Origin of the sequence: Bacillus cereus group sp. MYBK227-1 (assembly GCF_051916325.1) — a bacterium.
GTDB classification, from domain to species: domain Bacteria; phylum Bacillota; class Bacilli; order Bacillales; family Bacillaceae_G; genus Bacillus_A; species Bacillus_A cereus.
Genome location: NZ_JBQAGK010000002.1, coordinates 519045 through 576715, shown reverse-complemented (window position 1 = coordinate 576715; position 57671 = coordinate 519045). Strand labels below are relative to the sequence as shown.

Sequence of the window (57671 nt, the reverse complement as noted above, 5' to 3'; positions counted from 1 at the left end):
TAGCGACTTCATTGTTGTTAGTAGTTATAGTTATGCCATATTCATTACTAGCATTTTTTAAATTAATGACGTTTAAATCTGAACAAATTATTTGATCTGGAGAAACTATATATTTTTTTATCATCCCACCTATCATAGCGATACCCATGTTTCCACATCCGATGAATCCTATTTGTTTATTCATAATAATTTGCTCTTGCTCCTTCTACTCTAAATTTTATTGATTTTGAAATTATTATTCTAAATAAGGGCTATTACAATTACTTGGTTTATCAATAGAATTTCAAAATTCTCCTTCCTATATAGAGCTTACATATACCTCTAATAACTTCTTTGCTTTCGCTGAATTTTGAGGTGGGGGTCTTACTGCCCGGCAAATAGCCGGATAAAATCATTTCTTTAATCTATAATAAGAAGGACATAAAAAAACAAAAAGTTACAAAAATTTTCAAATTAAAACTTTTATAACTTTTTGTTTTGATGCAAATATAATATTAATTAAGGTATCTCACCGTTTTAAACTTGACGCTCCATAATCTTGTATAGTTACATTTATATGATATTTAATCGGTACCTTACTAAATGTTTGATCCCAATTTTTTTTGACTTTCTCCCATGTTCTCGGGTGTTTAATTCTTAATTGGTTGCCAAAACCCGCAATATCGACTTGGTATTCTTTTTGTATTTTTTTTGTAACATGATGTACTAAGTGCTTTACTTCTTTTTCAATAGCTTTTTCTTCCCTTTTTAAAAATTCATTTTCAAAATCTTTTCCTGATTGCATCCAATTTTCAGACAAACGCCCTTCTGATTCAATGTTTACATCAAAGGAAATATTATTTCCGTTAACATGTGGTATGATTTTGCTTTTTATTGACTTTATTTCGTATATAATGAGTTTCTTTGATTCTTTATCAAAAGTTTTTACCACACCACCATTCCTTTTTCCGTTTATCCATACTACTCCTTCCAATTCCTGCTCATTTAAAAAGCCCATCAACTTTTTTGTCTTCCCTTTAATTACAGCAGCTCCTGCAAATTTTGTTTCCCCATTTATCGAGATTACATTTTGCAAAAGAAAACTGGCCCCTGACCGCATCTTTCCTTCCAATTTAGCGAGCGATACAGGAGGTAAAATCCTTGTTGTTCTATTTCTATTATCTGCAATTCCAGACAAACGAAATGCTGGGATTTCTCCTTTTTTGTTTGATTCCAGTACCTCCTTCGCTAGACCCTTGCTAATTAAGAGCATACAGCTAAGCCGAACTTCATTGTCACGGAGATACTGTTCAAGTAATTGTTCTAAACTGTATGTACGTACAAGACTATCGCTAATAACAATATTTTTTAAATGTGGGCTGAACATTGTGCTCTCTCTTTTCAATGAAAACTCACGAACAATTTGATGAATGGAATCACCGGTCTCAGAAACATTTATATAACGTTTTTGTTGTCCATTTCCTTTACTTTGTGCTTGCGAACTAACAATTTGATAAGTAGCTGTTATAAGGTTTCTTTTAGGATAACCTCCTTCCTCATCCTCTTTCTCAATTGTTGAATCCTTCCCTTTATCTAGTGCTATACCTGCAGTTAAACTCAATTCTTCTACTTCTTTACTGCTCCAACACCCTGTTAAAAATAGAAGCAAAAGCGTCCATAACAAAGCCAAATAGAACCGCATATAATTAAATTTATGTTTCACACTACTCCTCCTTTTAATCGCGTAATAATAAGAAGAAGCAGTGGCAGTAAACCAAATAAAAATAAAGCAGCATTACCGAGCATATCCCCCAATTTAAGCAAGTCATTTATATTTTTCGAAGTCATAGCAATGATGTAAATGATTGGAATCAAAGCAAAAATAAATGGATGAATACTCTTTTTAAAGAGTTGCGCTAATCCTAATGCAGCTGCATAATAACTAATCGTATAGGTAGCAAATATTTGCATAATCCATATTACAAGCAGTAAAGATTCAAAACGTTCAAATATCAAACCAGAAATTTCAAAACTGCGCATAAGGTCAATTGTCGGCCATGTTCTTGTTACAACCCCATCAATTGATAATGCACCAATGACCATTACAACAGTTATTACATAAAAGATTAACGGAATAGAAATTCCAACTAAAATAGCTTTTACTGCTTTCTTTCGTTGTTCCATAAATACCAAAAGAATTAACATAATTTCAGGACCTGTATATGCGAGAGACGTTGTTTTTATCCCATCTAACACTGGTTTAATTCCCAAACCTAATACGGGACGGAGATTATCTATCTCGAATATTCCGATACTCATAAAGGAAATGATTAAAAAAATAAAAACAGTAATAGGAAATATTATTTCAAACATCCGTGCAATTGAATTAATACCACCCATAATCAAATAGAGACCTATCCACATAAAAGGCATAACAATAGCCCATGTGGGGGTTCCTTCTAGTAAAAAAAAGCTTATTACTTCTGCCATTGAACGAATTTGAAATGCTGAAGTTGTAAGAAAATACCCTATAATAAGAAAACTAAGCAATCTCCCTATCCATTTCCCTACAATATCTTGACTGTATTGGTAAAATGTTTTTTCTGGAAACTGCTGACTTAATTTGACCATAATTACTCCTGAAACCATTGCCAGTATCCCACCTAATATCACACTTAACCATACATCTGGTGTTTTCACTTTTTCCACAGATGCTCTGGGCAAAGTAAGAATTCCTGTCCCAAGTATGTAATTTACAATAATAACAACTGCTTGTGAAGTTGTTATTCGGTCTTTAGGTATAGTAATCACTGAAGGCCACTTCCTTTCGTCATCAGCTACCTTTTGCGGATAGTTTTTTTGGTATGCATTATTTTCGGTCGACGTCTCATTATTTTTAATGGCATGCGAACCATAAAATCTTTCCAATCACTGAATCGATATGGAACAGCAGGGCTGGTATAAGGAACGCCAAAACTTTTCAGTTTCACTAAATGACTGCAAAGTAAAAGAAAGAAGAGAATAACTCCATACAATCCAAATATCGCAGCACAAAACATAGCTACAAAACGAAGAATGCGTAACGTAATTCCCACACTATATTGCGGAATAGTAAAAGAAGAAATAGCTGTTACCGCAACAACGATAACCATTATTGGACTAACAATTCCTGCTTCTACGGCAGCCTGACCAATTATTAAACCGCCCACAATTCCCATTGCCGGTCCAATCGGTTTAGGCAGACGTAAACCTGCTTCTCGTAAAACTTCGATAGCTACTTCCATAATTAACGCTTCTATTAAAGCGGGAAAAGGAACTCCTTCTCGCGATCCGATAATAGAAATAGCGAGCTTAGTGGGAATTAATCCTGGATGAAATGAAATAAAAGAAATATACAGTGCTGGAGCAAATAATGAAACAAAAGCTGTCATGAAGCGTAATAAGCGGAGAAGCGTACCAGGAAGCCACCTTTCATAATAATCTTCTGGTGATTGCAGCAGCATACTAAATGTAACTGGAGCAATTAAAACAAATGGTGTTCCATCTAACAAAATAGCTACTCGACCTTCCATCAAAGCACTAATAACACGATCAGGTCGTTCTGTATTTTGAATCTGCGGAAAAGGACTGAGATAATTATCTTCAATAAGTTGCTCTATATAACCAGATTCGAGTACACTGTCTATGTCAATTTTCTGAATTCTGTTTTTTATTTCATCCACCAATTCTGTACTAGCAAGATCTTTAATAAATGCGACGACTAACTCTTTCTTTGCACGTTCTCCTACTGGTAGCTTTACTAATGATAAGCTCTCATCCGCACAGTGTCGTCGCAAAAGTGAGGTATTATCACTTAATACTTCAGTAAAACCGACCCGTGGCCCTCTGACTAATGCCTCCGATACTGGTTCTTCAATGTTTCGTTTATTTGCTTTTGTTGTACCAAGAATAAACACATCTGCTAAACCATCAATTAAAAGAGCTGTTGAACCTATCAATACTTTGGGTATTAAATCTTTTATGTAATGGACTTCTGCTACTTCACTAATTGTAAGAACTTTATTTTTAATATATTCTTTTGAAACAGTCCCCTCCACATAAGAAGATTCATTTTTATATTCATCAGAAAAATCATCCATTAGTAATTTCATAATATGTTTGTCAATTATCTCTTTATCTGATAGACCATCAACAAAAACGATCCCAGCCTGAATATCTGTGCGTCCAATATTAAACTTCCGAAATCGAACATCAGAATTATGTCCGATTTGTTGCTTTATAAGTTCTAAGTTAGAGGCAAAATCATTTGTGAAATGAACGTTTGTATTTTGAGATGGTTTATGCTCTTGTTTCGTTTTACTTTGAATATTATTTTTTTTCACTTGTTTGTCTCTTGACTTCCACCAACTCATTCTTCCCACTCTTTCTCTGACATACGAACCCAATGAAAAAATCTTGAGATAGTATACGGAATTAAAAACAAGATAAAAGCTTGTACAAAGACTTTCCAATCTGGAAGATAAGAAGTAATTATGTTCCACATTTTTATCACCCAATTTATATACTCTGCTAGGATTGAGATTTCTAAAAAACGATATGTACTTAATAAAAAATAACGATAAGATTAAAGAGCAGAAAAGCGAGACATTATGCTTATTTAGTACCAATAACCTAATTAGTATAAAAACATTTCTGACCTAAAATACCATTTCCAATTATAATTTGTTAAATATTATCTCCTTTTCCCTTATTTATATGCCCGCATTTGAATTTCAAATAATATAAGGATCAATGATATTTCCTCTTAAAGAAAAAAAGATGCCAGAAGATAGCATCTTTTTTTCAATTCAACTTACTATGTATTTATATTTTATTGTGAAAATACTCGTTTTTTTTAATGAATATTAATGTGTAAAAAATACATATTCTTTTGTTTTAAGTTCATACACTTCTACCGAATCGATACGGAATTTTCTGATTTTAAAGCCAATATGAAATAAAGGAAAATCCTCTCTTAGAAAAACTATATAAAACCAATAACATAAAAACAATTATCAATCTATCAATTGAAAATAATACTTAGCAAGAGTTTATCATCTTAACTCCAAGTGTATTCGTTTTGCTTCAAAATAAAGAACTTGAATAAATTTTTTCGTATCAATACGAGCAGGTAATGTTGGTTCATTATTCAATTCTGTCATCTTTCTCCTTACGGTAGTAAAATCAAAAAATCTAGAAGCATAATTTTCGAACTTCGGGTTTAAAAAATCAGTAAGTCCAAGGGATGCTAAATGGTTTAATGATTGATAAATTGCTCTCCGAATCCGTTGTTTGGAAGCTTCTATGAACCTTTTTAATTCGGCATCTTCAGCTGAATCCCCAAGTTTTTTTTGAGCTAAATTCATAAAAATCTCTTTTAGTGAGGGAAAGCCTTGTTCCAACGTGTTATCTTGTTCATATTTATATAAATAATCTAGCATATCCATTAAATCTTTACTTCCACTTTCACTGGCTATTCCTAATTCAGACAAAAGAAAATGAATGGAATTTTGAAAATGATTGAAAGTATTTAAATGTTTTTCATTACGGTATTTTTCTTGCACAATTGAATTACTATCCAATTTTAGTACCATATTAAGCGATTCTTGAATGTTTTTTATTGATTTTTCCAAACGAATTCGTTCAATGACTTTCCGAACAACTGTTAATACTTCAATCCGGTTAATTGGCTTAATAATATAGTATTCAACACCAAGCGAATAAGCTTCAGCAATTAATTCTTTTGATTCTACTTGAGAGACCATGATGATTTTCCCTTTAAACGAAGGCTTTATTTGACGAATTGTTTTTATTCCATCTTGATTCGGCATTAACAAATCGATAAATAAAATGTCTATATTTTTAAGGATTACCATTTGTTGCTCTAAAGATAAACCATCCTCAGCTTCTCCTATAACCTCCCCAAGATCTTCATCCTCGATAATTTGAGCCAACATTGAGCGAACCGCTTTTTCATCATCTACTATATAAAAATACATAGAATCACCCTTTCGAAATTATATGATCAATCCCTAATCTAATTATAAAAATTGATCCTTTTCCTTCGGTTCTGTCCTCAAACGTAACATCACCTTCAAGTTGTGCGACCATTTCTTTAACATACGATAATCCGATACCTGTCGATGGGTTGCCTAAATCATCATATTTAGAAGTAAACCCAGGCTCAAAAATTGAATCTTTATATTTTGAAGAAATACCAGGACCATTATCGCCTATTTGAAATTCAACAAAATGGTGGTCTTTATTAATGTCAATTGTGATGGTTCCCATACCTTGGATAGCTTCTACAGCGTTTGTAACGATATTATTTATAATAGATAAGATTGTGTAAATATGATAATGAGGATGCACACCATCAATTTTATACACAAATTGGATGTCTTTCTCTAGCAACCGTGCATATTTCGTATTTGCCCGTATAATGATATTTACTAGTTCATGCACAGACATATAATCTGTAAAACTTTCATCAGAAATTAATTTTGAAAGTCCCGCAAAAATACGTTGGTTATCCTTTTTAACATCATGGACCTCACCAGCAATTTGTAATGCCTGTTGCCTTAAATCCTCAAACTGAAAATCCATCTGTTTGTGCTCAAAAGAGTCTAAGGTTTTATATAAATCATAGGATTTTTTTGTTATATTCTCAGCATCTTGTAATGTTTTCTTTAAATGAACAGCATCTTCATATAAATTAGAGATGAGCATGAGCATGTGTTCATTTTGCTTCTTTATATGTCTCTCCCTTGATTGTGCTTCATACAATTTCATCATATTGAAAAAGCTTAGAACTATAAAACTATGGGAACATGCGATAACAATGATCTCATTTATTGCCTCGGATGTGATCGATGTTTTTAATACGAAATATTGAATCATTAATTCCACACAGTCTGACAGTATTTCAATCATGCAACCAATAAAACCAATCATTAGTGGTTGATGATAAAAACGTTTAATTTTTGCTAAATGAAAGAGATACGAATAAGTAAAATAAAAGAAAAAACTAGGATAGTGAGTATGAAAAGCGGCTAGCCAATCCATATTTCCCTTTATAATGACATCCATTGAGATACGAAATACTACCACGACTATCGCTGTTAAAAAACCCGGTAAAAATGCTGGAATTCGTCGAAACAATAACAAAAAAAAGAAAAATGTTGGTGCGCCAAAGCTCATTCTAAATGTTTCATTTAAAGGAAATGACTTTATTTCACCTACTAAGGGTACTGTAAGTATCATTAAAACGAGAATATAGATGTCTTTTTTTACTAAATTACTAAGATTCAAAATAATCACTTCTCACTTTCGCCTAACAGTCAGTATACAAACCTATTTGCATTAATACAATACTTACTCTATTTTTTTCAAAAGCTGATAAATAAGATATAAACGAAAGCATTATAGATTGTGAGTATTCATTACACCCTTCTACTTTAGAAAGATACTTTATAACTCAAAAATGTTCAGACACAATATAAGGTCTGAACACTTTTGGACTCGCTCTAACACCAAAATATCTGTGCTCCTTTTTAAAATATACTTAAATCCCATTCTTTTGCAATATGTTCTAACAACATAATTCCTGGTAAACTATTCCCATATTCATCAATGGCTGGTCCGTAAATACCAATACCACATCCATCTTGGAACGATAAATCCTTCCTAGATTTTGAGGGAACAAGTGTCATAATTCCGCCGGATACCCCACTCTTAGCTGGTAATCCAATGAAAGCAGCAAATTTTCCAGAAGCATTGTACATTCCACAAGTTAGCATTAAAGCTTTTGTTAACCTAGCTACTTCTTTAGGGAGCACTTGTTCTTTGCGAATAGGATGATATCCATCATGTGCTAGTATAAGCCCTATTAAGGCAATATCTTCTGTATTTATTTCAATCGAACATTGTTTTAGGTAAACCTCTAGTGTCTCCTCCACATCTGATTCTAGAAAACCATTCTCCTTTAAATAGTATGCTAATGCTCTATTACGATGAGCCGTTTCCCATTCTGATTGAAATACTATTTCATTAATAGCGGGACGCTTCTCTATCATTTTTTCAATTAATACGTATAGAGATTCTAATTTTTCTTGCACCGATGTCCCTGGCAAAAGTGAAGCTATCGTAATTGCTCCAGCATTGATCATAGGGTTAAAAGGTTTTCCTGGTTTATGTATCTCTAAACGAATAATTGAATTAAAGGCATCTCCAGTTGGCTCTACGTCAACTCGTTCTAATACATAAGAAATACCGCGACTTAAACAAGCGGCTATAAAACCGATTACTTTTGATATACTTTGTAATGTGAAAGGTATCTCCCAATCTCCTGATCTTATCATTGTTCCATCTGGCTTTACTATACAAATACCTAACTGCGATACATTTATTTCCCTCAGAGCAGGAATATAACTGGCGCTTCGTCCCTTAGCTGCATACGTTCGATAATGAGCTACCCATTGATCTAAGCAAACTTTTTCTTGACCCTCAACTTGAACGCTAGAATCCTTTATCATTTAATCATATTCCCCCGTACTATTAACTTTATATAGAATGATTTTTTCTTTACTATAATCAATAATATTTGCACTAGAACCAAGAAAAATATTCAGACATATTGCAGTCTGAATATCCTTCTTATTACACACTTTTCTTTTTTGAAGTTTTCTCATAACTATCCCAACATTCAATATTTTCAAGTCCTTTAATGTTTTCTTTATAAAAAATAGGATCTTTACCAGCTTTTTTCTGGTTTATATAATCTTGTAACGCCGCAAATGCTACTTTTGAAAGTAAGGTAATAGCAATTAAATTAATAATAACCATAAAGCCCATAAATAAGTCCGCTAAATCCCATACAATTTGAATCTTGGCAACAGAACCAAATATAATCATAGCCAACACACTTATTCTGTATATCATTAGCCACACTTTACTTGTATGTAAGAAGCGAATATTTGTTTCACCATAATAATAGTTGCCAATTAACGCACCGAATCCAAATAAAAAAACAAAGATAGCAAGACAACCCGATGCCCAAGGACCTATGTGTTCACTTAATGCTGCTTGTGTAAGTGCAATACCATTTAATCCCGGTTGTTTATATGCATCAGACAGCAAAATAATAAAAGCTGTGCTAGTACAAATGATTAGTGTATCCGTTAATACACCAAATGCTTGAATCAGTCCTTGTTTCACCGGATGACTTGTTGTTGCTGTTGCGGCAACGTTTGGTGCACTTCCCATACCAGCTTCATTTGAAAATAAACCACGTTTAACTCCATTCATAAGTGCTGCACCAATTGAACCGCCTGCTATTTGTTTAAAACCAAATGCGTTTTGAACAATAAGAGAAAGAACTTCCGGCATTTTTGATATGTTGGTAACTACAACAAATAATGCAACTCCAATGTATAATACCGCTAAAAATACCACCTTGTATTCAGCCATTTTTGCAATACGTTGTACACCACCAAAAATAATCGCAGCGAAAGCAATGGCCATGATTATCCCAACTGTTAGACGATCTGTACCAAATGAGTTTTGAAAAGCAATTGTAACTGTATTTGATTGTACTGAATTGAATACAAGTCCAAAAGTAATTGTGATTAAAATAGAGAATAATACTCCCATCCAACGTTTATTCAACCCTTTTTCCATATAATAGGATGGACCACCGCGGAAACCAGTTTTATCTTTTACTTTATATATCTGTGCTAATGTGCTTTCGACAAAACTAGATGCCGAGCTGATAATAGAAATAATCCACATCCAAAATACAGCTCCAGGACCACCTAATGCAATTGCAATCGCAATTCCTGTAATATTCCCTGTTCCAACGCGGGCTGCCATACCAATACAAAACGCTTGAAAAGGAGAGACTTGATCTTTAGCACCGCTTTTTCCCTCCATTAATACACGGACCATCTCTTTTAACATTCGAAACTGTACAAAATTCAATTTAAATGTAAAATAAATTCCGCAAATAACAAGCATAATAATTAACAATTTAGACCATAAAAAATCATTTGTTGATCCGACTAAATCTACAAAAAACCTTTCCATATCATCACTCCATACCAAAATTTATCTATCATAATCTATATAAAATCACCTATATTTCCTGGTATAAATACCTCTTTCATATTCAAATACAACAAGGATAAAAATTTTCTATATGAATCGGATTGGCCTGCTTAAGCAAACATCACAACATGTAACCGTAAAACTGAAATTTTGAAGTACTTAACGATTATACAAACGGATGCTCTACCCCTTTCTGCAAAACTAATATTTTTATCCACTAACATTGTTGTACTACTATGTTTGTTTCGTTTACCGGTGATTTAAATCATAATAATCAATAGTGATTAAGTGGTTTTTTGTTAATCTTCTCAAGAACATGGAAATATCTCCTTTCTCACTACTAATCTCAAAAATAGGCTAGGTAAAAACTTCGCGAAAAACTCTATAAAGCGCTTTCACTATTCAACTAAGAAAATCTTGTCTTTAATTTATAATTAAAAGTACAGAATGTTACGAAAAAGTACAGATTTTTATAAAAACAAAAAATATTTTAAGTTTTTTCCATCTAAAAAACACTGAGATTTTGTAAATTTTATACAGTATCCAAACGTCGCAGATTCTGTTCTACCTAACCTTTGACAAGCCTCTATTTTCTTCATAAAAAACATGCATACTTTTTCTCTTTTAGAACTTCTAATAAAGTATTTGAAATCAAGAATCAATAGAATATTATAAGAATATTAAAAAAATAAAGCATTTAATTTATTTATGGTATCATACAAAAAACATTTGTTTTCTCAATTAATCCCCCTAGCTGGATTCGTCTATATTGCACATATTTACAACATGAAAGACACTAAGCAAAAAAGGATTTTATTGAAGGGATGAAACATTACAAAACTCTTATTTAGGAACTTATGACATCCTCTTTTCTAGCAATATCGAGTTATCCCAAAAAACGTATATTTACTAACATAGATTACAGGTGGTGTATTGTGAAAGAAATAGTATTCGTTCAAAATAAAAAAAGACTCCTTATGAAATTCGGATTTTTAAAAAAAGATTTAGTACTTACCATTTCACTAATACTAGCAATTGTAAGCTGCTTAATACATTCGCCAAAGATCGAATATATTAACTTTGAAGTGTTAATTAGCTTATTTAATCTAATGGTGGCCATTAAGGCCTTGGAACAGCTAAAGATATTAGACAAACTTGCCGTTGCCATTTTAAATAAATGCAATAACAGCAGGTCAATATCTATTATTCTAATTTTGTTATGCTTTATTTGCTCCATGTTTGTAACAAATGATGTCGCTCTCCTCACTTTTGTACCAATAACACTTGTCATTAGTAAAAAAACACAAATGAACATGATGGATACAATCATCTTGCAAACAATTGCGGCAAACATCGGTAGTAGCTTGATGCCTATGGGAAACCCACAAAATTTATACCTATATTCTTACTATGGAATTAAGCTCATCCCATTTTTAGGTTCAATCCTGCTTTTAGCTGTACTTGGAATTAGTTTGTTATTTATATGTACTCAAAAACTTCAAAAAACAGATTTGAAAATAGAACTACCTGTTATTACCGTGAAAAATCGAAAAAAAGCTAACGTCTGGATTTTAATACTTCTCACTATCATTGCATCTATTTTTGGTGTCATTAATTATTACATTGCACTAATAGTCACATTGATAGCAGCATTTACGTTAGATAGAAACTTACTATTTAAGATCGATTACTTTCTTCTAATAACCTTTGTCTGTTTTTTTATTTTCATCGGAAACATTTCACATTCGGATGCACTGGAGACATTTGCTCGCGCTAATTTAAGAGGAGATACTTCAGTCTTCTTTAGTTCCATATTTTTGAGTCAATTGATTAGCAATTTTCCTACTTCAATTCTTCTATCAAACTTTACTTCTGATTGGAAAGCTTTATTACTAGGAGTAAATATTGGAGGGCTCGGAACAATCATCGCATCTTTAGCCAGTGTAATCTCCTATAAACTATTCATTCAGGCCAATGTTAAAGAGAGCAAGGCGTATTTAATTAAATTTAGCATTTACAACTTTTCATTTTTAATCATACTTACATGTATACAATACTTTATGTTTAAATTTCTAAAAATTTTTTAAAAAATTGATTCCTTTAGAAAAACCCAAATTTCTCAATTTAATGCTGAGATATTTGGGTTTTAATATAGGTATGTTTAAAGAGCTACAACAAAGTTACCATCAATTTAATATTTTGAGATGTTCTCACAGCGAAAATCTTTTAGCTTTTACGTTGTTTATTAGATTTCAGTTCATTTTTGAAGTCTTCTTCACAAAATCCTTAATGCCCCTCAATTTTTTCCTGCTAATATTATCTTTAATGGTTGAATCTATTTCAATTTCTAATTTTGCAAATGCTGCTCCTACACAATTATAGATACTTAATCCAAAAGCAAGATGTCTTGCAGTACCACTAAATGCCTTTTTAATATCAATGTCAGGACGATAAACGTTGAATTTATCAGGCCTTTCAAATACGTTAGAGTCACAATTTGTTGCACCAATCATACAGTAGTATCCACATAACTAGTTACATTCTCCTTTTTTCTATTGTTAATAGCTTCGTAATAAAAGCTGTTAAACATCAAAAGTGCGAAGTCTTAAATTAAACTTCGCACCTTATACAAATTTACAATCCGTGACGATACCAATACAAATGCAATACTAGATACATACTAATCACTCATTATATCTGTTGCTCTTTTAATTGGCCAATGTATAAACAAATCCTTTTACTTAGCCATTCTTCATGATTGGCTTGATTGTTTCTAGATACTTAATCCCTCTATACTCTTTCAAGCGGTAATCCATTCCGATGGAAATTACAAATGACAAAATTTATCCGTTTTTCCTACTTTCTAAATTCAGCAAGTAAAATGTTCTTAAAAACTTCCGGGTTATTAAGGTTTAAACTGTTCGAATTGATAGCGAGTGTATGTTTACCTCCAAGTGTTCCACCAGCAAAAGTGGAAAACCCTGGAACCGCACCCCTGTGTCCCCATACCGAGACACCGTTCGGAAGCTTAATTTCAAGTATTCCAAGACCATATCCGGTTCCCTCTCTATTTGTAGGAACTGTAGTAAGCATTTGTTTTAACTGCTGTTCCTTCAGTAATTTGCCACCTAGTAAGCAAGAGAAGAATTTGTTTAAGTCGTCAGCAGTAGAAATCATATCTCCATCCGAGCTACCTGGGTTAATATAAGTAACATCTTTTAGCTCACTCGCTCCGTCTAGTTGCAAATAGCCACGGGCATGCTTGGTGCCTGGAATCACGCTTGAATTACCAGGTAGAAATGTATTTGACAAATCAAGCGGTTCAATAATCCGATTTTCAACCTCTTCCGCATAGCTGTTTCCTGTTACTTTTTCAATAAGGATTCCTAGTATTACATATCCTGTATTTGAATAAGACCAACCCTTTCCTGGGGCAAAGTCTGGGGGAAGTGAAATCCCCATCTTTACAAATTCTTCAGCCGTATACGATTTTTTTATATCCGTAATATCAAAGTCTTTTGAATTTATATAGTCAGCAATACCACTTGTATGATTCAATATTTGCCGGATCGTAATCTGGTTACCATCATATCCGTTTCCTTGAATAACACCAGGTAACCATTTTTCAATGGAGTCGTCTAGATTCAAACGGTTCTCTCCAGATAATTGAAGTAGAACTGTTGCAATGAACGTTTTCGTCACACTGCCAATGCGAAAGCGAAAATCTGCTTTCATTGGTTTCTTAGTTTTCAGATCCGCTACCCCAGCTGTATAACTCCAAGTTTTCCCCCCCTTAGAAATTTTAGCGAGTATTCCCGGGTATCCAAGTTGCAGTTCATCTCGCATTGCTTTCTTAACGGAAGTACGATCGCTTTGCGTACTTGTTTGTAACGAACTAGATACATTTTGCGTAGGTTCTGCTTTTACAACTGATGTTGGTGTTATGTATAACAGGGAACTTCCACCTATTAAAAGTGCTAGACTTGCACATGTAATTTTACTGCGTGTTTTCATAAAGAATTCCTCTCTTCTATTTAAATTGTATTGATGGCTAATAGCTGTCTCATATACGAACCACACAGCTATCAACTCTCCCAATGATAAAAGTCAACACTGAATTTGCAATCAACGTACTAATCATTATTTTCACAAACACCATTGTGTTCTAACAATCTCTAAATCACTCTTTTTCCACATACATATTAACCATAGAAATTACTTCTTTTCCTTAAAACACTCTTGTTACTGATTATTTGTTTTATATGTAGGCCGTACTTGTTCCCCCCTTCATGCCTCCTTATATTTTTATCCTACACAATGAAAATCTCTTTTTTCTTACCTATTCCTTACAAATTCCTTACATACAAAATCACTTCTACAATAGGATTGAAGTAGCATCTGTGCCCGAAAGCGCAAAAAACACCGATGCTTTTCGCTTCAGTGTTTTTGCGCTTTACATATTGTAAGATTCGTTTTACTCTTAACAGGTTAAACTGCTGATTTTTTCTAATGCGATTATTCTTCTTGCTATATAAAACAAATTTCATTGTGTTATATGAAACACTATGAAATTTGTCATTAAGGCACATGATTCTAAATTTATTGATGTACTTGAGATGGACTCACTTTTTGAATTTGAACAAGTATATCAAACGCTTTACCTAATGATATATCAACAGTTTTTGGTATATCAGGCCCTTCGGTAGTTATTCCAGCGAAAATTGGATGTTGTTCGTTTAACCAAGTTTTTGTCACGCCGTTCGCCTTACGTAAATCAATAAAAAATTGATCTTTTTTAACTTGTCCAATGATGTAGTTATAACTGTTTGGATCATCCGATTTTAATGTTCCATAGGGGCCAAATTCACCATTGCTATTCTTCACATTGTATTGTCCTTCATAAACTGACGTTCCAATAGATACGTACCGTTTTCCGTAATATTCTGCTAAATGCTGCCCTGCTACTTTAGGGTATATAAAAGAAAGCATATTTGTTTTCGAAACGTGTCCATTATGTCCCCATACAATGGTTTTTCCTAAATGTTCTTCAGTCCACTTCGCATTTTCATACATTGCAATATCATGTTTCAAATAAAAATCCGCTGGTTTATCAGGAGGTGTCGCTAACATTGTAGTAAACTGTTCAATAATACGAGCATTTTGCTTTATCCATACGAACTCTTTAGATTTCCCATTTAAATGACTTTTATTTTCCTCTAATAAAGCACTAATTTGTTTAGCATCTAAAACATACTTTTCTTTTTCTTCTTTCGTAAGGCTTTCAAAAGTATTCATATCCTTTGTTACAGGAATAAGCCCTTTTATCTTCTCTTCTACTCTAGGCAACAGTTTTGAATTATTCGCTTTAATATATTCTATTATATTATTATAAACATTTTCGTTTACTGATTGAACGTCCATCCCGATGACACGTACTTTCGATTTATGTTTTGGATTAGCATTATATTGCCGAATCCAATCAAGTAAATCTAGCATTTCTTTCGTCTTAAATACAGGTGTTAGATGTTGGCTTGGGTTTCCCTTACCAGTAAGAACATATCGATCAAGTTCCAAGGCCCTGTCCCATCCCTCTTCTAAAACTAGATTGGTAAAGCCCTTTTCAGATACTAAATACTTAACAATGCGGTGTTTCATCGTAAAAACTTCATGAGCCCCATGCGTAGCTTCACCTAAACCTACAATTGAAGCTGAACCTACCATATCCTTAAGTGGTTTCAAATCATTAAGAGATGCAGTTGGATTAGTTGTTTTTAAAGGCTTTGCATGTGCTTCTAACCATTTCGCTATTTGATTTGTATTATAGGGAGCTGTAACAGAAACCTCTGTTTTCGAATCTGCATAAGTATTTCCTACAAAATGAGTCATTGTTATAGCAGAAACAACAATTGCAATAATCATTTTCTTTTTCATAAAAAACCTCCTGAAATATTTACTTATAGCTTTTTGACATACTCTGCCAACTTCCGTTTAAAACATTCATTTTCTTATTACTGTTAAGATACATTTATTCTAGTTCCTAAAACTCACTTATTTCTTAATAGGTTCTTAAGAAATTCTTAATTCACTTATACGAATATAAAACTAAATAAGCTTCAATTCATTGTATTGTAAATTCCTCATTGCATAACATTATAATGTACAGATATTCGTTATAAATGATGTTATCTAAAGTATTCAATTTCAGTATGTATTATTAACGTAGTTAATATATGGTTAATATGAAGTTCCAAATTTTGATTGTTTGTAGTCTCTTTATCATAGAGTTAATTTAGGGGTTATTTTTTGTTCACTTCATTTTTTTCGGCACTCTGCATCTAGACGGTATACCCATTGGCCACAGTTAGACTATTTCAAATCAAAAAAATAGATTACCTGCACACTAAAGAGTATAGCGCACAGGTAATCTAGTTGTTTTTGAGATTAATAAAAAACTAATTTATCTTTTGAATTCTTCCATCAATAATAGACTGAATTGGTTCTTTTGATTTTTTTATATAATCTACTAATGCTTCAAAATCAGTTGGTCCTGTTTCAGCATCTTTACCGTTTTTAAAGGATACAAATCCATCTCCACCTGAAGCTAGAAATGCGTTCGCAACGACGCTGTAAGTTTTAGAAGGAATAATTTCTTCTCCATTTGTTAAGCGAATACTTGTTACTTTTTCTCCATTAGGCTTGTTCGCATCCCAAGTGTATTGGATACCTGAAATTTGAAGCATTCTTGTTATGTCTTTTTGCCATTGTTGATTTAAAATATCACGAATGTCTTGACCTGTTAAATTTACTTTTATTAATTGATTTCCGAATGGTTGAATACCATATATCTCTCCCCATGTAATATCACCAGCATCTAAGTCATTACGAATACCACCAGGATTCATAAGTGCAATTTGGGATTGCATTGTTGTACGCTGAGCATCAGCAACTAAATTTCCAAGAGTAGATTCACCAGCCATATTTTGTTTGCGATCTAGTGGAGCGATAGACTTACCTACAACTTCATTAACAAGAGGTGCGATTTTTGCTTGATATTTCTCCATCTTCTTCTTTATTTTTTTATCAGGCTCTATGCCTTCATGATAAGTTGTAACAATTTCTGCTTTTTTCTCAACAATATCTTGTGTCTTACGATCAATCTTTACATCAACATCAGCAAAAGCCATACCATAAGAATTTGCTTGTACGACAAGTTTATTATTAACAGTTCCATTTACATAGGTGTGGCTATGGCCACCAAAAATAACATCGACTTCTGGATCAGTCTCATTTGCTAATCGGACGATATCACCATTTGTTACGCCGTTCCCATCTGTTATACCTCCGTTATGTGCAAGAACAACGATAGATTTAACGCCTAGTTTTTTTAATTGCTTTACGGATTTGTTAATAGCTTCAACTTCATCTGTAATTTCTACATTCTTTAGCATAGTAGGCATAACAAGGTTAGGAACATCCGTTGTTACGACTCCAATAAAGCCAACAGGAACTCCTTGTACCTTTTTTATAGTGAATGGTGGTAAAAATAAACGACCGGTGGATTTATTATAGAAATTTGCAGCAACATATGGGGATTTTGCTCCTTTAAAATTTCCTGTTTTCTCATGGTATCCACCATAAATAAGGCGGTTCATTTCTTCAACACCTTCATCAAATTCATGATTTCCTATCGTTCCAACATCGAATTTCAAATCATTTAGAAATTCAATTGTAGGTTCGTCTTGTAATAATGCTGAAACAGGAGTACTTGCTCCAACAACATCTCCAGCATGTACCTTTAATGTATTTGGATTTTGTTTTTCACGATCACGTAAATAAGCCCCTAAGTACTCAATTCCCCCTGCATCTTTATTGTTAATTTTTTTTACAGTGTCTAGTTGCCCATGAAAATCGTTAATACCGAGCATTTGTACATCTATGTAGCGATTTTGTTCTGTACTTGCTTGGATTGAAGGCGCAACAAATACACTAGTAAAAGTAACTGTACTTAATGCTAAAGCAACTGGAATAATTTTTTTCAACATAAAATTTCTCTCCCCTAATTAAAATCTGACATAATACGATGTTATTTTAATATATTAAGAGAATTATTTCCATAAAAATTCTACCAATTATAAAAATTAATAAGATTTTATTGTTTTCTGACAAGATATTTCTTCCTCAAAAAATGTACATTTCTTTGTTTTGAGGATTATTCAAAATATTATCTTGATAGTAATATAGCAATACATCTAAAAGACCTAAAAAACTCTAAACAATAAATTTTTGCTGTTAAGAAGAATATTCAATTCGAAACTAATGAAGATTTATCAACCTAACATATCAATACCACCATTTAAAAAGATGCTCCTGGATTTATCCAAGAGCATCTTTTATAAAGCTTTATTTTTTACTTATTTATAATTTATCAACTAACAATTATATAGTTGTAATCAGTCCTTTAAAAATAATAGGAGTGCTTCATTAAATTCTTTAGCATGCGTTGCATTTAGCCCATGTGGACCACCCTTTATTAAGGCTACTTTAGAATTAGGAATTGCTTCATGTGTTAATTTCCCACTATATTCATATGGTACAGTTGCATCAGAATCACCGTGAATAATAAGAGTAGGTATATTAAACTTCTCCAAGTCTTTTCTAAAATCTGTCTTACTAAAGGCGGTAATACAATCAAGTGTTCCTTTAGGTGATGCACTGGCTGCAATATCCCAATTATATAAACGGAATGGCTCACTAACTAAATCTGTTCGATTACCAGCCGCGAAAAATCCCTTAGTAAATTCATCAAGAAATGCAAGGCGGTCATTTATCACACCACTTTTGAATGCTTCAATTGTTGCATCATCTAAGGCCCCTTCAGGATGATCCTCTGATTTGTATAAATACGGAGGAACTGCCCCAGCAAAAACAGCCTTTTCAATACGATCTGTTCCATACGTACTAATATACCGGGCTACTTCGCCTCCACCCATAGAAAAACCAACAAGTGTGACATTTTGAAGCTCTAAATGTTCTAATAGTTGATGTAAATCAGAAGTAAAGGTATCATATTCATACCCTTCCCACGGCTGAGATGATTGTCCAAATCCTCGACGATCATATGTTATAACTCTGTATCCAGCCTCAACAAGAGCGGGAACTTGGTATTCCCAAGATCGACCACTTAACGGCCAACCATGAATGAGTACAACTGGTTTTCCTGTGCCATGATCCTCATAATATATCTCAATTGGTTCTTGCTTTTCGGTTCCTACAGTAATTTTAGCCATGCTTCTACCTCCTAAAAATATTCCAATATTTATCCTTTTCTTCAATAATCTGGATGAATGTCATAACCTATTCATGCACGTTTATGTTGTGAATTCTAAGTATGAAACTCTATTGTTCCAATGCATTCATTTTCTCCTTTTGGAACAATCCCCCCTCTAATACCTTTTGCATCATAAAATAATTACTGAACATTACTCCTATTCAATTGTAATAACAAAAATAGGTGACTATCAATATCGTTCTATCTATAGGATGTATAGGTAAAACCAATCTATTTTATAGTGAAAACAACTATAGTTACGACCTATACGAATTATAGATAATTTAGAATTGATTAACGAATCAGTTTTCAAATACTATAAATTTGTATAGCACTTCATGTTCTGTGAATGCTGCTATAACCAATATTATTGGTCAGCTTAGTTATAAACGAAGAAACTTATGATAGTATCCGACTATTTAAACTTTCTTCGATTACTTAATTTTTAGGAGGAATACATAATGACTGATCTCTATTCTCGTATTAACAAAGATGATGCTGTTGTGCTTTTAGTAGATCATCAAACTGGTCTTATGTCCGGACTAGTACGTGACTATGGTGTTGATGAATTCAAGAACAATGTTTTAGCTCTTGCTCATACTGCTAAGTTTTTTAATTTACCAGTTATTTTAACAACAAGTTTTGAAAACGGGCCTAATGGACCTTTAATGCAAGAATTGGTTGATCTCTTTCCTCATGCACCAAAAATAGCTCGACCTGGACAAATTAACGCATGGGATAATGATGATTTTGTAAAAGCAATCGAAGAAACTGAAAAAAAACAACTTATCATCGCAGGCGTAGTTACGGACGTTTGTGTTGCTTTCCCGGCACTTTCCGCTATAAAAGCTGGATATGAAGTATTTGCTGTTACTGATGCTTCAGGAACTTTCAATAAACAAGTTGCAGATGCTGCCAATACACGTATGGCACATAGTGGCGTGCAACTTATGAACTGGTTTAGCGTAGCTTGCGAATTACAACGCGATTGGCGCAACGATGTCGAAGGTTTTGGCAATTTGCTTGCTAGCAATCTTCCAGGCTATCAAAATATAATTGGAAGCTATAGAGGAGCTCAGCGAGATCTTAGTAAACAAAATGCATAAATGTATCTCAAGGAAATAGCTTTAAATCACCTTTTTTAAAGTAGATAGTATAAATTTAGTGCTGATTAAATCAGCACTAAATTTAAATTAAAAAGTATAGTAGAGTTTCAATTGACAGAAGATACATTACTTTCAATAAACAATTGAAAAAGGAGCGTTTTATTATGAGTAATTTAGAATTGTTAAATCCGGAGAACAGTGCCTTAATTTTAATTGATTTTCAACCTCAAATGACTTTTGGAGTTGCAAGTATTGATAGACAAACATTGATTAATAACGTTATGCTACTTGCTAAATCAGCAAAAACTTTTAACATACCTACTATTCTTACTACAGTTGAAACACGCAGCTTTTCTGGTTATTTTTGGCCACAAATTCTTGATATATTCCCAAACCATGAAATTATAGAACGTAGTTCAATGAACTCTTGGGAAGATCCGAAATTTGTTGAGGCAGTTAAAGCAACCGGTAGAAAGAAATTAATATTTGCAGCACTTTGGACTGAAGTTTGCCTTGCATTCCCTGTGCTTGAAGCAATTAAAGCTGGCTATGAGGTATATGCAGTTGATGATGCTTCAGGTGGTACTAGTTTGACAGCACATAACGCTGCTATGCGTCGTGTAGAACAAGCTGGTGCAATTCCAGTGACAGCAATTCAAGTTTTACTTGAATACCAACGTGACTGGGCACACAAAGACACTTATGATGCTGTAATGGAGATTGTAAAGGAACACACTGGTGCTTATGGTCAAGGTGTAGAATACGCATATACTATGGTGCATGGCGCGCTTCCAAGCAGGAAAATATGAAACAAGAAGGAGTAGCTGTCGAAGAGACTTATACAGGGAACACGATGGATGCCGGCAATCCAGTAACAACGATTGTTACATGGGAAATTCAAGAAGGTAGAGAAAAACAGTTTGAAACATGGAGACATGAAATTGAGGCTGCGGCTACTAAATTCCCAGGACATTTAGGTGTAAATCTAATAGTCCCAAGTAACGAATCCAGAGAGTATACTGTTATTTTTCGCTTTGATACGTATGAGCATCTACGTACTTGGCAAGAATCAGATGTTCGCCGGGATTTGTTAAAAACGGCGGAGCAATTTCAAGCCACTAATCCAACTTACAAAACTGAAAGCAGTTTGGCTTATTGGTTTGTTACTCCGAAAACGCCAGTTCCACCGCCAAAATGGAAAATGTCTATCGTTACCTTTCTGGTTGTATGGCCTCTTAGCATGTTAGTTCCTAAAGTGATAGGACCTATTATAAAACATATGAATCCTATTATATCAGCTTTTTTTGTTTCTGTATGTATAGTGTCCTTGCTATCATGGGTAGTCATGCCGATTTTCGGTAAATTATTTCATCCATGGTTACAAAATAATAGAAAGTAGACGAGGTGTGAACATGAATTTACCGGATATGATTTTATATAACGGAAAAATTACTACCCTTGACCCTTCTCAGCCTGAGGTATCTGCTATCACCATAACTGATGGTTTAGTCACTGCAGTAGGTGGAGATGAGCTTCTTAATAGTGCCACGGAAAAAACAAAAAAAATAGACCTTAAAAGAAAGAGAGCTATTCCAGGCCTGAATGACTCCCATATACACGTTATTCGTGGTGGTCTGCATTATAATATGGAATTACGTTGGGAAGGCGTGCCATCACTTTTTATTGCTCTAGAAATGCTCAAAGAACAGGCAAGGCGTACACCTGCTCCTCAGTGGGTAAGAGTAGTTGGAGGTTGGTCTGAATTTCAATTTAAAGAGAGACGGATGCCAACATTAGAAGAGATTAATGCTGTTTCTGAAGACACGCCTGTCTTTGTGCTACATCTTTACGATAGAGCACTTGTAAATCGTGCAGGGCTACGTGCACTGGGATACACGAAAGATACCCCAGACCCTCCAGGCTGTTTAATTCAGCGGGATAAAAGAGGTAATCCAACGGGCCTTTTAATTGCTAACCCTAACGCTTCTATTCTTTATTCAAGTTTGGGTAAAGCTCCAGTACTTAATCTTGACGACCAGATTAACTCAACTCGCCATTTTATGCGTGAATTAAATAGATTAGGTATTACAAGTGCCATCGACGCAGGTGGTGGTTTCCAAAATTACCCTGATGACTACAAAGTTGTTGAACATTTAGCCGAGAAGGAACAATTAACTTTGCGTATTGCTTATAATCTATTTACGCAAAATCCTAATCATGAATATGAAGACTTTGCTTCATGGGCAAAAATTGTTTCTCCCGGTCAAGGAAATGATAAGTATAAAATGAATGGTGCCGGAGAAATGTTAGTATTCTCGGCAGCCGATTTTGAAAAATTTCAAATGCCACGGCCCGAACTAGCTACAGTAATGGAAGCCGACTTAAAGAAAGTAATTTCTCTATTGGTGGAAAACCGTTGGCCATTCCGTTTACATGCAACTTATGACGAGTCAATCACACGTTTCTTAAATGTATTTGAGGAAGTTAACAGAGAAATTCCTTTTAATGGGCTACGCTGGTGGTTTGATCATGCAGAAACAATCTCAGATCCTAGTATGGAACGTGTTAAGGCTTTAAATGGCGGTATTGCCATCCAAGACCGCATGGCTTTTCAAGGTGAATACTTTGTTGACTTATACGGAAAGGAAGCAGCAAAGCGTACACCTCCGATTTATCGTATGTTAGACCTTGGTATACCTGTTGGCGCCGGTAGTGATGCAACCAGGGTTTCCAGCTATAACCCTTGGGTTGCTCTTTACTGGATGGTTGCTGGAAAAACCATTGGTGGGCTTTCCATATACGATGAAAAAAATAAACTTGATAGAAAAGTAGCCCTGGAATTATATTCAAAAGGAAGTGCGTGGTTCTCTGGTGATGAAGGTAAAAAGGGAACCCTGGCAGTAGGTCAGTTTGCTGATATTGCTGTATTGTCTGCTGACTACTTTACTGTGCCAGAAGAAGAAATCAAAGACCTTGAATCATTACTCACCATTATGGGTGGGCAGGTTGTTTATGGAAATGATGAATTTAAAAATTTATCACCTGAATTGCCGCCAGCATCACCTGATTGGTCACCGACGGGCGTTTATGGTTATGGTGGTGCTAACCTAGCCAACACTATACTTTCTCACGATTCCCATGATAACAAGTTACATAGTTGTAGTAACCCTCTCCATCAACACACTCATACCGTAATAGGAAAAGATGGAACTAAATGGGGTATTGGTTGTACTTGCTTTGCTTTCTAAATCAAAACCACCGGTATAATGCCGGTGGTTTTCTTTCTACAATAAGGATATATAAATTCAAAATAGCAGTGTATATCCCTACATGGAATCTGTTACTATGCGATAAGACCGAAGAATTGATTGATTAACTTAACTTGTTTTTGATAGCCTTCTCTCCTTGCAAAGTCTGTCCTTTTTTCCTTAATTAAAAGTCAATGGTATCCCCCTTTTTGATCGACTACACCACACATATAAATCCACTGTCCTTCGACTTTAATATAGATTTTAATTTTTTCAATTGTTACACTAGGATCATTATTATTTCTATTACACTGATACTTTTTGAGAATCATTTAACTTCTGCATAAAGATGCGTGCTGCAAAACTTAAAAATTTATCATCAAAGTGTATAAGATTAATATCTTGACTTGGTGTTGGATCAGTAATACGAACTATGCTCAAAGTATCATTATTAACAAAGTTAACCAGTGAAAGAGGTATTATGGCAACACCATGTCCATTGTATACAAGGCTCAATAGAGAAATAGAAGATTTTGTTTCTATATTTGCTTCAGATAAAGATAACCCTAAACTCTCACAATATATCTTAATAGATTCACGACAACTACATGAAACCATTACTCTACTGAGCCCTACTAATTCTCGAAAAGAAACAAATGATTTTTCATTCAAAGGATGATTTTTGGGAATTACAAGGACGAGCTCTTCACTATACAAAAGGGTGTTTGTTAATGTGTCTGGAATTTGAGCACTACGTGTAATCCCGAAATCAATATTTTTGTCAACGATTTGATTTACAGCAACTTCGGATTCTATAATCTTTACTACAATGTTGGGATAATGTTGTTGAAACTTCATAATATAGGGTGTTAAATAAGTGAGATCCTCTAATAAACCTCCTATAGTAATCACACCTCTTTTTACACCCTTTAATTCAAAAATTTCATTATAAACGTCATCAAATTGTTTCATGATAAATTTTCCTTTATCAAATAGCAGCTTACCCGCTTCTGTCATTTTGATACCTCTTCCAACTCGATGAAACAAGGGTGTATCAAGTTCACCTTCTAAAACTCGTATTTGTTGACTTAAAGTCGGCTGTGAAATACCTAGAACTTCCGCAGCTTTAGTGAAACTATTATTATTACAAACTTGAATAAAATACTCTAAATGACGTAATTCCATTCTTGATACCCACTCTCCGCTTTATGAAAGATTTATAATTTAAAGGACGATATGTATACATTAACATAACAACTTTATTTCATATTATACCGATTGAAATTACACGCTTTATTCATTTTGTATTATAATAAATTTACTACCATTTATTAATTTTTCCTCCTATTTATTTAAATTATATTTAATTAGGACATTACTAATTCGAGATATATTTCTAAAGATTTATAGTTCTAGTGCATAATACCCTAATTTTTTCAACTTTTCGATTATCATTTTTTTCTCAGTATAGTCCAAACCACCAAATATTTGCTGAATCGCCTCTTTATGCTGGGGAAAAATAATATCCATTAGTTCAATACCTTCTGAAGTAATTGACGCATACGTGACACGGCGGTCTTTAGGACATGGTTTTCGTATTAAGAACCTCTTCTTTTCCAACTTATCCACTACATACGTGATACTACTACTTGCAAGTAATATTTTGTCTCCAATTTTTTGTATAGGCTGATCGCCTTTACTATACAGTAGCTCAAGCACTGCAAATTCAGTTGGATTAAGTCCATAACTTTTTATATCCTCTTCAATACGCTTAGTAATTGACTGTACTGCCCTTGATAATATAACAAATAACTTTAAAGATAAGCTCTCATCGTTAATCACGCTCATAATTACCAATCCTTTACAAGTTATCTTGAATTCGAGATTCATTATATTATCGTCAAAATATTATGTCAATCATTCATTTTAGCTTTATCAATCCATTTATAATTTATTTCTCAACATATGACATATGGAATTAGAAGAAAACAATTGTTACTATATAAGTATCTCAATTACGTTATTTCTTTTAAAGAGAGCTTGTTTTTAATCGCAAGTTCTCTTTTGCCATATTCTAAATTGAATCCGGACAAATTTCAGAGTATATGATATAGTTTTTAAATAAAGATTAGAGCTCTCCTACAGGAAGGAGAGCTCTAATCTTTCATATAAATATTCACCATTTTTATCATTGTGAGGACATCAAAACTTTAACTTGATGGGGATATGGTGCTATCTCAATTAATAAATATTACAAACCATATATCTATCATATTTTTTATAAACAGGATTAATTAGATTTAAAAAAAGATTTCTTTTTCTTTACTCGTAATAAGTCACCTGTCCATCCTTTGAATCGCATATACATATACATACCCGCTGTTGTGAAAATAATAAATAAGAGAGCGATTAAATAGCTATATTTCCATTCTAGTTCAGGCATGTATTTAAAATTCATACCCCATAATGCTCCTAAGGCTGTCAAAGGCGTACTCACAGCAGTTAATACAGTAAGAGCTTTCATAATTTCATTCCCACGATGAGAAGAAACAACTTCTTGTAAATGAATCATCGTGTCTAATTCTTCTTGGTACTCTTTAACAAGTTGTAATCCACGCTCTAATTTTACGTGTGTTTGTTTATAACAAAGGGTGTTTGTTAGTTTTTCTAACCAAGCTTCTTTTAGGCCTTGTAACACTTCTTGTATTAAGCGAAACACATGTGTGTTCATAAATAATTCATGACGAATATGATAAATCCTTTCTAAAACTGCTATGTTATTATGATGATAAAAATCCCATAATACATTTCTGAAATTGTTTTCAAAGTAGTCAACCTTTCGCAAATAATGAGATATAAACATTGATAAGATAGCACATAATCCTTCAGCGGAACTATTACAATTTTTTGTACCCATAGGGAAATTATGTATTATTTTTTGGAAATCCTCTTCCTCTTTTTCCTGAACTGTTATCAGTATTCCATGAGCTACAAAATAATGAAGAAATTTTTGAATTTTGGCGTCCTTTTTATCTTGATCATATAAAAACGAACCATATACACAAGTTTGACTTGGTGATAACGTATAAACATATAATCCATTTTCACAAGGAGAACTTATTTTCTTTACAAATTGAGCGAAATAAGATGTTACATCACGAGGGATTATAGAAGAAAGTTTTTCAAGCTCACTAGTTTTCACATGATACCAACTCCATTTCGTCATTTTTATGCATTCCATATTATTCTTCCTTTCTAAATAGTTTTATGTTTGATCGAATCATATCCGTAATACGAAATTTGTATGTAGGTATTCATGTCTTGGAGGAAAAGTTTTTAGATCATCTAAATTACAAAATAAATAACATAGGAGGTCTTATTCTTTTAAAAGGAAGACCCCCTATATATTAGTTATTTTTATTTTCAATTTTAAACATTTACTCTATACAAGCACTTTTTATCTTTTCTTATAAAGAATTTATTATATGTGGAAAAGAAGCTACATAATTTGGCACGTCTATTCAACGAACTCCATTTCATTCGTTATTATAATTTGGATTCATATGCAGATTGATTGGTAATGTCCTCAAATACTTGACTCCCAATAATGTAGTATCCATGGAGTGCAGCCTCTTTCGAAGCGTCTACCATACGGAAAGAAGAAATTTCACTTTGCATTTTTTCAATTCGTTTTTTGTGGAGATCTACTATTCCTCCTGTCCAAATAATAGTGTTATACTGTTCTAACTTAAATTGTTCTTGTAATACACGCATGACGTCTTGGAAGTGTGCATCCAACTCTTTTTGAATCAAAGTATGAACCTGACTTGTCTCATGATTTTCTTCTCGACATTCATATCCTTTTTCTAATATGTTTGGCATGTCGTTAATATGCAATTGATTACTTTCACCCTCATGATTCTGCACGATATTCTTAATATTTTTCAAAGGCTTGCTACATCCTAGTTCCGCCTCATAATGATTTAAAATGACATTCTGTTTCATATCTGTCATTTCTACTGTACGAAATCCGCCATCAATAATTAAGATGCGATCTCGTTCCTGAATGATTCCCTCTTTTAAGAAATAGGCATGTAAAGCGACCGGTTGCTGAAGAATCAAAGCATTTTCCACCGTAATATGAATAAATTTCCCATCAATTTGTACGGAAGTCTCTTTTTTTAGTGCACGTTGTAATTGCTCATGCTGACTACCAAAACAAGTAACGGGGAGCCCAGTAACAACTAGAGGTAACACGACATTTTCTTTATAATCCTTTGCAATGCAACCAAATATTTGTTGTTTAAATCGTTCGCTTTCATAATAATTTTCTATTTCTTCGTCAAATGGAGGAAGAAACGAAGCGTCAGATTGATGTGCTTCATTTCCCATGTAGTATGCAAAATCTAAGTCTATAAAACTTACCTTTGTTAAATCTTCACTTTCAGCATGATTAGGTACAGGGGCTAGTGTAGAAGCTTCACTCTTGATTGTCATCTCAGAATCTACATCCTGTCGATATGCCCTTTTGGTAAAGCCAATTCCTACATCAATTGCATACAGAGATTTCATACTTTTTTCCTCACTTTCTATTTTTAGAATTAAATCTAGGCACTCTCTTCTTTCCCTTCTTTCACATATTTCTTTTCATTTTTCGTTTTTTCCCCGTCTAAGTTCTTACTATTTTCATTTATTTCGTAATCCTTTTCACCTGTTTTCTTTTTATTATTTTCGTTTTCTGTTAAGTCTTTAATGGTAGAAATGACAACTGGTGTGGCTGTAAGCAGTTGTGGTAATGTTTGTTTTGCAACATTAGCTGCAGTTACAGAAAATTGTTTACTTGTCTCAGTTACCTTCTCCAATGTTTCCTTTATGTTTCCTTCTTGTAATTTTTCTTTTACGCTTTTTCCTTTTGTTTGTATAGCTTTCCGATTTTCTTTTTTTAATAGGGAGACTATAACTCCGGTCGTAATTCCAATCACAGCATATTTAAATATTGTATGTTTCATTTTTCTCATCCTTTTCTATTTTTATTTTCTTCCATGCTACAAACTAAAATAATTCCCTTACCTATTTATCATATGTTGCAATCTATTACAGAGAATGATAGTTTTGCGGCTGCCTAGCATTCGCCATTGGTACTTCAGCTGTTACTAGGAGTAAAATCTTCCCTTGATCTAGTTTTTCTTCATATAAGTTAGCTTCCTCCTTCGACAACCCCATTTCTTCCATTTGATTTCGAAGTTCGTCCCCTTTTTTGGAGAAAAAGTTGATAATACTTGTTCCCAATCCTTGTTCTTTTACTCCAATCGTATTTGTGTTTGTATCATCCGCAATCCTTTTTGTTATATGTTTTTCATGTGCTAAAACATAAATGTCATCGTGGCGAACCCCTTGCAATTCTAGCTCTTTTACTTTCATAACTACTTCCTGTTCATTTTGATATTCATAAACTACCGTTTTTCTTTCATTCGTATGCATCGTATCTTTCCTCCTTTAGATTTTTTATTTTTTTATTTAGTTGTTATGTAATATGTAATACACCTATTTTAAAGATGTTAAACCTAAATTTTCAAAAAATTTTACACAATAGGTTATTCATGTTTTTAATATCAAAGAAATGTCACAAGCACTTTGCTTTGATAAAAGCGCTCCAAATAACGATTTGTTTGGAAGGTAAGCCCATTGTTTTATAGAAATCATAGCAAAATAAAAAAGCACTCCTTTTCAAAGAGTGCTTTAAAAAAACATACAACCTAATCAAAATATTTCTATTTTGATTACGGAAAGAAAGTCCTTATTAAAACATATGGTTGCTAATTTAATTGCGATCTGCCTTGCACCCAAGCAGCAATATCATTTATAACATACTCAGGGATATTAGCAGGACTATAATATTCATCTGGCTTACTTATTTCCCCATCACCCTCTGTAAAGAAATGATTTAACTTTGGATATAGTCGATAATCTACGTTATCTCGTTCTTTTAATTGTTCTTTCCAAAGAGGAATTTCAATTTTTGATTGAACTTGATAGTCTCTTTCTCCTTGAATAATAAGAAGCGGTGTCTTTTGTTCTTTTGACATTTCTGCCGCTTTAATTTTCCGTATAGAATCCCAAAATACTGCTGAACCTAAGTAAAAATCTTTTGGGGGATTCTGACCAGAGAAGTTGGGATCATTTAATAATTCAAATTGCGATTTGTAGAATTTATATTGATCCAGGTTCATTGCTCCAATAGAGAAAAGGTACTCAAATTGATCTAAAACAACGTCTTGGATCGTACGAGCTGGCCCTCCCATTACAATTGCTCCAGCAATATTTTTATTTTGGTCTTTTTCAATCATTTTCGGAAGCATCATTCCACCTTGACTATGACCAAGAATATATATTTGATTCTTATTTATTAGAGGCTCATTTTTAAGAAATTGAGTTACAAGAAGAGCATCATCTGTTGTCTCTTTATCAACTGTATAAAAGGGACTGAATTGTGTTTTCAACCCATGTTCATACGTTCTTTTATTATAGCGAAGGACAGCAATTCCCTTCGATGCAAGACCTTCAGCTAAATCGCGAAATGGTTTTAAAGCAAACGCTGTTTCATCCTGATCAGTTGCTCCTGATCCTTGAACAAGAATAACCGCTGGAAAAGGCCCCTTTCCTTTTGGAACCGACAATGTTCCTGGTAATGGAAATGCACCACTTCCAACTACTACTTCTTTATCAACAAATGACTCAGGCTTACTATATGATGGACGCTCTGCAACAGGACTAAACGACATGCTGAGTTGAAAATCGTCTATTTTTCCAGATGGATCTAGTTTAATTAGTAAAGGTACAGTCATTTTTTCAAAAACTAATTGAATCTCCACATTTGTATGAACAGGATTTGTCTCTTTTTGTGTAACCTCTCCAATTTCTATAAAAGAACCTGCTTGTAATTGAACTGGCAGTCCCTCCCAATAGCTCTTCAACCATTCTTCGGATATTATTTTCTGTAATGACCTTGAGGTTAAATCAAATGCAGATTTATAATCTTCACTATTCATATGGCGAATAAATGAAAGAGTAGTAGATATAATAGGATTTTCATCATCACTATTGTCTACTTTTTTTATAGTTGTGTTTGCTTCCTTTAATTTCGAACTAAATTGGTAGTTAAACGGATAGTTATATGTATCAGGATATAAGCTTGTTTTCAATACTTCCGTATTCCGTCCCTCATACAAACTTGAAGAACTCGTAAAATTTTCAGGTGAAATTACTTCCTCCGCATATGAGACTGAAGGAATTGCTATTGTAAAAATTGCACTGACAAGTAATAACTTATTACTTATTCTTCTTTTCTTACCCATAATTATTGATTCTCCTTCCAAAATTTAAAATTTCTAATAGAACATGCCAACTATAAGGAAAATAAAAATTATTAAAGAGATTAATAATCTATTTTACGATCCCCCCTAACTAGTTAAAAATCTATCATTAACAAACTTCAATAAAAAATGCCTTCCCCCTCTTTTTTTATCATTGGATTTTTCAGTGACATAGAAGCGCAGCGCTGCATTACATGTAACTGACCCATGGGGTTCTCTATTCTAAAAGAAAGCAGCACCCCACAAGATACTTTCTTTAATTGTTCTCACTCTAATTTATTTAGATAATTCTCTTATTACTGTAAGATACATTTATTCTAAATCCTAAAACTCACTTATTTCTTGATAGGTTCTTAAGAAATATCAAAAAATAAAGAAAAAAGTTATTTGGTTATTCATTCCGCAAGCTTAATGCTCCAGTTAGTTTTTTTCACATGGTGAAACTTTATTAAGAAAACCTTAAGAAATTTCCCTCTATATTTATAAGAATTTTTTTCTATACTGGAGCATGTAAATGAACAAGAGGAGAAACGATAATGAGAAAATTTGTAATTTGCATATTAGGAATAGGCCTTCCTATATACTTACTACCTTTCATATTACGCGGGGATTTAGACAGATTTAATCCGATTGCTGAAGAAAAAAATGTATATGCCGTTGCGAAAGGATATGGTGTTCCAGATTATCTTCAAAAAGGAAAAGCTATGTACTCACTAAAAGCTGTTGATGAATTAAGCAATGAAAAAGAATATAATGTTGGAACAAACACGCCTAATGATTTTATAAGAAAAACTTACTTAAAAATTCATGTGAAAGGAAAGTATGTGTATTCTTACGATATTATTTCTAAAGAGGATATTCCGGAGAAAATAAGGAGACAATTGGAGATAGCAAATAAATAAAAGAGCCAATTCATACGATTTGGCTCTTTATTCTCTCTCCCATCTACCGTTTGGATAATTCTTTCGGTAGATTTATTAAATTCGTTATCATTGTTTCAATAACCATTCTTCAATTACTTTCACTGTTTCATCTCGTTGTGCTTTTGCCGTAATTAAACTCGCATTATCACCTTTTTGCTCACCATACATGCCAAAATGAGCATGATTGCCCCCTTTTATCATGTGCATATTTGTATTCTTTGTCATGAACTTTTTATTGTTCTCTATTTTTTCTACAGTTGCTAAAGCATCTACTTCCCCGTAAATTGATAACATCGGAATCGACTTAGTAGAGAAGTCATCTGCAGGATACGAACCTAAGAAAATAATCCCGTCTACCTTGTCTTCATGTTGGAAGGCATACTTAGAAATCATAGCTCCTCCCATTGAATGCCCTGCAACATACCATTTTTGAACTTCCGGATACTGTTCAATTACACTGTCTACCTCATTTATTCCAAATATCGCTAAATTTAATGGTAACTTAGGCATTACTACAAAATGCCCATCTTTTGCAAGAGCTTCTCCTAAGTAACTATAAGCCTCGGCTTCTACTTTAGCTCCTTGATAAAAAATAACTCCTATTTTTGCATCTTTCTCTCCAAAAACTATATAATCTTCATCTTTTTTATCATCTACTAAAGACAAAGCCTCTTTCGTTGGTTTATAAGTAAACTGAGACCAAGTTAAAAAAGTAATACTTCCGATCATTAAAATACCTAATACAGAGTACAGAACAATTTTTATCCATTTCTTCACACATATGACCTCCCTAAGATGTATATATTCTATACTTTAGATTATCATTAATAAACATAAAAACTCGAGCATTTTCATTGTGCTCAAGTTTTCATTTACGTCTTTAATTTATACTATAAATTGTCCAAGATAAATATGTAGCAAATGCAGACCATAAAAAATATGGGATTAGCAACCATGCCGATACTTTAGATAAATTGGAAGAAAACATAATGAGAAGTAACGTAGTAATAGCGACTAGTAAACAATCTACTGTTGCTAAAAATAAATTTTTTTCACTAAATTGAAAGTAGCTGAACGCTTGATTGAACATATAATTTAAAAGGAAAATAAACCAAAATGTTTTTGGCTTGAATCCATAGTTGTTGTAAATAATTGCAACTGATAATGCAATAAGTCCAAATAATACAGCCCATATCATTCCGATTGTCATGCCAGATGGTGTCCAAGACGGCTTTTCTAACGCATCATACCAAGTACGATCAATAGGGAATAAAACACTAGAAACATAAAACAAACCATATGTTAGTAAAAATACTATAATACTAGATTTTTTCATAAACATTCTCCTTTTTACTAGAAGATTATAGAAACTTTATATGATTAGTATGTCCTTGTAATGGATAAAATTCTAATATTAAAATTCAAAATACATATTGTTTAACCTATTTCATACAAATTCTTTCATACTTTTATATGCACAAAGGGCTCTCTCCCGTGCTGCCTTATGATCAACAATCGGAAAAGGATATGTATCCCCAAGTTTTATATTGGATTTTTGTAAAATATGCTCAGGTGCTTCCCAAGGCTTATGTATATATTTGTTTGGGATATCTCTTAATTCTGGTACCCATCTTCTTATATACTCTCCATTTTTATCAAACTTTTCTCCTTGTGTGATTGGGTTAAAAATACGAAAGTACGGTGATGCATCTGCTCCACTTCCAGCAACCCATTGCCATCCCATTGTATTATTTGCAATATCAGCATCTAGTAGTGTATCCATAAACCATTTTGCTCCTTCTTGCCACGGAATTAACAAATGCTTTACAAGAAAAGAGGCTACAGCCATTCTTGCCCGGTTATGCATAAAACCTGTTTGCCATAGTTCTCGCATTCCCGCATCAATAAACGGATAACCCGTTTTCCCCTTTTGCCATACTCTTAATAACTCCTCTTCCTTATCCCACGGGAAATTTTCAAAGCTCTTATTAAGAGGTTTATATACTGTAAATGGATAATGATATAGTAAATAATAAGAAAACTCTCGCCAAATTAATTGACGTATAAAGCTATTAACTTGTTTTTCAAAAAGACTACATTGTCTTTCGGTACTTTTATTTATTAAGTAATGAAACATTAGCTTTACTGATATTTGACCAAATGAAAGATACGGTGCCAACATCGAATGGACATTTTGACCTGGAAAATCTCTTCCTTCACTATAAGAGACTAATTTACTAGAGAAAAATTTCTTGAATGTTTTATATGCCCCTTCTTCTGTCGGATCCCATATTACTTCCATATGAGATGTCCACGGTATAATCGGCAACAATTGTAATTCTGAAACAGATAAGCTTGCTGGTAAAGAGTTCCCCCACTTTATACTCTGCACTCTGCTAAAAGGTTTAGGTATTACCTGCTTTTGAAATGCATTGTAAAAAGGCGTAAACACCTTATATTCAGTGTTATCTTTCTTTTTAATAATCCACGGTTCTAATAATAAATGCGAATTAAATTCTTTACAGATAATACCTTTATCCTCTAACATCATTTTCATTTTTTGATTAGATTGTAATCTGTCCGGATCATAACAAATATTCCAATATACAGCCGTTATATCTAATTGCTCTATGAGAGAAAGTATTTCTTCCTCCGTACGTCCTTTACGAATTATTAAAGTAGAGCCCAATGCCTCAAGTTGCTTCTTTACATCTATTACAGCATGGTGCAACCACCACTTTGACGCACTTCCTATTGAAAAAGTTTCATCTTGTATATATACAGGAAGAACCTCACCAGACTGAACAGCCTCAAATAGAGCTGGGTTATCATATAAACGAAAATCTTTTTGAAACATAATAATAATTTTATTTTGCATGGCTATCCTTTCTAATTCTTAAAGCACAATTCATTCTTTATTAGAACAAATACTTCTGTTATTTTTAAATGATTATAAGAATCATTTTTTGTAATTGCAAACAAACTCTTCTATCTTTAATGGATTTTTCCAACTCTTAATAAAGATAAAAATATAATGCACTTTGTACTTATCTTAAACTCTTATAAAATAAAAAAGAAAATGGAGAGAAAGATGAAAAAACAATTTTATAAACAATCAAACTTAAATACATCTATAGATTCAACAATCCTATGGACTTTTCAAAACCAAAATGCCATAAATACACTTTTGAATGAAGGTAAGCTTATAGCCGATCCTATTTTTGTTAGTAAAGAAGATTGCACAGCATATAAATACATTGTAAGACACATGAAACAGAAAGGTATTGACTTTATTATAGATTTCCCCATTTGGGCATGGCATTCATGCAATGGTTACCAAAAGAAGCCTACTTTTGAGACTGCAAGGGAATTACTATCAGATATTCAATTAGAGAAAGAAATATACCTCATCGAATTCACATGTCCTAATTTTTTATTCATGTTAACAAACTATAGCGGATGGTGCGACATTTATTTTAAACTTACTGACAATCCTAAAGCAAGTGTAACAAATGATGAAGAAAAACACTTATTTGATCTTTACCCTATCATTGAGGAAGAATGGGAATATCATCATATCCAAGCAACTCTACCCTACCTAAAAAAAGAATGGATTATACAAATAACTGAACTTAGTAAAATGAATGGATTTAACAAATAATATTGTTTATGAATGCTTTATTTAAGCATTCATAAACATAACAAATAGTCACATGAAACTAATACATTTAAAATAGCATTTTTTTATAATGGAACCCTAAATAAGCTCCTTACTACTATGATTTTGTATACATGCAGTTTACTCATTTAGTTTTGGTCTAGTTTGTAAATATAAATTCAAATCTGGACTTGAACCGTTAATAATTATATCTCGAACAATTTTAGAAAGTACCATACTATAAACTAATCCATTATCTCCATACGCATAGATAAAGTGACAATTTGGAAACTCTTCATACATTCCAATTATAGGTAAACCATCATGAGTACCACCATAAAAAGCACTTAAATAAAATTCAGGTTCAACTGTTATATTGGGAAAGAGCTTATTAAATTCATTCACTAATTTCTCTTTTTTATGGATTAATTTTGAATCTCTTTCTTGAGCAATGTTTGTATCTTCATCTAATCCACCTATAATAATCCTATTATCTACAGTAGTTCTCATATAAATATATGGTCTCGCAGTTTCCCAAATGAGAGTGCGTTTATACCAAGAAGATAAATCTTCCACAGGATTAGTAACAATTGCATATGAGCTAATCAGTGTAGCGTTCTTTTCCTTTTTAAATTCCAATCCTTCATATCCTGCAGCCACAATTACTTTATTGGCAGTAATAGAATTGCCCTCCTTTGTATAAAAGATAGCACATTCTTTCTCTAACTTTTTGCCAACAATCTCTGTATCTTCATAAATGTGAACTCCTTTATTAGAGGCTTTTTCTAATAAACTATGTGTAAATTTATAAGGATTTATTTCACCATCATTATACGTATAAATAGCTGCACGTTTTTTAAATGGATATCTCTGTCCAATTTGTTTTTCTGATAACCAAGCCGCTTTAAAATCATGCTTATGTAAATAATACAGTTCCTTTTCTAATTTCTTTATATCCTCTTCATAACTTGCATAATATAAGCTGTCACGTCGTTTAAAGTCAGAGCAATAAGGCAAGTTTTGATCAGCATATTCAATATCATTAATAGCTTGTTCACATAATTTCATATGCTTAACTGCATACTCTTCCCCAAATGTATTTACAAGTTCAAAAAACATCTTATCACCTAAATATTGAATAAGTGCTGTATTTGTAAGGTTACTTCCATGTCCTACCTTTCTTTTATCAACGATAACAATATTTAAATCTGATTCACTCAAATAGTATGCTGATTGAGCACCCGAACTTCCTGCTCCTATTATTAGTACGTCACATTTTATATCTTCGTCCAAACGAGGATAAGAAGGTGTATTAGAAAAAGTCGTGTTCCAATATAATTTCCCTTGCTGTAAATCCATTTTAATTGCACCGTCCTAAATAAAATAGTTATATCCCCATCGGTATCTCCAAATCATTCTTACTATATACTTCTTATCAAAATTATCTTGCTATCATGAATAAAGGTTTTCATAAACCTAAAAGCCTTGTCTTAAAAATTTTTTCGAAAAAACGTCAAATAATTTTTTATTTTTATTATAAAAAGAGCAAAAGATCTCCATTTATAGAAGATTTCTTTTACTCTTTTTTAAAGGAAACAACTCCAAATATTTAACATATTATAGTATCTACTAAATAAAAGTTGCTTATCTATCGATAACTTACACATAAGAATGCATTTGTTTCACTACTTTATTAACAGAAACTTTAACAACCGTTTCTTTTTCCCCTGTTCTATCAATCTTGAAACCATGAACTTTAACATCAGACGGTACTAGTGGATGATGACAAATCATATCTATACTCTTCTCAATATTTTCACTAACATTTTCTTTTCCACTTAGCCATTCATCAAGGCTACCACTTGAAAATTCAGGCATGCAATTTTCAAAGAGATAGTCTAGTTCCCTGTTATTTTTTATGGAATCACGTTGAATTTGTAGATTAACTACATCAGTTTCTTTATCCTCTATTCCTACAACGAAAATTTCTTTAACATTTTCTTGATAAATAGCAATAATAATAGATCTCATTATATCTCCATAAGGATGCACAATTACAGAATCGTAGCTGTGTATAGTCAACATGTTTTCTTGTTGAATGTTAGTTACTTGTTGGATAATAGGCTCTATTTCATGTTTAATGTCTGTTAACAATAAAACTTTTTTATTCTTTGAATTCATATGGAGCACTCCTTCTTCATTATTTTATTTATGAAACTTTTAAGCTAGTAACAATAGTTGATAATTCATTACATGATTGTTACCAGTTTTTCCAGTGTCCCTCTGGATCAACACTTGCAAGTCTAACCCATCCATTTTGAACTTTTTCTCGAAATGTGAAATCATTATTTAGCAAACGTTCTATATATTGACTAGGCGCTTGAATTACAATTAGTAAACGAAGTGGTGAATGATACGTCTCACTATCTGACTGCATAACGGATTGCCAAGGTAAGCCTGGCAACAAATCACTTGCATTTCCCTGCATAACACCTAGACCCGCGGTTACAGTTTGGGTTGTTTTGTTTCCACTACCATAATAATGAGGAGCTACAGTTGAAGCGTAATATTGTAGATTTATCCACTGAGCTACTGTTCCTGGTCCTGCAATAATGTTAGCTAATATATCGCCACTTTCATCCTGTTTCCAATCATAATTATGAAGGAAAGCCCTACCTTCTAAGTCACAATCCTGAGTTAATTCTCGTTGCCCGATAATAAAAGATGCATTACGAGCTAATCCCCATTCTGGACGTATTTCACTCCAATCTTCTGCAAATCGATGTGCCTCTTTACTCGCATTTTTTATTTTCGTTTTAAAATTTGGTAATTGCGTTAAACGCTCTCTATTTGCATGTTGGCTCACATTTGGCATAATCGATTCGATACAATCAAATGCTTCTTGCGCAGTTTCCGAAAGTTCTGGGACGTAAATCCATTCCAATTCGTCCACTGTTGTTTTATGTTCAGCTGCTGCAAAAATGGTATCCTCAGGAATTTTAATACCTTCCACAAACAACGCCTCTCTCACTTCTGGGAGATTACATAAAGTAGCAAAAACTCTTGCATTGAATCCTCCTGCTGCTCCGCCACAAGCACCACACTCAAGTGCTGCAGCATAAGGATTGTTCGTACTTTGACTACTATGTCCGCACATTACAACTAAAGGAGCAAATTTTTCTGTCAGTCCCACCATTTTTAAAGCTTGACGCACATAGTTCACTTTTTCTTCTTTCGTAAAACCGATAGGTATCTCGCCCTTTGTGTCATGAACATGATTAAGCGAGAATGTTGTATCAGGTTTTTGTAACATAGTTTTACGAAGGTTACGAATGAAGCCACCAACTCCTCTTGGGACAAAGCTTCTTGTCACCATCTGTAGACCAAGTAAAGGACCACTTAACTCAGGTAGCACCATACTTGTCAGTACGTTCTGTTTCATCGTTTTAAAAGTATAACGTACCGAACTGCCTACCCTCTTACGTTGCTCATAAGATTTAAGTTCATTTTCATTTGTGAGCTCTTTTATTTGATGTTTCGGTTTGAGTATAACTGGCAAAGAAGGATGGTTGTTATTACTACCTAGTTCACTAGTTGCAATTGGTAACCCAAAGAAACCAGCTATTCCAAATGTTTCAAACGGACCTAATTTTTCAAGATGGCGACGAAACGGTTCTGAACGTACATCAATACAGAATGCTAATTGAGCTAATACACGCTTTTTATCATTGGTTGCACGTTGTGTAGAAGCAATCTTCTCCCTTAATTGCTCTGCATGCGTTTGTTCCCAAGCTTCCAGCCAAAGTTTCTTGCGAATATTTTCATCAAAACGATAAGCGAATACTAATAATTCACTTTGTTCAGTAGCAGGCATTTGTAACCATTCCCGTGTTGAAATATTCCCCCAATAGATCCAAGAAGCTATAAGTGGGACGATCGAAACTTTTTTCTCAACCTTTTGATTTTTTAAAGGTAAATAAGGTTTTACAATAGCCAGCTCCATAGAAATTCGAACTGCTAAATATTCTATGAGAAGTTCCTGTTCCTGAATTGATTGTTGTGAGCGCCATCGTATCATTCCTGACCACCCAGGCAAAGAAAGTAAGTGCCCTTCAAGGTAAGATTGTATGTTAGATTCAGAAATTCCTAGTTCAGATAATGCTCTCGCTAAAGCTACTTCGGCATCTTGTGGCCAATTTTTTAAAACTTTACGCTCATTTTTACTGAGCGCTGGATCAAATTTAATAAGGTGTTGCCATGCGCGATAAAAACCTTTCTCTCGATTTGGCATCGTCCAATTTGATCCGGATTCATCAAGATATAATTTACACCATTTAATGATATGATAATTAAGAACATCAGATAGGTTTTCACTATTTTGACTCTCTATAAGCGAACTTATTGGCTGCATAACAGAGGCTTGCATACTTGCTGTATTTATATAATTCATTTCTTCTGCCAATTTATTTACTTCTGGCGATGATAATAGACTAGAAGGTAATTTTTCTAACTTTAAAGCTGCTTGGCAAAATCGCTCTGCTTTCTCTCGCGGAATATGAAAAGATTGTGAATCCAGCCAACGAGACAAACTCATTTGTAAAAATGATTCCTCAATCTCACCTTTCGCTTTTGCCGAATGAATCATGGAGGCACTAGGATAAATATCCACATTACGAGCTTCTTTTAACCAATTTGCGACTTGTTCAAATGATTGCTTTTCAAGTCCCATCCAAGGGTGGTGAGCTGCAAACGTAGAGATAGGCCAAAGTGGCGCAATAACTCGGCTAGCAGATGCAACTAAATCATTTATATTATTTTCTTGCATATCAATGTTTGTATCTTTCTTTAATATTGACGGTATGCTCATCACGAATTACCTCCCTTTGATACATAATGTTTCAGATAGCTTGGGTGACTTTCTACTGACTTTCGTCTCGCCTCACCTACTCGAACTAACCAAAGATAAAGTACAGCGAATAAAGTAGAAGATTGATGACGAGTAACGAAAGTACTAATAACACTACTAAATAGTAAAATACATATAACAAAGATAACGGCTGGAGCTGAAGGTTGAACACTTTGATAAATATCAGTATGCAACCATTTATAAAGAGAATTATGAACGGTAAAGTAAATGAGAGAAAATCCAATCAAAACAATTACGCCAGCAATTCGTCCCATTCTTCCCTCTCCAAAAACAACAAGCTGTTTCCATGAAAAGTATAGTGACCAGCCTAAGATTAACGCACTAACTAGTTGATACCCCTCTCCAGAAGTCATAAACCAGAAAGTAATTGCTATAAATAATCCTAAAACACGCCCAACTATAATCCATAAATTGGACATCTTTTCATTAGACTGATTCACTACCCCAAAACGTTGCACGGAAGAACCAGCTTGTAAAAATAGTGTAGCTTTAAACAAACCATGTAAAATTAAATGAATAATAGCCGCTAAATAGGCGCCTAATGCACATTGAATAAGCATAAATCCCATTTGTGCAATAGTTGAACCTACTAGCTGACGTTTATAATCAACTTGGACTAAACTAATTCCTGTACCTATTAAGATAGAAATACTAGAGAAAATTAGTAAAATTATTTGTGCAATATCATCATGAAAAAGAGGTGAAAATCTAGTTAACATGATACCGCCAGCATTTACTAAACCCGCATGCATAATAGCAGAAACAGGAGTTGGAGCAACAGCAGACTCAATTAACCATCTTTGAAAAGGCCATTGTGCTGCTGGAATCATCACCGCTAATATAATTAATAAGTTAATTCCTGTTCTCTCCAATGTTCCATGTAGCACTACATTTTCATTCGTTAAAACTGATGTTAACTGCCACTGTCCTGTTACTTGAAAAAGCCAAATGATAGCTGATAGTAAGGCAATCCAACTTATTGTAAATAGGTAGCCAGAGATTTTAGTTGCTTCACTAACTACTTTCCACCCTTTATTTAGCCCTATAAGTAGAACCAATCCTATAAGCGTTGCTCCCCAACAAATGAGCATTAAGCGAAGATCATCACTTAACCATGCAACCGAAGATACACCTGTAGTAAATGTAAAAAGTGCAAAGTATTTTCGATATGAACGATCTCCCATTAAATAACGTACAGAGAAACGCTGAATGATTAAACCAATTGTAAGAACAAAGAAAGCCATTAACCAAGCTAAAGTATCTAGATGCCAAGGCCCCACAACTCTATCTCCATTGTTATTAACAAGTGCGAGTAAAGAAACCAATGATGGTAAAGCAGCGATACCAATATGGATATGAACAAAACGTAAAGGTATCCTTGCATGTAAAAATAATAATCCACTTAGCCAAGAAGCACTAAGCGCCATAAAAAATAAAGTTAACAGTGTTGATGAACTCAGCGAAATTAACATGTTAAATACTCCCTTCTAAGCGAAAATAGCCTATAAAAATTCCTTTTCATTACGATAGTTTTTTAAATTTCAATTTTCATTCACTCTTTTTAGTACATCGTTTTTTCCCATAAAAAAAACCGACAACTTCCATAATTCAATGATTTTATATCATCATTGAATTATGGAGATTGTCGGTTTCACTTCAACTAACTTCAATAAAGTTTTTTGAAGAGCTCCCATTTTATAGAGGATAGTAATGTATGTATTACTCCTATTAAAAATAACAGTATATCTCTGATCTCCTAGATTATGCAATCAATATATCAATTTATGTTATGCGCTATCTTTCAATTAAGAAACTTTTTCATTTAGTCAATATTACATATTAAAAAAATGCTAAAGCCTTAATTATAGCAAACAGTTAAAATAAGCATCTATTAATTTTTTAAAACAATTATAAGATAAACTATATTAAGCAGTTTGTCAATTTATTTATCAGTTTTTTTGAGCGTTATTCCAATTAAAATTCAGTATACGTAAATAATTTCAAGTTATTAATTATTATCATGTTAATAAATTTAAATAAAGCGCAAAACTTTTAGGTTTCTTAATTATCTCCCACTAACCCTACGGTGGTTTTAATTTTTAAAATTTTTCCTCAAGATTATGAAACAATTTAAAAATCATTACTCGTTCACCAGTACGGGAGCTTATATCCGTATGAAAACTTTTCACTTTTTCTCCAGTTAATTCTAATATAATCTCTTTCAAATCTTCAATTCCAGATTCAACTAGCTCCGAACGATTTTTCTTTATCGTTAGCATACCGTCTTTTGTTTCGCAAACCGTATATTCAGCCGGCGTTAAAATACCTTGTAAATTTACGATAATCATATCCCGTAATATATCTGTCTTAACGGATATAGACCCGCGTCCTAGGTAGTCCTTTTCCCAGTGAGTAATTGCTTTGCTTATCTCTGATTCAATAGAGCCTTTTGAGTTTTTCATCTTTGTATCCTCCTTCAATAAAATGTAATTACATTTATAATTACAATAACAATATAATAATCTGGATTGATTTTATTTTCAATTATTGAGAAGAATTTATAGGAATCGTTGTCATGTATCCTTTAGTATTAAAGTGAATTTTTATATTGTAATATACATTTTTTTGATTATCCCCCGATAAAATACTCTTACTATAAAGACTCTGTTGCATAGATTTCAAAAAAGGACATTCCAGAGAAAATAAGAAAACTCTTGTAACGTAATATACAAACAAAAAATCCTACACTTATGAGTAGGATTTTTCTCTTTTTATATTAGTCAAAAAACTAAAAGTATACCTGCCCTCCAAACATATTACCGATTGGGTTTATGCATATTTCCTTCGAATTTTGCCAACCACCAATAACAGTAAAGGAATCCCTAGCTCATAAACAGGAAATGCAATTGGAATTACGAAAAATATGTAGTAATAATGGGTAAATGTTTGGATATTTTTAACTGACACAGCTATGATGAACGAAATAGGAGCAAGAACTAACGCTACTTTTCGCCAATCCTTCAAATGAAATATTTGTGCTGTTCCATAACAAGCGATAAACATGTATAACGCCAATTTCACAAAAATACTAAAAAACCAAATAATAACTATCAAAATATCCACATTTTGAATGAACTCCATGACAGATATGTATCGGCTCAAATCGTAAACCGGATACAAAAAACTTGAAGATAATTTCGGACCGAATGTTAAAATGACCGCTAATGTTCCAATCGTTACCATGAAAACGGCTAATCCTACCCCCAACATCGCCCTTGATGACGCTTGCTCTGGTTTATCCATAAAGAAAACGAACATCATCATCATAACAGCCTCTCCAAAAAATGCGGCTACAGGAGTATAGGAACCTTTAAGGATGGGAAGCCAGCCAGAATCGTGATAAATAGGCCGCATATAATCCCAATTCATATTGCCAACATTCAAAATGATTACAAACGTTATCATTAAAAGTACAATTGGCCCTATGATTTCACTTAAACGTCCAATACCTTCCACCCCTCCTTGGTAAATGATAAAAATGAGCAATAACATCGCAGTAAAGACAATGACCCACAAAGGTGTATTATGAAACAAAGCGATAATAATGAACTCACCAAATTCACGGACGGTTATCCAAATTATCATGTACCACCCAAAGAAGTAAGGAATCATCAGTAGCTTTCCTAGCCATTTACCAAGAATAGTTTGACTAAATTCAATGAGAGTTTGTTTCGGATAAAGCGAACCAAGTGTAGTTGCCAAAAAAGTAAGAGCAACCCCTATCACTCCTGCAATCAAAATCGAGATCCACGCATCTTGTTTGACAGTACGAATCGTCGCTGGAATAACTAGAAGGAGTGATTGTCCCACTTCAAATGTGAACATCATCCAAAAGATTTGCCTGCCAGAGATTTTCATCGAATTTCTCACACTCTATATTCCTCCTTATTTTTTCATTTCATTTTTCTTCAACTGCAACGGTGGTCCAGTCAGTCCTACTCGCCGAATAGTAAGCTTTGTATGAAGAGAAACCTCCACTTTTCGAAATTGTTTACTCCAATTCTTTTTTAACTCTTTCCATTCGGATGGATATTTTTGATGAATGGCTTCTCCAAATCCAAAGATATCGGTTCCGTATTGTTTTTGAACCTTTTTAATAGTTTGGAGAGCTTCCTTTTCGGACTGTTTTTCCAATACACGTTCTAAAAGAGTAAGATTTTTTGGCTGCGAAAGATCTAAATTCGTATTGTTCTCCTGAATTGTTCCTTCACCAGAAAAAACAATGTCACACTTAATTGTGTCCCCTTGTATAGTAGGTATGATTTTTCTATTGATCTTTGTCATATATAAACTTGCACTACCATTTCCTTTAGAGGCCGTTGCTGTAACTGTCTGTTTACTTAAACGATTCACTATCCAAAGAGTAGTTAACCATTCCTGCATGTTCAAGTATCCTACCAATTTGAAATCGTTGTTAAATATAGCACCGCCTACAATTTGAAACCCTTTGACCTCAGTTTTTCCTTTTTTATGAGACACATTTAGTTTAATAACGGGCAAAATCGGAGTGATTCCATCACTCGTACCAGCAATAAGAAAATTTAATAAAGACATATCTCCCGCTGCCTCTATTTGCATATGCTCTTTAAGTGCCCCAAGTGCCGGGATAGACTCTAAAGGGATGGATGCTTTCAGAAAATCTTTTGCAGTATTCCCTTTTATGACAAACACACCTGCTCGTAATCGAATATCAGGATCGCGGCTATATGCATCTAAAACTGGAGCAAGACCACTTTTAGCCATTTTTTCTCCAATCAATATTACACGCTGGTGCCCTCGAAAAATTTCTCTCGACATTTTTGTTTGCATCATTTGTATAGCTTCATGTGTATCCCTTCCCGTTCCCGATTCTGTAAAAAACGCTTTTCCTGCATTACTTCTTCCGCTCTGTCCCATTCCCATTTTTGATGGAATAATAAACTGAGCACTAATTTCAATCTTATTATTCTTCGCTTGATCAAGTCCCCATCCTAATTCTATTGCCAAATCATTTAATTCTGTCCGATCCCAACATCCCGTCAAGAAGCATAAAGAAATGACCAGTATCATACAGAGTGCCTTGTGCAGGCTCATTCTGTTTCCCCTCCCCGTTTCTCATCTGGCTTTTGTCCACCTGGAAAACGGACTTTCTCTTCACCAGATACCATTATTGGGCGGTGGGTCATATTCCAACGAGGTGTTCGGAGAAAAACATCCTTTAAATCACGAGGAGTCTGTGGTGCAACTGGACTTAAATACGGAATGCCAAAAGAACGAATGTTAGTTAAATGAATCAAAATCGCAAGGGTACTTATTGCAACACCGTATAGCCCGAGCATCCCTGCCAATAACAGCATCGGAAAGCGTAACATCCGGTAAGCTGTTCCTAAGTTGTAGCGCGGGAACGCAAATGACGCAATACCGGTCGTCGCCACAACAATGACCAAAGGTGCGGAAATAATACCTGCTTGCACAGCAGCTTGCCCGATAACAAGTGCTCCGACAATACTAACTGCTGATCCAACAGGTTTTGGTAACCGAACCCCCGCTTCCCTCAAGCCTTCAAATAAAAACTCCATCATTAGCGCTTCTATGACAGCCGGGAACGGAATGCCTTCTCGCGCAGCTGCAATACTAATAAGCAAATTTGTCGGTATTAATTTAGGATGAAAGGTTGTAATAGCAACATAGAGAGAAGGAAGAAATAATGAAATATTAATTAATATTAAACGTATCCATCGAACAAAAGTTGTGTAGATGGAGCGTTCATAATAATCCTCCGCTGCTTGTAGACCAGTCCAAAATGTCATAGGAACAATCAAAACGAAAGGTGTGTTATCTACTAAAATGGCGACTTTCCCCTCTAATAAACTTGCACAAACCGCATCTGGCCGCTCAGTATTTTGAATTTGTGGAAAGGGTGAAAAGGGTTGGTCCTCAATAAACTCTTCAATGAAAGCTGACTCCAATACTCCATCAATTTGAATTCGCTTTACCCTTTGGCGAACTTCATCCAAAACCGAATCAGGTGCAATTCCCTCAATATAAGCAATTACCACATCTGTCTGTGACAATTCCCCAATCGAATAAGGTTCCATTTTTAGTTTTTGGCTTCGAATTCTTCGGCGAATCAGGCTCGTATTGACCCTTATCGTTTCCGTAAACCCGTCCCGAGGGCCACGAACAGAGATCTCGGCAGCCGGCTCTTCAATACCTCGTTTTTCAAAACCTTTTAAATCAGCGACTAGAGCTTGACTTTCTCCTTCTGTTAAAATGACAACATTCGCTTTCAATACTGCTTCTATAACCTCACGAACTTTAGAGATTGTCTTTACTTGAGAAACCGCAATTAGCTGATTTTGTATAATTTCTCCTACCGAATCCACACTCTTTACTCCACTAGGCAGACCTTCGAACATCATTGGTTTCAAAACAACTTGTTCCACAACTTTAGTGTCAATTAATCCATCTATATAAATAAAAAGAATTTTATTTTGACTATCTATGATTATTGGACGAAAAACAATATCGGAACAATTTTCAAAAACTTGTCTCAAAACTTCTTCATTCGCAGATACACTCTGCTTGAGTTCGCACTCTTGATCATTTTGGAGCAGCATACTTGCACTCTCAAGTTCCTGAATATCTTTTCTCAAACGCTTTCTACTAAGTTTTTTCATCATACTACCCCATTTATCGAGTGGTTTATGTTTTGAACCCAATTGTTAGTAATTTCTTGACAGAATAGCTTTAAAAAACCGTTCCACTAAATGTTTTTTTGTAAGTAATCATTTATCTAGAAAACAAAAGGAAAATATCCCCTCTATATCCTTCTTAAAATTTCCTTACACATGAAAATTATTCAATTTTTTTCTATAAGTTAGTTATTCTAAAATGAGGTATCCATAAAGTAACTTGTAAATTCTGCTTTGTTAAATTGGTAGTAATAAACTTATAGAAGCGAGCAAAAAAAGCATGTTCTGAAGAAAGATAAATCAGAACATGCTCTTAATTTATTTATTTGATACTATAGACGTTGATCTTTCTGGAAGTTTAGTTGAAAATGATCCGCTTCATTGTATACCCTGAATTCATATCCTTTTTCCTTATAAAATTTAATAATTTCCTGAAGCGCTTGTAATGTCTGTGGTTTTTCATGCATTAGAACTACTTCCACATCTTCTGTTGTTGTACGCTTTACATTTTCTATAATTTGCTGTGGGTTACCTTTTAATTTCCAATCATTTGAATCTATCGTCCAATCCCAAACTTTTATTCCTGCTTCTACAATTTTGTTACGAATGTCCTGCCCCTTTAATCCTGGTGCAGATCCGTATGGGGGACGGACTAGTTTAGGAGTTGTACCTGTAATATTATGAATAAGAGCTAACGTTTCTTTCATCTCCGTTACAAATTGTCCTTTTTTGTATAGCTTATCACTATTATGTGTCATACTATGTGCACCAATATAATGTCCTTCTTTTACTGCTCGTTTTACATTTTCCTGAAAACCAGTATTCTGTAAATTGCTACCTTGCATAAAAAATGTCGAAGCAACATGTTGCTCTTTTAGTACATCTAAAAATTTGCCAGTTAATTCGCTAGGACCGTCATCAAATGTTAAATAAACAACCTTTCCTACTGGTTTTCCATCAGCTCTTTTCTGTTTTGCCAGCGATGTGTCCTCTTTCTTTCCTTGTTGTTGCGTATTAGCTATCCTAATATTTTCATTAGCTACCCCTTCCACTGGGATAGAGTTCCATTTCCCTATTAAAAAGAACGTGAAAAAGGTCGTTGCTAAAACAACTCCTAGAGATAGTATTGCCTTAGTTACTACACTTGTTTTTTTCTTATTTTGTGATTCTTTCATTATGTTTCGATCCTTTCCCTACTCATTTTCATATTCATTATTTATGCAGCTAAACATTAACTTCAGCTGATATTTACAATAAATAGATTAATAGAGGAAGGTGAAGATAAAATGCAGATAATGTCGAAATTAGTTAAAGAATAGCCTATTACATCCACTCTTTAAAAAAATATTTGTTTCTCTACTACAGTTAAATTTGAAAACTGGATATACATCCAAAATAAAAAATACTACTCTTTCTAAATAACATTTTCATATCAAGATAACAGCATACTGATATAAAGATAAAATACAAAGATAGCCGTACAATTGAAATTCTATTATAATTTTGTAATTGGAATTCATTTGAACCAAATGAAGAACTAGAAGAAATATTATTATGTGGAGGTACTCCGATGAACCTTGTAATTAGAGAGTTAGAAACAAATGATTTAGATAATCTCCCGGAGATTGATGACAGTTTTATAGTGAATGCTCGGTTAATTCTTTCTCTTTCCAAAGGAAATAGACGCATAGAATATACAGTAGAAGACGTTCCAAGTTATGAAAAAAGTTATTTACAAAATCAAGATGATAATGAAGAACTGGCTTACAATGAATATATAAATAAACCTAATCAAGTAATTTACATAGCACTGTTACATAACCAAATCATCGGATTAATAGTATTGAAAAAGAATTGGAACCACTATGCTTACATAGAAGATATAACGGTGGATAAAAAATATCGTTCACTCGGAGTTGGTAAAAGATTAGTTAATCAAGCAAAGCAGTGGGCAAAAAAAGGAAATATGCCAGGTATCATGCTTGAAACGCAAAATAATAATGTCGCAGCATGTAAATTTTATGAAAAATGTGGATTTGTAATTGGTGGGTTTGATTTTCTTGTTTATAAAGGTTTGGATAAGACAAGTGATGAAGTTGCAATTTATTGGTATATACATTTCAAATGATAATAGTTTATAACGTAAAAAACTCAAAATAAAACCCCAATTTCTCTATATTAAAATCGAGAAATTGGGGTTAAGTTATTTAAAACAAATAACTAATTAATAATCCTGCTGACAACAAGAAGCCGAAAATCGTATTTGTCATCGCTGTTGATTTCATTGCGATGCGCATATATCCAGGATCCTTTGCCCCTTTTTGGAAACTTTGAATCGCAGAAATTGGCTTTCTCAAACCTAAGAACATAACTAATGCCCAAGGGCTTATATAACCCATTAATACAATTACGGCAATCCATAAATACGCAATGAAAAAGGCTACCGCTAGTGTTACCACAGCTTTTTCTCTCCCAAGGAGGATTACTAATGTCTTTCTTCCACCTTTAATATCTTCTTCGATATCTCGGATGTTATTTGACATATTGATTGCACCTACTAAAATTCCAATTGGAATGGAAATCAATACACTTTCAATCGTTACAGTATTCGTTTGAATAAAGAAAGCAATGAGTACAAAACATGTCCCCATTAACAACCCAGAAACTAATTCTCCAAACGGGGTGTACGCAATTGGTAATGGACCGCCTGTATATAAATAGCCAACTGCCATCCCAATTAAACCAATAACCACTAACCACCAACTACTATTCATACAAATATAAATGCCAATAAAAGCTGCTACGACATATAATAAAAGCGCAACTGTTAACACATTTTTTGGCTTCAATCCATGACGGACAATTCCGCCACCGATGCCAACGGATTCAGCGGTATCTAATCCACGTTTGAAATCATAGTACTCATTAAATAAGTTCGTTGCTATTTGCAGCGCTAAACATGCAAGCATCATCGCAATAAATAAAAGCCAATCAATTTTGGCAACATAAAGTGATGCCACTGTCCCTAAAATTACAGGAGAAAACGTCGCCGTTAATGTATGCGGGCGCGTCATCTTCCATATTAATTTAGCGGAACTAATTTCCTTTTCATTCCCCATAACTCTGTTCAATCTCCCTACATTTTAAGTATAAATTACTAGCAGTATCTTTCTATCTATTTCCTGCCACGCATCCATTCATTATAGCAATAAATGATTATCCTTTCTAACAAATCAACTTTTAATAAAGTAAAATTTATAAAATGAAACTTTAATCAGTAGGAGTTTTGTCATCCCCACTGATTATTAGTACATATCCATTGTTTTTTTACGGGCAGCCCTCCCATTCGCTGAATTTTGTGGTGGGAGTCTTACTGCCCGTTAATGCGGGATAAAAAAGAAGTCAAATTACTTCCAAACAACACCTCGCCTCTCATATTCCATTCTGTATTCAACAGCAGCCGCAATTTTAGGACTTGCGAATCTTTCCGTGATCCAAAGTCCCAAATCAACTCCTGAAGTGACCCCTCTTGCAGTGATAATATCCCCTTGATCCGCAATTCTGTAATGAAGAAGCTCTGCCCCGTATTCACTCATTTCATCCTGTGCAAAACAGTGCATCGTTGCCTTTCGACCGTTCAATATACCAGAGGCAGCTAATAGCATACCCCCTGTACACGCACCAACAACGATTGTTCCTGCATTGTGCATCTCGCTAATCATTTTAGTCAAAGTTCCAAGCTCTGCTTGTTTTCGTGCCCCATGCTCTGCTTTATGATTCCAGCCACCACCAGGTACAATTAACAAATCTGGACGATTCTCCTTCGTAAAAAATCATGTAGTTTAACTGTAACTCCAAACGAGGTAGTAACTTCCTTCTTTTGTTCACTCGAAACGAATTCAACTATAAATTGAGCCCCTTCTTCTATCGCTCTTTTCAGTACCTCAAACGGTGCGAAAGAGACAAGTTCTCCGAAACCATCAAACCATACTATTTGTATTTTCATTTTCGCACACCTCATATGCTTTCTTTTTTAAATTGTAGATATATATAATAATTGGACAATCTCAAAGTGTAAATTGTAAAGTATACCTAGATTATTCAAATAAAAAATAATATCCCACATAGTTAAATACATTTGTAAACCCTACATTTTCTACAACTGCAACAGAAGGCTTGTTCAATTCCATACAGTCCCAATATGGAATAATATCATTCTCCAAACAATCTTTCACAAAACTATGCGCTATCTTTTGAGCTAATTTTCTCCCTTGGTGACCTTCTATCGTTTCAATATCTATACAGTGTATATTTTCAAAGACGAATCCTGAAAAACAAACACTCACAATTAAATCATCATAAACAATGCAATAGCCAATCCCCTCATTGAAAAAAGAATCCGGTGAAGACCAAAACTCTAAAATTTTTGATTGTAAAAAATCAATGTTCTTAAATGTATTATTATTATTTTCATAGAGAGCTTTACTCATTTTCAGTACAGTATATCTCTGTTCAAATTTAGGCTCATGATGATTTTCATAATCCTCTTTTCCTAGCATATACACTCTTTGATTCCAACTCTTTAATTTACGATGCTGAAATATTCTTTCGATTGTTTTATTCCACTTCGAATGATTCCCGATTCCTTCAAAGCAATCTAATCCTACTCTCCTCGCCTCAGGTACTATTACATGATTAATAAAACGATTCACTTCTTTATTAAACTCTTCATTTTCAGCATCTCCAATAAAGAAGAAGCCATCATTATTACCTAACCAAATGAGTCCCGAATTAGGAGAAGTCACGTTATCTACAAATATACGACCAGGATTCACTCCTGCAATTACAGCACGTACCTCTAATTGACCTTGTTCATTCACTAAACGATTACACCTATAAAAATCATCCTTGCTTAGTTCACAGATCATACGTTACACCCCTTTTTTAAACTGTTCTATTCTAACTTTACCATTTTTACATAATATTCTGTATTTTTACTAAGAGTAGTTTTAAAGCGATGCGATAAGTAAATGAAATACATAATAAAAAAGAGCCAATCTCCAACACAATAGAAGATTGACTCTTTCCTTTATTTACTCACCTGTTTCAGAAAATCGTTTTATACGTTCACCAATTTCATCGCGAACACGTTGAAATTCAGACCATTCTTTTCCTGCCGGGTCATCAAATCCCCAGTGAACACGATTTACGTGCGAAGGTGTCGAAGGACAAACAGAATCCGCATGACTACAAAGTGTAACGACTAAATCAGCATTATTTAAAATGTTTGTATCAATCATATCTGATGTTTGATTTGTTATATCGATATTCACTTCATTCATTGCTTTAATCGCATTTGGATTCACTCCATGTGCTTCGATTCCTGCAGAATATACATTCCACTTACCTCCTAAATATTGTTTACCCCACGCTTCTGCCATTTGGCTTCGGCATGAATTTCCTGTACATAAGAAATAGATTGTTTTTTTGTTTTCCATGTTGTTTTCCACCTTTGTTTTTAAGTTGATTGATCATTAAAATATTTACGTTTAAACCCAAAAGCGACATTTACAAGTGCAATCATGACAGGTACTTCGACTAACGGTCCAATGACAGCTGCGAATGCTGCGCCCGAATGAATACCAAACACACCAACTGCTACAGCAATTGCTAACTCAAAGTTATTACTACCTGCTGTAAATGCTAACGTTGTCGTCACCGGATAGTTTGCACCAATTTTTCTTCCCATAAAGAAAGAAACAAAAAACATTACAATAAAATAGATTAATAACGGAATCGCTATTCTTACCACATCTAGTGGCACGCTAACAATCATCTCTCCTTTTAAAGAGAACATAACGATGATTGTAAATAGCAATGCAAGTAATGTAAGTGGACTAATTTTAGGTATAAACACTTTTTCATACCACTGTCTTCCTTTTAACTTAACTAGTACAAAGCGTGTCAACATACCTGCTATAAAAGGAATTCCTAAATAGATACATACTGATTTTGCTACTTCTATCATTGTAATATCGACAATAGCACCTTCAATCCCTAACCATTCTGGAATTACAGTTACAAATACGTATGCATAAACTGAGAAAAAGAGCATTTGGAATACCGAATTAAAAGCAACTAAACCTGCCGCATACTCTTTATCCCCATCAGCAAGATCGTTCCAAACAATTACCATTGCAATACAACGTGCTAACCCAATCATAATGAGACCAACCATGTATTCTGGTTTATCAGGAAGAAAAATAATTGCTAACCCAAACATAAGTACCGGACCAATAATCCAATTTTGTACTAAAGATAGCACTAACACTTTTACATCTTTAAATACTCGGCCCATTTCCTCATAGCGAACTTTCGCTAACGGTGGATACATCATTACAATTAAACCAACAGCAAGCGGAATAGACGTCGTTCCAACCTGTAATGTATTCAGTCCGTCTACTACACTAGGGAACACAAACCCTAAACCAATCCCAACAGCCATCGCTAGAAAAATCCATAGTGTTAAATATCGGTCTAGAAAAGATAAACGTTTCATTTTATTTTCCATCTCCTATTAACAACAAGAATTTTTAGCTACCTCATTTGAAGTCGCGCAACAAGATGACTCTTCAATTTTGTGAACATTACTATCTGCTTTCGTATAAAAGAATTCCCACTCATTCCCATCTGGATCTGTTACCCAAAACTTATCTTGCACCGCATAGCAACAAGTCGTATCCATCTCATCACGCGCAAAGAAACCTTCTTTTTCTAATCGTTCTTTATGTAATGTAATTTCTTCAGCTGTATCCACTTGGAAACCGAAATGATTTACTTGATTTCCATTCACCTCATCTCGTACGTTCAGCGTAAAATTAAGTCCTGGCGTCTCTAATAAAAATTTTGCATAATCTGTTTTCACTTTAACTGGTGAAACACCAAATACCTTTTCATAAAATTCAATAGACTTCTCTAAATTCGTAACGTTTATACCGACGTGAACATATCTCATACCTTATTCCTCCTTTTTATATATCATTAATCAATTTTTTTTGATTAACAACTCAAAATTTTAACAGCAACTACCTTTCCCTGTTTTTCTAAAGATACAGCACAATTCTTCTGATAATAAATTATTCACTTCCGCATCATTTAAATCATAATAACTCCACGTACCTTTTGTTTCTTTTACAATCAAACCTGCATCTAATAAAATTTTTAAATGATATGATAATTTAGATTGCGTCATTTCAAAAACTTCTGTTAAATCACATACACACGTCTGTCCTCGCTGGCAAAGTTCATACATGATTTCTAAACGTTTCTGATCCGCCAACGCTTTAAACTTTTTCTCATAGAGCTGAAAATTTTGTGCCACTGTAGTTCACTTCCCTTCATCAACTTTTTTTGATGTTTATAGTATATACGTAGATGAGTTCTATATGCAACTTATTAATCAAGTTTTTTTGATTTATCTAAAAAACTTCCTCGCATCATATCTTTGTTACAATTAAAAAAGACCATAACCTTTTCAAAAATGAAAAACTATGGTTCTTTTTACAACTTAATAGTTACAATATTTCCGAGAAATGGAGTCTCTATAACTATTTTAAATTTTAATTTGATCATTATAGAGTAGTGCCCCATCACCCTCAATCTAAGAAAAACAAATACCCCAAAATGAGAAAAATCGATATGCTCTTGTTTTTGGTGCATATTCATAAAAAGCACGTTACTATTCTCATTAACATAAGAGAATAGTAACGTGCTTTTAATTTCAAAAATTGTCTAAGATGGTTGTGGGGCGGGCCCCCCATAAGAACGGTATCTAAAAGATTGTATGATAGGTGTTAGTTCCATTCCAATGGCCTCAGCCGGCGATTAACTCAAATACCGATTTCGGATGACCGCCATGTGATGAAGTTCGTGTCCTGCGACGCCGTACGCGAGGGCGCGCGCCGTAATGCTTAGGTTGTTGGCTGTGCCCTTGCGGGTCCACGCCTCAGCCGGTAGCCCGCGCAGCAATGTGATCGTTGATTGCCGTACGGCCCGGTAGTCTTCGGCCAATTGCGCGGTTGTCCAGCTTCCGAAAGGAGGTATGAATAATTCCTGATCGAAACCAGTCAGAGGCGTCTGGTCCCCTCTTGCGAACCGGAGCAGGCGGTAGGTCATGACGCGTTCCGCGTCTGTAATGTGGCCCACGACTTCTTTCAGCGTCCATTTTCCTTCCGCATACCGATATGTGGCCTGGCTTTCGGTCAACGATGCCAGGAGCTCTGTCATTTGCTTTTCCTGGGCGAGCAGAATATCGATGATGTTACCGTCCGGCACCAAACGGATATATTCGCCGGAGCTCCCGGCATATTCTACTTCTGACGGTCTTTGATTCATGCGTAGCCACCTCTTTATGTAGATATAGAAAATTATAGCACTCGTCTATGTCTAATCAATTCGCGAAATAATAGAACTTCCCTTCTAATAATTGAGGATAAGCAACTATTTAGTCAGTCGCCACACTATCCTGATTCGTTAGCACAATAAGCAATGCTAATCAATAATGCATAAAAATTAGAAGTTATACAATATTTCAAAGTTATTAACATATATTAGATTATTCCGAAACATATATAAATACATTTTGTCGAAACTATTAAAAAGGGAGAATTTCTCTAGCTGGAGAATTAATAATTGTGTTACCAATATGTAAAAATCTCAATTTAAAATTAAAGGAGAACAAAATGGGACAAATAATTGTATCGATGTACCTCTCACTAGATGGTGTCATGGAGGAACCAGCTTGGACTGCTCCATACTTCAATGAAGAAGTAGCAAAGTTTCAATCCGATTTACTGTTTGAAAGTGAAGCTCTTCTACTAGGGCGAGTAACCTATCAAGGTTTTGCAGCTGCCTGGCCTTCTATGACTGATGAAGAAGGTTTTGCTGATAAGATGAACAGCATGCCTAAATTTGTTGCTTCAACAACTTTGGAAAAAACCGAATGGAATGCAAATCTTATCAAGGGTAATATTGTAGAAGAAATATCGAAATTGAAGGAACAGCCCGGTCAGAACCTTTTAATTTATGGTAGCAGTGATCTTACACAAACATTGATGCAACATGACCTCATTGATGAATATCACTTTATAGTCAATCCCGTTATCGTAGGAAGCGGAAAGCGTCTCTTTAAAGACCAGAGCAATACAAAAGCATTAAAACTTATAGAAACAAGAACGACCAGTTCAGGTGTCGTTATTCTTTCCTATCAGCCGGAGAAAAAAGAATAATTATTGATAAATTATAAAAAAAGATTGACTCTTTCAGATCAGGAAAAGTTAAAAATAACTTCCAATAACGAGAATAATGTAAATAAGCTGTCCATGTGGACAGCTTATTGTTTTTTTGCTTAGCGTGCAAAATTCGCGTCTTGTTCGCGGGACTCCAAACAGTACGATTTTATTTCAAAGACACAACGATCTTACTACACACTTTTTATTTATCCCACACTCTCATCTGCTAATATTACTATTTTTTATTACTAATGTTGCCGTTTCACTCGGATGGCTAAGAGGAAAATGATGGCCATATGGAACAAAATCAACCTTACCAAGATGCGATGGAGCAGAATAGCCTCTGTCATAATCCCCCCAAATAATGTGAAGGTTATACTTTGTTACTTCATTGAAATCACCTTGATCGTTTTTCAGTAGTAAACTGTTAAGCTGGACCGTAGTATTTAAAATTCTGGGAGAAGTAAAACTATTTCTTATTTTTTCAATATAATGTTCAGGGATGCTCTCCATACTTTCAAACAAACCATTACTTAATAAATAACGCTCTATCAAATTAGTAGTTGCCAATTTTAATGTCCATTTGTTCATAACTTGAGGAACATTTAGCGATTTAGCATTTTTTTTAGCAACAGGTGGCTGAAGTAAAGTGATTGAATACTTCTTATCTATGTACTCTTGTACCACTGCTTCCAGAAGAATAAACGCACCGAATGAATGTCCAATTAGATGCGCACCATTCGTAGCTTTCTCCAATAACTTTTTCACTACATTCAAATAGATATCTAGAAGATTTTTCTCTTGTTTAAAAGGAGACCGTCCCAAACCTGGAAGATCCAAGATCCATACAGGTTGACCAGTTTTTTCATGAAGCTCTTGTGCTAAAGGAAATAAATCCTCTCCATCACTCAATAAACCATGTAATAAAATAAACGGTTTACCCTTTCCTTGTAATTGGTAAA

Annotated in this window: 49 protein-coding genes and 1 pseudogene (2 of these 50 cut by a window edge); 9 read left to right on the top strand and 41 right to left on the bottom strand. The window is 34.0% G+C overall.

The window, feature by feature from the left end:
• From proC to ACTFRM_RS09940, 8 genes are all read right to left on the bottom strand, one after another.
• Positions 1–184 carry the 5' portion of a pyrroline-5-carboxylate reductase gene (proC, locus tag ACTFRM_RS09975; protein WP_001041302.1) on the bottom strand. The gene continues 635 nt to the left of window position 1, outside the view, so the window shows 184 of its 819 coding nt (coding positions 1–184); its start codon is at positions 182–184; the stop codon falls past the left edge of the window.
• 324 nt (positions 185–508) lie between these two features.
• Positions 509–1702, bottom strand: a complete 1194-nt coding sequence (locus ACTFRM_RS09970) for a Ger(x)C family spore germination protein (RefSeq protein ID WP_000680794.1) — start codon at positions 1700–1702, stop codon at positions 509–511.
• On the bottom strand, positions 1699–2790 hold the full coding sequence (locus ACTFRM_RS09965) for a spore germination protein (RefSeq protein ID WP_000628606.1): 1092 nt from the start codon (positions 2788–2790) through the stop codon (positions 1699–1701). The genes ACTFRM_RS09970 and ACTFRM_RS09965 overlap by 4 nt, the downstream gene beginning before the upstream one ends.
• Positions 2791–2816: 26 nt before the next feature.
• The gene (locus ACTFRM_RS09960; RefSeq protein WP_000119234.1) at positions 2817–4391 is read right to left on the bottom strand and encodes a spore germination protein; all 1575 of its coding nucleotides are present in this window, start codon (positions 4389–4391) and stop codon (positions 2817–2819) included.
• 681 nt (positions 4392–5072) lie between these two features.
• Positions 5073–6017, bottom strand: coding sequence for a response regulator (locus ACTFRM_RS09955; RefSeq protein WP_000274087.1), 945 nt, complete (start codon positions 6015–6017; stop codon positions 5073–5075).
• Between the two features lie 4 nt (positions 6018–6021).
• Positions 6022–7338: a sensor histidine kinase gene (locus ACTFRM_RS09950; protein WP_000584789.1), complete on the bottom strand. Its 1317-nt coding sequence runs from the start codon at positions 7336–7338 to the stop codon at positions 6022–6024.
• 233 nt (positions 7339–7571) lie between these two features.
• On the bottom strand, positions 7572–8552 hold the full coding sequence (glsA, locus tag ACTFRM_RS09945) for a glutaminase GlsA (protein ID WP_088322372.1): 981 nt from the start codon (positions 8550–8552) through the stop codon (positions 7572–7574).
• Positions 8553–8676: 124 nt separating this feature from the next.
• The gene (locus tag ACTFRM_RS09940; protein WP_078404913.1) at positions 8677–10101 is read right to left on the bottom strand and encodes an alanine/glycine:cation symporter family protein; all 1425 of its coding nucleotides are present in this window, start codon (positions 10099–10101) and stop codon (positions 8677–8679) included.
• Between the two features lie 956 nt (positions 10102–11057).
• Between ACTFRM_RS09940 and ACTFRM_RS09935 the strand changes: the two genes are divergently transcribed.
• A complete protein-coding gene (locus ACTFRM_RS09935) occupies positions 11058–12209 on the top strand; it encodes an SLC13 family permease (RefSeq protein ID WP_025687853.1) in 1152 nt (383 codons plus the stop codon).
• 165 nt (positions 12210–12374) lie between these two features.
• Here the strand turns inward: ACTFRM_RS09935 and ACTFRM_RS09930 are convergent, their stop codons facing one another.
• The 5 genes from ACTFRM_RS09930 to ACTFRM_RS09910 all read right to left on the bottom strand — a co-directional run bounded on the left by ACTFRM_RS09930 (position 12375) and on the right by ACTFRM_RS09910 (position 19409).
• The gene (locus tag ACTFRM_RS09930; RefSeq protein WP_025687852.1) at positions 12375–12635 is read right to left on the bottom strand and encodes a cytochrome P450; all 261 of its coding nucleotides are present in this window, start codon (positions 12633–12635) and stop codon (positions 12375–12377) included.
• Between the two features lie 343 nt (positions 12636–12978).
• On the bottom strand, positions 12979–14136 hold the full coding sequence (locus ACTFRM_RS09925) for a serine hydrolase domain-containing protein (RefSeq protein WP_048538260.1): 1158 nt from the start codon (positions 14134–14136) through the stop codon (positions 12979–12981).
• A gap of 585 nt (positions 14137–14721) precedes the next feature.
• Positions 14722–16053: an erythromycin esterase family protein gene (locus tag ACTFRM_RS09920; RefSeq protein WP_426866035.1), complete on the bottom strand. Its 1332-nt coding sequence runs from the start codon at positions 16051–16053 to the stop codon at positions 14722–14724.
• A 521-nt stretch (positions 16054–16574) separates the two neighbouring features.
• Positions 16575–18164 (bottom strand): bifunctional metallophosphatase/5'-nucleotidase, encoded by a 1590-nt coding sequence (locus ACTFRM_RS09915; protein ID WP_440043273.1) that lies wholly within the window; start codon positions 18162–18164, stop codon positions 16575–16577.
• A 408-nt stretch (positions 18165–18572) separates the two neighbouring features.
• On the bottom strand, positions 18573–19409 hold the full coding sequence (locus ACTFRM_RS09910; protein WP_001074300.1) for a bromoperoxidase: 837 nt from the start codon (positions 19407–19409) through the stop codon (positions 18573–18575).
• Between the two features lie 502 nt (positions 19410–19911).
• On the opposite strand from ACTFRM_RS09910, the gene ycaC reads away from it, so the two are divergent.
• From ycaC to ACTFRM_RS09890, 4 genes are all read left to right on the top strand, one after another.
• The gene (gene ycaC / locus ACTFRM_RS09905; RefSeq protein WP_000131226.1) at positions 19912–20556 is read left to right on the top strand and encodes an isochorismate family cysteine hydrolase YcaC; all 645 of its coding nucleotides are present in this window, start codon (positions 19912–19914) and stop codon (positions 20554–20556) included.
• A gap of 164 nt (positions 20557–20720) precedes the next feature.
• Positions 20721–21365: a hydrolase gene (locus ACTFRM_RS09900; RefSeq protein ID WP_440043381.1), complete on the top strand. Its 645-nt coding sequence runs from the start codon at positions 20721–20723 to the stop codon at positions 21363–21365.
• On the top strand, positions 21362–21955 hold the full coding sequence (locus tag ACTFRM_RS09895) for an antibiotic biosynthesis monooxygenase (protein ID WP_440043272.1): 594 nt from the start codon (positions 21362–21364) through the stop codon (positions 21953–21955). Before ACTFRM_RS09900 ends, ACTFRM_RS09895 begins: the two co-directional genes overlap by 4 nt.
• Before the next feature lie 13 nt (positions 21956–21968).
• Positions 21969–23804 (top strand): amidohydrolase, encoded by a 1836-nt coding sequence (locus tag ACTFRM_RS09890; RefSeq protein ID WP_440043271.1) that lies wholly within the window; start codon positions 21969–21971, stop codon positions 23802–23804.
• 306 nt (positions 23805–24110) lie between these two features.
• Here the strand turns inward: ACTFRM_RS09890 and ACTFRM_RS09885 are convergent, their stop codons facing one another.
• The 7 genes from ACTFRM_RS09885 to ACTFRM_RS09855 all read right to left on the bottom strand — a co-directional run bounded on the left by ACTFRM_RS09885 (position 24111) and on the right by ACTFRM_RS09855 (position 31159).
• Complete coding sequence (locus ACTFRM_RS09885) at positions 24111–24989, bottom strand: LysR family transcriptional regulator (protein ID WP_000423182.1); 879 nt, start codon at positions 24987–24989, stop codon at positions 24111–24113.
• 219 nt (positions 24990–25208) lie between these two features.
• Positions 25209–25652: a MarR family winged helix-turn-helix transcriptional regulator gene (locus ACTFRM_RS09880; RefSeq protein ID WP_000111425.1), complete on the bottom strand. Its 444-nt coding sequence runs from the start codon at positions 25650–25652 to the stop codon at positions 25209–25211.
• 442 nt (positions 25653–26094) lie between these two features.
• Positions 26095–27045, bottom strand: coding sequence for a magnesium transporter CorA family protein (locus ACTFRM_RS09875; RefSeq protein WP_440043270.1), 951 nt, complete (start codon positions 27043–27045; stop codon positions 26095–26097).
• A gap of 305 nt (positions 27046–27350) precedes the next feature.
• Positions 27351–28376 (bottom strand): ParM/StbA family protein, encoded by a 1026-nt coding sequence (locus ACTFRM_RS09870; protein WP_000839441.1) that lies wholly within the window; start codon positions 28374–28376, stop codon positions 27351–27353.
• Positions 28377–28411: 35 nt separating this feature from the next.
• Positions 28412–28813 (bottom strand): hypothetical protein, encoded by a 402-nt coding sequence (locus ACTFRM_RS09865; protein WP_000683216.1) that lies wholly within the window; start codon positions 28811–28813, stop codon positions 28412–28414.
• An 85-nt stretch (positions 28814–28898) separates the two neighbouring features.
• Positions 28899–29285 carry a general stress protein gene (locus ACTFRM_RS09860; protein WP_000557320.1) on the bottom strand — a complete coding sequence of 129 codons (387 nt, stop codon included), beginning with the start codon at positions 29283–29285 and terminating at the stop codon, positions 28899–28901.
• A 335-nt stretch (positions 29286–29620) separates the two neighbouring features.
• A complete protein-coding gene (locus ACTFRM_RS09855) occupies positions 29621–31159 on the bottom strand; it encodes an alpha/beta hydrolase (protein WP_000516858.1) in 1539 nt (512 codons plus the stop codon).
• Between the two features lie 554 nt (positions 31160–31713).
• Between ACTFRM_RS09855 and ACTFRM_RS09850 the strand changes: the two genes are divergently transcribed.
• Entirely contained in the window at positions 31714–32079 is a 366-nt protein-coding gene (locus tag ACTFRM_RS09850) for a YxeA family protein (protein WP_001225226.1), read from the top strand.
• A gap of 87 nt (positions 32080–32166) precedes the next feature.
• Here ACTFRM_RS09850 and ACTFRM_RS09845 read toward each other — a convergent pair whose 3' ends face one another.
• The 3 genes from ACTFRM_RS09845 to ACTFRM_RS09835 form a co-directional block, all read right to left on the bottom strand.
• On the bottom strand, positions 32167–32877 hold the full coding sequence (locus ACTFRM_RS09845; protein WP_000758851.1) for an alpha/beta hydrolase: 711 nt from the start codon (positions 32875–32877) through the stop codon (positions 32167–32169).
• Positions 32878–32980: 103 nt separating this feature from the next.
• Positions 32981–33436, bottom strand: a complete 456-nt coding sequence (locus ACTFRM_RS09840) for a TspO/MBR family protein (RefSeq protein WP_000749751.1) — start codon at positions 33434–33436, stop codon at positions 32981–32983.
• 111 nt (positions 33437–33547) lie between these two features.
• Positions 33548–34978, bottom strand: a complete 1431-nt coding sequence (locus tag ACTFRM_RS09835; protein ID WP_001179936.1) for a cryptochrome/photolyase family protein — start codon at positions 34976–34978, stop codon at positions 33548–33550.
• Between the two features lie 213 nt (positions 34979–35191).
• Here ACTFRM_RS09835 and ACTFRM_RS09830 point away from each other — a divergent pair, with 213 nt between their 5' ends.
• Entirely contained in the window at positions 35192–35761 is a 570-nt protein-coding gene (locus tag ACTFRM_RS09830) for a DUF3841 domain-containing protein (protein ID WP_000743888.1), read from the top strand.
• Positions 35762–35899: 138 nt separating this feature from the next.
• Here the strand turns inward: ACTFRM_RS09830 and ACTFRM_RS09825 are convergent, their stop codons facing one another.
• The 9 genes from ACTFRM_RS09825 to ACTFRM_RS09785 form a co-directional block, all read right to left on the bottom strand.
• Positions 35900–37117 (bottom strand): NAD(P)/FAD-dependent oxidoreductase, encoded by a 1218-nt coding sequence (locus ACTFRM_RS09825; RefSeq protein WP_440043268.1) that lies wholly within the window; start codon positions 37115–37117, stop codon positions 35900–35902.
• A 300-nt stretch (positions 37118–37417) separates the two neighbouring features.
• Positions 37418–37939 carry a carbonic anhydrase gene (locus ACTFRM_RS09820; protein ID WP_025688061.1) on the bottom strand — a complete coding sequence of 174 codons (522 nt, stop codon included), beginning with the start codon at positions 37937–37939 and terminating at the stop codon, positions 37418–37420.
• A gap of 79 nt (positions 37940–38018) precedes the next feature.
• On the bottom strand, positions 38019–40625 hold the full coding sequence (locus ACTFRM_RS09815; RefSeq protein WP_025688060.1) for a DUF2309 domain-containing protein: 2607 nt from the start codon (positions 40623–40625) through the stop codon (positions 38019–38021).
• Positions 40625–42157 (bottom strand): NADH dehydrogenase subunit 5, encoded by a 1533-nt coding sequence (locus ACTFRM_RS09810; protein WP_025688059.1) that lies wholly within the window; start codon positions 42155–42157, stop codon positions 40625–40627. Before ACTFRM_RS09810 ends, ACTFRM_RS09815 begins: the two co-directional genes overlap by 1 nt.
• Before the next feature lie 627 nt (positions 42158–42784).
• Positions 42785–43147, bottom strand: coding sequence for a DUF2294 domain-containing protein (locus ACTFRM_RS09805; protein ID WP_000798162.1), 363 nt, complete (start codon positions 43145–43147; stop codon positions 42785–42787).
• Between the two features lie 367 nt (positions 43148–43514).
• Positions 43515–44603, bottom strand: a complete 1089-nt coding sequence (locus ACTFRM_RS09800) for a GerAB/ArcD/ProY family transporter (protein ID WP_440043380.1) — start codon at positions 44601–44603, stop codon at positions 43515–43517.
• A gap of 27 nt (positions 44604–44630) precedes the next feature.
• Positions 44631–45818, bottom strand: a complete 1188-nt coding sequence (locus ACTFRM_RS09795) for a Ger(x)C family spore germination protein (protein ID WP_000052113.1) — start codon at positions 45816–45818, stop codon at positions 44631–44633.
• Positions 45815–47407, bottom strand: coding sequence for a spore germination protein (locus ACTFRM_RS09790; protein ID WP_025688055.1), 1593 nt, complete (start codon positions 47405–47407; stop codon positions 45815–45817). The genes ACTFRM_RS09795 and ACTFRM_RS09790 overlap by 4 nt, the downstream gene beginning before the upstream one ends.
• 344 nt (positions 47408–47751) lie before the next feature.
• Positions 47752–48594 carry a polysaccharide deacetylase family protein gene (locus tag ACTFRM_RS09785; RefSeq protein WP_440043267.1) on the bottom strand — a complete coding sequence of 281 codons (843 nt, stop codon included), beginning with the start codon at positions 48592–48594 and terminating at the stop codon, positions 47752–47754.
• 395 nt (positions 48595–48989) lie between these two features.
• Here ACTFRM_RS09785 and satA point away from each other — a divergent pair, with 395 nt between their 5' ends.
• On the top strand, positions 48990–49547 hold the full coding sequence (gene satA / locus ACTFRM_RS09780; RefSeq protein WP_025688052.1) for a streptothricin N-acetyltransferase SatA: 558 nt from the start codon (positions 48990–48992) through the stop codon (positions 49545–49547).
• A 79-nt stretch (positions 49548–49626) separates the two neighbouring features.
• On the opposite strand, the gene menA is transcribed toward satA, so the two are convergent.
• From menA to ACTFRM_RS09740, 8 genes and pseudogenes are all read right to left on the bottom strand, one after another.
• Entirely contained in the window at positions 49627–50538 is a 912-nt protein-coding gene (menA, locus tag ACTFRM_RS09775; protein WP_000526090.1) for a 1,4-dihydroxy-2-naphthoate polyprenyltransferase, read from the bottom strand.
• A gap of 288 nt (positions 50539–50826) precedes the next feature.
• A pseudogene (locus tag ACTFRM_RS09770) lies at positions 50827–51425 on the bottom strand (DJ-1/PfpI family protein).
• 91 nt (positions 51426–51516) lie between these two features.
• Positions 51517–52347: a GNAT family N-acetyltransferase gene (locus tag ACTFRM_RS09765; RefSeq protein WP_440043266.1), complete on the bottom strand. Its 831-nt coding sequence runs from the start codon at positions 52345–52347 to the stop codon at positions 51517–51519.
• Positions 52348–52512: 165 nt separating this feature from the next.
• Positions 52513–52917, bottom strand: coding sequence for an arsenate reductase (thioredoxin) (gene arsC, locus ACTFRM_RS09760; protein WP_000428364.1), 405 nt, complete (start codon positions 52915–52917; stop codon positions 52513–52515).
• 20 nt (positions 52918–52937) lie between these two features.
• Positions 52938–53978, bottom strand: a complete 1041-nt coding sequence (gene arsB, locus ACTFRM_RS09755) for an ACR3 family arsenite efflux transporter (protein WP_414208881.1) — start codon at positions 53976–53978, stop codon at positions 52938–52940.
• Between the two features lie 18 nt (positions 53979–53996).
• Positions 53997–54434 carry an ArsI/CadI family heavy metal resistance metalloenzyme gene (locus ACTFRM_RS09750; RefSeq protein WP_001271022.1) on the bottom strand — a complete coding sequence of 146 codons (438 nt, stop codon included), beginning with the start codon at positions 54432–54434 and terminating at the stop codon, positions 53997–53999.
• Between the two features lie 60 nt (positions 54435–54494).
• Positions 54495–54800 carry an arsenical resistance operon transcriptional regulator ArsR gene (arsR, locus tag ACTFRM_RS09745; protein ID WP_002026021.1) on the bottom strand — a complete coding sequence of 102 codons (306 nt, stop codon included), beginning with the start codon at positions 54798–54800 and terminating at the stop codon, positions 54495–54497.
• A gap of 503 nt (positions 54801–55303) precedes the next feature.
• Positions 55304–55813: a DinB family protein gene (locus ACTFRM_RS09740; protein WP_001076325.1), complete on the bottom strand. Its 510-nt coding sequence runs from the start codon at positions 55811–55813 to the stop codon at positions 55304–55306.
• Between the two features lie 347 nt (positions 55814–56160).
• On the opposite strand from ACTFRM_RS09740, the gene ACTFRM_RS09735 reads away from it, so the two are divergent.
• On the top strand, positions 56161–56706 hold the full coding sequence (locus ACTFRM_RS09735; RefSeq protein WP_000529758.1) for a dihydrofolate reductase family protein: 546 nt from the start codon (positions 56161–56163) through the stop codon (positions 56704–56706).
• Positions 56707–56928: 222 nt separating this feature from the next.
• Here ACTFRM_RS09735 and ACTFRM_RS09730 read toward each other — a convergent pair whose 3' ends face one another.
• Positions 56929–57671, bottom strand: the 3' portion of a protein-coding gene (locus ACTFRM_RS09730; RefSeq protein ID WP_440043265.1) for an alpha/beta fold hydrolase. Its footprint extends 1114 nt past the window's final position; only the last 743 of its 1857 coding nucleotides appear in the window; its start codon lies beyond the right edge, outside the window; it ends in the stop codon at positions 56929–56931.

What these genes read in the sequence shown, in the direction of transcription:
- ACTFRM_RS09960 (WP_000119234.1), bottom strand. Translation starts at nt 4,391, where the DNA reads ATGAGTTGGTGGAAGTCAAGAGACAAACAAGTGAAAAAAAATAATATT.
- ACTFRM_RS09955 (WP_000274087.1), bottom strand. Translation starts at nt 6,017, where the DNA reads ATGTATTTTTATATAGTAGATGATGAAAAAGCGGTTCGCTCAATGTTG.
- glsA (WP_088322372.1), bottom strand. Translation starts at nt 8,552, where the DNA reads ATGATAAAGGATTCTAGCGTTCAAGTTGAGGGTCAAGAAAAAGTTTGC.
- ACTFRM_RS09940 (WP_078404913.1), bottom strand. Translation starts at nt 10,101, where the DNA reads ATGGAAAGGTTTTTTGTAGATTTAGTCGGATCAACAAATGATTTTTTA.
- ACTFRM_RS09930 (WP_025687852.1), bottom strand. Translation starts at nt 12,635, where the DNA reads ATGATTGGTGCAACAAATTGTGACTCTAACGTATTTGAAAGGCCTGAT.
- ACTFRM_RS09925 (WP_048538260.1), bottom strand. Translation starts at nt 14,136, where the DNA reads ATGAAAACACGCAGTAAAATTACATGTGCAAGTCTAGCACTTTTAATA.
- ACTFRM_RS09920 (WP_426866035.1), bottom strand. Translation starts at nt 16,053, where the DNA reads ATGAAAAAGAAAATGATTATTGCAATTGTTGTTTCTGCTATAACAATG.
- ACTFRM_RS09915 (WP_440043273.1), bottom strand. Translation starts at nt 18,164, where the DNA reads ATGTTGAAAAAAATTATTCCAGTTGCTTTAGCATTAAGTACAGTTACT.
- ACTFRM_RS09910 (WP_001074300.1), bottom strand. Translation starts at nt 19,409, where the DNA reads ATGGCTAAAATTACTGTAGGAACCGAAAAGCAAGAACCAATTGAGATA.
- ycaC (WP_000131226.1), top strand. Translation starts at nt 19,912, where the DNA reads ATGACTGATCTCTATTCTCGTATTAACAAAGATGATGCTGTTGTGCTT.
- ACTFRM_RS09900 (WP_440043381.1), top strand. Translation starts at nt 20,721, where the DNA reads ATGAGTAATTTAGAATTGTTAAATCCGGAGAACAGTGCCTTAATTTTA.
- ACTFRM_RS09895 (WP_440043272.1), top strand. Translation starts at nt 21,362, where the DNA reads ATGAAACAAGAAGGAGTAGCTGTCGAAGAGACTTATACAGGGAACACG.
- ACTFRM_RS09890 (WP_440043271.1), top strand. Translation starts at nt 21,969, where the DNA reads ATGAATTTACCGGATATGATTTTATATAACGGAAAAATTACTACCCTT.
- ACTFRM_RS09885 (WP_000423182.1), bottom strand. Translation starts at nt 24,989, where the DNA reads ATGGAATTACGTCATTTAGAGTATTTTATTCAAGTTTGTAATAATAAT.
- ACTFRM_RS09880 (WP_000111425.1), bottom strand. Translation starts at nt 25,652, where the DNA reads ATGAGCGTGATTAACGATGAGAGCTTATCTTTAAAGTTATTTGTTATA.
- ACTFRM_RS09875 (WP_440043270.1), bottom strand. Translation starts at nt 27,045, where the DNA reads ATGGAATGCATAAAAATGACGAAATGGAGTTGGTATCATGTGAAAACT.
- ACTFRM_RS09870 (WP_000839441.1), bottom strand. Translation starts at nt 28,376, where the DNA reads ATGAAATCTCTGTATGCAATTGATGTAGGAATTGGCTTTACCAAAAGG.
- ACTFRM_RS09865 (WP_000683216.1), bottom strand. Translation starts at nt 28,813, where the DNA reads ATGAAACATACAATATTTAAATATGCTGTGATTGGAATTACGACCGGA.
- ACTFRM_RS09860 (WP_000557320.1), bottom strand. Translation starts at nt 29,285, where the DNA reads ATGCATACGAATGAAAGAAAAACGGTAGTTTATGAATATCAAAATGAA.
- ACTFRM_RS09855 (WP_000516858.1), bottom strand. Translation starts at nt 31,159, where the DNA reads ATGGGTAAGAAAAGAAGAATAAGTAATAAGTTATTACTTGTCAGTGCA.
- ACTFRM_RS09850 (WP_001225226.1), top strand. Translation starts at nt 31,714, where the DNA reads ATGAGAAAATTTGTAATTTGCATATTAGGAATAGGCCTTCCTATATAC.
- ACTFRM_RS09840 (WP_000749751.1), bottom strand. Translation starts at nt 33,436, where the DNA reads ATGAAAAAATCTAGTATTATAGTATTTTTACTAACATATGGTTTGTTT.
- ACTFRM_RS09835 (WP_001179936.1), bottom strand. Translation starts at nt 34,978, where the DNA reads ATGCAAAATAAAATTATTATTATGTTTCAAAAAGATTTTCGTTTATAT.
- ACTFRM_RS09830 (WP_000743888.1), top strand. Translation starts at nt 35,192, where the DNA reads ATGAAAAAACAATTTTATAAACAATCAAACTTAAATACATCTATAGAT.
- ACTFRM_RS09825 (WP_440043268.1), bottom strand. Translation starts at nt 37,117, where the DNA reads ATGGATTTACAGCAAGGGAAATTATATTGGAACACGACTTTTTCTAAT.
- ACTFRM_RS09820 (WP_025688061.1), bottom strand. Translation starts at nt 37,939, where the DNA reads ATGAATTCAAAGAATAAAAAAGTTTTATTGTTAACAGACATTAAACAT.
- ACTFRM_RS09815 (WP_025688060.1), bottom strand. Translation starts at nt 40,625, where the DNA reads ATGAGCATACCGTCAATATTAAAGAAAGATACAAACATTGATATGCAA.
- ACTFRM_RS09810 (WP_025688059.1), bottom strand. Translation starts at nt 42,157, where the DNA reads ATGTTAATTTCGCTGAGTTCATCAACACTGTTAACTTTATTTTTTATG.
- ACTFRM_RS09805 (WP_000798162.1), bottom strand. Translation starts at nt 43,147, where the DNA reads ATGAAAAACTCAAAAGGCTCTATTGAATCAGAGATAAGCAAAGCAATT.
- ACTFRM_RS09800 (WP_440043380.1), bottom strand. Translation starts at nt 44,603, where the DNA reads ATGAAAATCTCTGGCAGGCAAATCTTTTGGATGATGTTCACATTTGAA.
- ACTFRM_RS09795 (WP_000052113.1), bottom strand. Translation starts at nt 45,818, where the DNA reads ATGAGCCTGCACAAGGCACTCTGTATGATACTGGTCATTTCTTTATGC.
- ACTFRM_RS09790 (WP_025688055.1), bottom strand. Translation starts at nt 47,407, where the DNA reads ATGATGAAAAAACTTAGTAGAAAGCGTTTGAGAAAAGATATTCAGGAA.
- ACTFRM_RS09785 (WP_440043267.1), bottom strand. Translation starts at nt 48,594, where the DNA reads ATGAAAGAATCACAAAATAAGAAAAAAACAAGTGTAGTAACTAAGGCA.
- satA (WP_025688052.1), top strand. Translation starts at nt 48,990, where the DNA reads ATGAACCTTGTAATTAGAGAGTTAGAAACAAATGATTTAGATAATCTC.
- menA (WP_000526090.1), bottom strand. Translation starts at nt 50,538, where the DNA reads ATGGGGAATGAAAAGGAAATTAGTTCCGCTAAATTAATATGGAAGATG.
- ACTFRM_RS09765 (WP_440043266.1), bottom strand. Translation starts at nt 52,347, where the DNA reads ATGATCTGTGAACTAAGCAAGGATGATTTTTATAGGTGTAATCGTTTA.
- arsC (WP_000428364.1), bottom strand. Translation starts at nt 52,917, where the DNA reads ATGGAAAACAAAAAAACAATCTATTTCTTATGTACAGGAAATTCATGC.
- arsB (WP_414208881.1), bottom strand. Translation starts at nt 53,978, where the DNA reads ATGAAACGTTTATCTTTTCTAGACCGATATTTAACACTATGGATTTTT.
- ACTFRM_RS09750 (WP_001271022.1), bottom strand. Translation starts at nt 54,434, where the DNA reads ATGAGATATGTTCACGTCGGTATAAACGTTACGAATTTAGAGAAGTCT.
- ACTFRM_RS09740 (WP_001076325.1), bottom strand. Translation starts at nt 55,813, where the DNA reads ATGAATCAAAGACCGTCAGAAGTAGAATATGCCGGGAGCTCCGGCGAA.
- ACTFRM_RS09735 (WP_000529758.1), top strand. Translation starts at nt 56,161, where the DNA reads ATGGGACAAATAATTGTATCGATGTACCTCTCACTAGATGGTGTCATG.